This is a genomic window from Meishania litoralis (assembly GCF_042611095.1).
Taxonomy (GTDB): Bacteria; Bacteroidota; Bacteroidia; order Flavobacteriales; family Flavobacteriaceae; genus Meishania; species Meishania litoralis.
The window spans coordinates 461,372-519,042 of record NZ_JBHFPV010000001.1; the positions used below are offsets into that span (position 1 = coordinate 461,372).

General features: G+C 41.0%; 48 protein-coding genes (1 of these 48 cut by a window edge). 20 read left to right on the forward strand and 28 right to left on the reverse strand.

The genetic code is table 11. The features are described from left to right. Positions 1-213 precede the first annotated feature (213 nt). The 4 genes from ACEZ3G_RS02135 to rlmB all read left to right on the forward strand — a co-directional run bounded on the left by ACEZ3G_RS02135 (position 214) and on the right by rlmB (position 6,595). Positions 214-1,572 (forward strand): aryl-sulfate sulfotransferase, encoded by a 1,359-nt coding sequence (locus ACEZ3G_RS02135; protein WP_432423826.1) that lies wholly within the window; start codon positions 214-216, stop codon positions 1,570-1,572. Positions 1,573-1,610: 38 nt separating this feature from the next. After that, entirely contained in the window at positions 1,611-4,979 is a 3,369-nt protein-coding gene (locus ACEZ3G_RS02140) for a VCBS repeat-containing protein (RefSeq protein WP_432423827.1), read from the forward strand. 63 nt (positions 4,980-5,042) lie between these two features. Beyond that, on the forward strand, positions 5,043-5,783 hold the full coding sequence (locus ACEZ3G_RS02145; protein ID WP_432423828.1) for a hypothetical protein: 741 nt from the start codon (positions 5,043-5,045) through the stop codon (positions 5,781-5,783). A 68-nt stretch (positions 5,784-5,851) separates the two neighbouring features. Beyond that, positions 5,852-6,595, forward strand: coding sequence for a 23S rRNA (guanosine(2251)-2'-O)-methyltransferase RlmB (gene rlmB, locus ACEZ3G_RS02150; RefSeq protein ID WP_432423829.1), 744 nt, complete (start codon positions 5,852-5,854; stop codon positions 6,593-6,595). A gap of 57 nt (positions 6,596-6,652) precedes the next feature. Here rlmB and ACEZ3G_RS02155 read toward each other — a convergent pair whose 3' ends face one another. Further along, on the reverse strand, positions 6,653-7,387 hold the full coding sequence (locus tag ACEZ3G_RS02155) for a rhomboid family intramembrane serine protease (protein ID WP_432423830.1): 735 nt from the start codon (positions 7,385-7,387) through the stop codon (positions 6,653-6,655). A gap of 111 nt (positions 7,388-7,498) precedes the next feature. Between ACEZ3G_RS02155 and ACEZ3G_RS02160 the strand changes: the two genes are divergently transcribed. Beyond that, positions 7,499-8,776: a replication-associated recombination protein A gene (locus ACEZ3G_RS02160; RefSeq protein WP_432423831.1), complete on the forward strand. Its 1,278-nt coding sequence runs from the start codon at positions 7,499-7,501 to the stop codon at positions 8,774-8,776. A 111-nt stretch (positions 8,777-8,887) separates the two neighbouring features. On the opposite strand, the gene ACEZ3G_RS02165 is transcribed toward ACEZ3G_RS02160, so the two are convergent. From ACEZ3G_RS02165 to radC, 6 genes are all read right to left on the reverse strand, one after another. Further along, positions 8,888-9,790: a hypothetical protein gene (locus ACEZ3G_RS02165; protein WP_432423832.1), complete on the reverse strand. Its 903-nt coding sequence runs from the start codon at positions 9,788-9,790 to the stop codon at positions 8,888-8,890. A gap of 121 nt (positions 9,791-9,911) precedes the next feature. Next, entirely contained in the window at positions 9,912-11,345 is a 1,434-nt protein-coding gene (locus tag ACEZ3G_RS02170) for a DUF5723 family protein (RefSeq protein WP_432423833.1), read from the reverse strand. Next, on the reverse strand, positions 11,342-11,890 hold the full coding sequence (locus ACEZ3G_RS02175; RefSeq protein ID WP_432423834.1) for a hypothetical protein: 549 nt from the start codon (positions 11,888-11,890) through the stop codon (positions 11,342-11,344). The genes ACEZ3G_RS02170 and ACEZ3G_RS02175 overlap by 4 nt, the downstream gene beginning before the upstream one ends. A gap of 62 nt (positions 11,891-11,952) precedes the next feature. Then, positions 11,953-12,642 carry a YjjG family noncanonical pyrimidine nucleotidase gene (locus ACEZ3G_RS02180; RefSeq protein WP_432423835.1) on the reverse strand — a complete coding sequence of 230 codons (690 nt, stop codon included), beginning with the start codon at positions 12,640-12,642 and terminating at the stop codon, positions 11,953-11,955. Continuing rightward, positions 12,635-13,882 carry a polysaccharide deacetylase family protein gene (locus ACEZ3G_RS02185; protein ID WP_432423836.1) on the reverse strand — a complete coding sequence of 416 codons (1,248 nt, stop codon included), beginning with the start codon at positions 13,880-13,882 and terminating at the stop codon, positions 12,635-12,637. The genes ACEZ3G_RS02180 and ACEZ3G_RS02185 overlap by 8 nt, the downstream gene beginning before the upstream one ends. Positions 13,883-13,929: 47 nt before the next feature. Continuing rightward, entirely contained in the window at positions 13,930-14,628 is a 699-nt protein-coding gene (radC, locus tag ACEZ3G_RS02190; RefSeq protein ID WP_432423837.1) for a RadC family protein, read from the reverse strand. Positions 14,629-14,704: 76 nt separating this feature from the next. Between radC and ACEZ3G_RS02195 the strand changes: the two genes are divergently transcribed. Beyond that, positions 14,705-15,343, forward strand: coding sequence for an FMN-binding negative transcriptional regulator (locus ACEZ3G_RS02195; RefSeq protein ID WP_432423838.1), 639 nt, complete (start codon positions 14,705-14,707; stop codon positions 15,341-15,343). Here the strand turns inward: ACEZ3G_RS02195 and ACEZ3G_RS02200 are convergent. Together ACEZ3G_RS02200 and ACEZ3G_RS02205 are read right to left on the reverse strand one after the other, a co-directional pair. Beyond that, positions 15,325-15,525: a hypothetical protein gene (locus ACEZ3G_RS02200; protein WP_432423839.1), complete on the reverse strand. Its 201-nt coding sequence runs from the start codon at positions 15,523-15,525 to the stop codon at positions 15,325-15,327. The genes ACEZ3G_RS02195 and ACEZ3G_RS02200 overlap by 19 nt on opposite strands. An 85-nt stretch (positions 15,526-15,610) precedes the next feature. Further along, the gene (locus tag ACEZ3G_RS02205) at positions 15,611-16,969 is read right to left on the reverse strand and encodes a UDP-N-acetylmuramate--L-alanine ligase (RefSeq protein WP_432423840.1); all 1,359 of its coding nucleotides are present in this window, start codon (positions 16,967-16,969) and stop codon (positions 15,611-15,613) included. Between the two features lie 87 nt (positions 16,970-17,056). Between ACEZ3G_RS02205 and ACEZ3G_RS02210 the strand changes: the two genes are divergently transcribed. The 5 genes from ACEZ3G_RS02210 to ACEZ3G_RS02230 all read left to right on the forward strand — a co-directional run bounded on the left by ACEZ3G_RS02210 (position 17,057) and on the right by ACEZ3G_RS02230 (position 27,537). After that, entirely contained in the window at positions 17,057-17,842 is a 786-nt protein-coding gene (locus ACEZ3G_RS02210) for an SDR family oxidoreductase (RefSeq protein ID WP_432423841.1), read from the forward strand. Positions 17,843-17,849: 7 nt separating this feature from the next. After that, positions 17,850-19,142, forward strand: coding sequence for a DUF3644 domain-containing protein (locus tag ACEZ3G_RS02215; RefSeq protein ID WP_432423842.1), 1,293 nt, complete (start codon positions 17,850-17,852; stop codon positions 19,140-19,142). A gap of 181 nt (positions 19,143-19,323) precedes the next feature. Further along, positions 19,324-25,434, forward strand: coding sequence for an alpha-2-macroglobulin family protein (locus ACEZ3G_RS02220; protein WP_432423843.1), 6,111 nt, complete (start codon positions 19,324-19,326; stop codon positions 25,432-25,434). 147 nt (positions 25,435-25,581) lie between these two features. Further along, the gene (locus ACEZ3G_RS02225; RefSeq protein ID WP_432423844.1) at positions 25,582-26,298 is read left to right on the forward strand and encodes a carboxypeptidase-like regulatory domain-containing protein; all 717 of its coding nucleotides are present in this window, start codon (positions 25,582-25,584) and stop codon (positions 26,296-26,298) included. A gap of 225 nt (positions 26,299-26,523) precedes the next feature. Next, positions 26,524-27,537, forward strand: coding sequence for a transglutaminase domain-containing protein (locus ACEZ3G_RS02230; protein WP_432423845.1), 1,014 nt, complete (start codon positions 26,524-26,526; stop codon positions 27,535-27,537). A 15-nt stretch (positions 27,538-27,552) separates the two neighbouring features. Here the strand turns inward: ACEZ3G_RS02230 and ACEZ3G_RS02235 are convergent, their stop codons facing one another. From ACEZ3G_RS02235 to ACEZ3G_RS02255, 5 genes are all read right to left on the reverse strand, one after another. Beyond that, positions 27,553-28,080, reverse strand: a complete 528-nt coding sequence (locus ACEZ3G_RS02235) for a DUF4136 domain-containing protein (protein ID WP_432423846.1) — start codon at positions 28,078-28,080, stop codon at positions 27,553-27,555. Positions 28,081-28,146: 66 nt separating this feature from the next. After that, positions 28,147-29,148: a GTPase ObgE gene (obgE, locus tag ACEZ3G_RS02240; protein ID WP_432423847.1), complete on the reverse strand. Its 1,002-nt coding sequence runs from the start codon at positions 29,146-29,148 to the stop codon at positions 28,147-28,149. Between the two features lie 122 nt (positions 29,149-29,270). Then, positions 29,271-29,405 carry a hypothetical protein gene (locus ACEZ3G_RS02245; RefSeq protein WP_432423848.1) on the reverse strand — a complete coding sequence of 45 codons (135 nt, stop codon included), beginning with the start codon at positions 29,403-29,405 and terminating at the stop codon, positions 29,271-29,273. Positions 29,406-29,680: 275 nt separating this feature from the next. Then, positions 29,681-29,833, reverse strand: coding sequence for a hypothetical protein (locus ACEZ3G_RS02250; RefSeq protein ID WP_432423849.1), 153 nt, complete (start codon positions 29,831-29,833; stop codon positions 29,681-29,683). A 185-nt stretch (positions 29,834-30,018) separates the two neighbouring features. Beyond that, positions 30,019-31,125: an adenylate kinase gene (locus ACEZ3G_RS02255; RefSeq protein ID WP_432425135.1), complete on the reverse strand. Its 1,107-nt coding sequence runs from the start codon at positions 31,123-31,125 to the stop codon at positions 30,019-30,021. A 133-nt stretch (positions 31,126-31,258) separates the two neighbouring features. Between ACEZ3G_RS02255 and ACEZ3G_RS02260 the strand changes: the two genes are divergently transcribed. The 4 genes from ACEZ3G_RS02260 (at position 31,259) to ACEZ3G_RS02275 (ending at position 35,882) form a co-directional block, all read left to right on the forward strand. Continuing rightward, positions 31,259-32,413, forward strand: coding sequence for a 5-(carboxyamino)imidazole ribonucleotide synthase (locus tag ACEZ3G_RS02260; RefSeq protein WP_432423850.1), 1,155 nt, complete (start codon positions 31,259-31,261; stop codon positions 32,411-32,413). Between the two features lie 2 nt (positions 32,414-32,415). After that, the gene (gene purE / locus ACEZ3G_RS02265; RefSeq protein WP_432423851.1) at positions 32,416-32,907 is read left to right on the forward strand and encodes a 5-(carboxyamino)imidazole ribonucleotide mutase; all 492 of its coding nucleotides are present in this window, start codon (positions 32,416-32,418) and stop codon (positions 32,905-32,907) included. Between the two features lie 184 nt (positions 32,908-33,091). Continuing rightward, positions 33,092-35,107, forward strand: a complete 2,016-nt coding sequence (locus ACEZ3G_RS02270; protein ID WP_432423852.1) for a M3 family metallopeptidase — start codon at positions 33,092-33,094, stop codon at positions 35,105-35,107. 253 nt (positions 35,108-35,360) lie between these two features. Further along, on the forward strand, positions 35,361-35,882 hold the full coding sequence (locus ACEZ3G_RS02275) for a 5' nucleotidase, NT5C type (RefSeq protein ID WP_432423853.1): 522 nt from the start codon (positions 35,361-35,363) through the stop codon (positions 35,880-35,882). Between the two features lie 51 nt (positions 35,883-35,933). Here the strand turns inward: ACEZ3G_RS02275 and ACEZ3G_RS02280 are convergent, their stop codons facing one another. Together ACEZ3G_RS02280 and ACEZ3G_RS02285 are read right to left on the reverse strand one after the other, a co-directional pair. Continuing rightward, positions 35,934-36,344: a PH domain-containing protein gene (locus ACEZ3G_RS02280; RefSeq protein ID WP_432423854.1), complete on the reverse strand. Its 411-nt coding sequence runs from the start codon at positions 36,342-36,344 to the stop codon at positions 35,934-35,936. A 14-nt stretch (positions 36,345-36,358) separates the two neighbouring features. Continuing rightward, the gene (locus tag ACEZ3G_RS02285) at positions 36,359-36,718 is read right to left on the reverse strand and encodes a rhodanese-like domain-containing protein (RefSeq protein ID WP_432423855.1); all 360 of its coding nucleotides are present in this window, start codon (positions 36,716-36,718) and stop codon (positions 36,359-36,361) included. 118 nt (positions 36,719-36,836) lie between these two features. Between ACEZ3G_RS02285 and ACEZ3G_RS02290 the strand changes: the two genes are divergently transcribed. Then, the gene (locus ACEZ3G_RS02290) at positions 36,837-37,397 is read left to right on the forward strand and encodes a sigma-70 family RNA polymerase sigma factor (protein WP_432425136.1); all 561 of its coding nucleotides are present in this window, start codon (positions 36,837-36,839) and stop codon (positions 37,395-37,397) included. A gap of 220 nt (positions 37,398-37,617) precedes the next feature. Here ACEZ3G_RS02290 and ACEZ3G_RS02295 read toward each other — a convergent pair whose 3' ends face one another. After that, entirely contained in the window at positions 37,618-38,442 is an 825-nt protein-coding gene (locus ACEZ3G_RS02295) for a hypothetical protein (protein WP_432423856.1), read from the reverse strand. Positions 38,443-38,581: 139 nt separating this feature from the next. Here ACEZ3G_RS02295 and gcvP point away from each other — a divergent pair, with 139 nt between their 5' ends. The 3 genes from gcvP (at position 38,582) to ACEZ3G_RS02310 (ending at position 42,921) form a co-directional block, all read left to right on the forward strand. Continuing rightward, the gene (gene gcvP, locus ACEZ3G_RS02300) at positions 38,582-41,437 is read left to right on the forward strand and encodes an aminomethyl-transferring glycine dehydrogenase (RefSeq protein WP_432423857.1); all 2,856 of its coding nucleotides are present in this window, start codon (positions 38,582-38,584) and stop codon (positions 41,435-41,437) included. Positions 41,438-41,511: 74 nt separating this feature from the next. Continuing rightward, positions 41,512-42,039, forward strand: coding sequence for a methyltransferase (locus tag ACEZ3G_RS02305; protein ID WP_432423858.1), 528 nt, complete (start codon positions 41,512-41,514; stop codon positions 42,037-42,039). 30 nt (positions 42,040-42,069) lie between these two features. Further along, positions 42,070-42,921: a glycosyltransferase family 2 protein gene (locus ACEZ3G_RS02310; protein WP_432423859.1), complete on the forward strand. Its 852-nt coding sequence runs from the start codon at positions 42,070-42,072 to the stop codon at positions 42,919-42,921. Between the two features lie 105 nt (positions 42,922-43,026). Here ACEZ3G_RS02310 and ACEZ3G_RS02315 read toward each other — a convergent pair whose 3' ends face one another. The 6 genes from ACEZ3G_RS02315 to ACEZ3G_RS02340 form a co-directional block, all read right to left on the reverse strand. Next, the gene (locus tag ACEZ3G_RS02315; RefSeq protein WP_432423860.1) at positions 43,027-43,308 is read right to left on the reverse strand and encodes a hypothetical protein; all 282 of its coding nucleotides are present in this window, start codon (positions 43,306-43,308) and stop codon (positions 43,027-43,029) included. A gap of 263 nt (positions 43,309-43,571) precedes the next feature. Continuing rightward, complete coding sequence (locus ACEZ3G_RS02320; protein ID WP_432423861.1) at positions 43,572-44,621, reverse strand: BF3164 family lipoprotein; 1,050 nt, start codon at positions 44,619-44,621, stop codon at positions 43,572-43,574. A 286-nt stretch (positions 44,622-44,907) separates the two neighbouring features. Then, complete coding sequence (locus tag ACEZ3G_RS02325) at positions 44,908-45,138, reverse strand: hypothetical protein (RefSeq protein WP_432423862.1); 231 nt, start codon at positions 45,136-45,138, stop codon at positions 44,908-44,910. A gap of 394 nt (positions 45,139-45,532) precedes the next feature. After that, entirely contained in the window at positions 45,533-46,480 is a 948-nt protein-coding gene (locus tag ACEZ3G_RS02330; protein WP_432423863.1) for a hypothetical protein, read from the reverse strand. 179 nt (positions 46,481-46,659) lie between these two features. Then, the gene (locus tag ACEZ3G_RS02335) at positions 46,660-48,366 is read right to left on the reverse strand and encodes a S9 family peptidase (protein ID WP_432423864.1); all 1,707 of its coding nucleotides are present in this window, start codon (positions 48,364-48,366) and stop codon (positions 46,660-46,662) included. 212 nt (positions 48,367-48,578) lie between these two features. Then, positions 48,579-50,438 (reverse strand): O-antigen ligase family protein, encoded by a 1,860-nt coding sequence (locus tag ACEZ3G_RS02340; protein ID WP_432423865.1) that lies wholly within the window; start codon positions 50,436-50,438, stop codon positions 48,579-48,581. A gap of 515 nt (positions 50,439-50,953) precedes the next feature. Here ACEZ3G_RS02340 and ACEZ3G_RS02345 point away from each other — a divergent pair. Further along, entirely contained in the window at positions 50,954-52,150 is a 1,197-nt protein-coding gene (locus ACEZ3G_RS02345; protein ID WP_432423866.1) for an IS256 family transposase, read from the forward strand. Positions 52,151-52,447: 297 nt separating this feature from the next. On the opposite strand, the gene ACEZ3G_RS02350 is transcribed toward ACEZ3G_RS02345, so the two are convergent. The 5 genes from ACEZ3G_RS02350 to ACEZ3G_RS02370 form a co-directional block, all read right to left on the reverse strand. Then, positions 52,448-52,570 carry a hypothetical protein gene (locus ACEZ3G_RS02350; protein ID WP_432423867.1) on the reverse strand — a complete coding sequence of 41 codons (123 nt, stop codon included), beginning with the start codon at positions 52,568-52,570 and terminating at the stop codon, positions 52,448-52,450. 318 nt (positions 52,571-52,888) lie between these two features. Continuing rightward, the gene (locus ACEZ3G_RS02355; RefSeq protein WP_432423868.1) at positions 52,889-53,398 is read right to left on the reverse strand and encodes an OmpH family outer membrane protein; all 510 of its coding nucleotides are present in this window, start codon (positions 53,396-53,398) and stop codon (positions 52,889-52,891) included. Between the two features lie 86 nt (positions 53,399-53,484). Next, positions 53,485-54,321, reverse strand: coding sequence for an OmpH family outer membrane protein (locus ACEZ3G_RS02360; protein ID WP_432423869.1), 837 nt, complete (start codon positions 54,319-54,321; stop codon positions 53,485-53,487). 86 nt (positions 54,322-54,407) lie between these two features. Continuing rightward, a complete protein-coding gene (bamA, locus tag ACEZ3G_RS02365) occupies positions 54,408-57,020 on the reverse strand; it encodes an outer membrane protein assembly factor BamA (RefSeq protein ID WP_432423870.1) in 2,613 nt (870 codons plus the stop codon). Positions 57,021-57,024: 4 nt separating this feature from the next. After that, positions 57,025-57,671, reverse strand: partial view of an isoprenyl transferase gene (locus tag ACEZ3G_RS02370; protein WP_432423871.1) — the 3' portion only. The gene runs 94 nt beyond the window's last position; 647 of the gene's 741 nt are visible here — the last part of the coding sequence; its start codon lies beyond the right edge, outside the window — the gene reads right to left on this strand; its stop codon occupies positions 57,025-57,027.

Sequence of the window (57,671 nt, forward strand, 5' to 3'; positions counted from 1 at the left end):
TGACGAATGAAACCTTTCGATTGATACTGGTTTCAGTTCTAGAATAATTCAAAAAGCCGCCTTTCGAGGTGGCTTTTTTATAGTAAAATTTTTTAAATTTTGGTAACTTAGAGCCTGGTATCCGGTACACCCTATTGGCCTTTAATAAACACCTCAAAAATTAGTGTAAAGGTTTAACATTGGGTACGCCTGGTTGAATATTAAAAAATTGCTATGATAAGATTCAGTTATTTTCCCTCCGTTACTTGGCTTTTTATGGCCTTATTATTTGTTTTTGGGCTGCAATCGTGTTCAGATGATGAAGCTCCAGACATTATTCCTGAAACCATTGTTGAGAATGATTCCATTCCAGAAGACAAGGAAGAAGAACCTGACTTGAACCTAATGGGAAATGTTGAAGTATTGAATGCCGATAAAGTTGACGATAATTATATTCTTGTCAACGATGCAGCGTCAAATCGGGTATATCTTATGAACAAGGAAGCATTGCTTTTACATGAATGGAAACTTACGAACAATATCGGCAACGACGTATTTTTATTACCCAACGGAAAACTCTTGGCGTCGCTCGAAGCCGATGAACCCAAGATAATTTTAGGTGGCAAAGGCGGTAAGTTGCAATTCATCGCCAACGATGGAACTGTGGAATGGAATTATGTCCATTCTTCTTCAGAAGAAGAAACGCACCATGATGTAGAGTTGCTCCCGAACGGCAACGTTCTGGCTATGGTATGGAAAAGGCACTCAGCTGAAGCAGCGACCCAATCCGGATTTATGCTCGAAGCCGAAATTTTTGTCGAATCCATAATAGAAGTCAACCCCACAACTGATGAAATAGTTTGGGAATGGAATTCTTGGGACCATTTGATTCAAGAGCATGACGACACCAAGGATAATTATGGGCTGGTTTCAGAACATCCTGAACTAATAGATATTAACTATGTTCCAAATTCAGAGGGAACGGCCGAGGTTCAAGGCGATATAATGCACGCCAATGCCATTGCTTATGACGAAGTAAATGATGTAATCTTTCTGAGTGCCAATTTTTATTCAGAGGTCTGGGTAATCGACCACAGCACCACGACCGAGGAGGCCGCCCAGCACGGCGGTGGAAACTATGGTAAAGGTGGTGATTTGATATATCGTTTTGGCAATCCGGATGCCTATCAAAACCCCCAAGGCACCCGTTTGTTCTACAATAATCATTTTCCAAATTTACTGAAAGGCGAAAATCAAGGTAAAATGCTTATTTTCTCGAACGGAAAAGGTTTTGACCAATCTACCGTGTATGAAATGGAACTTCCGGCTGATTATAATCTAATTACGAACACTGATAACGAACTTAAAGTAACCTGGTCTTTTACGGATCCCGATCTATATTCGGCCAAGGTCTCGGGCGCCGTGCCGCTTCCCAACGGAAATATTCTGATTACCGAAGGTGATTTCGGCTTTTGGGAGGTCACACGGGATAAGGAGGTCGTCTGGAAATTCAATGCAGAAGGTTTCTTTTGGAGGGGTTATTCCTACTCAAGGAACGCTCCCGAAATAGAGCAATTAGGGCTGCCAGACTAGTAGGCCTTATATCTAGTTTAATTAAGATTTCACGATTCATGAAAAGGCTACCGTTATATTTGTTGATACCCCTCTTTGCACTAATCGCTTGTAAAGGTGATTCAAAGGAAAAAGAATCGTCGAAGGCACAAAAAGAAAGTGAAAAGTCAAGTCAACCCAAGGTTTTTGAGAAAATCGGAAGCGACCACAGCCAGATAAATTTTTCAAATTCAATACAGGAAAATCTAGAAACCCTTGAAAACCTATTTAGTTTTGATTACTTCTATAATGGTGCGGGCGTGGGGGTCGAAGACCTCAACAATGATGGTTTATTGGATATCTTTTTTTGTGGCAACCAGGTAGACAATAAACTTTATATCAATCAGGGAGACTTAGTTTTCGAAGATATTTCAGATGAGGCCGGAATCAATGTCGGAAAAAAATGGTCGAACGGGGTTACCTTCGTAGACATTAACGATGACGGGTTCAAAGACATCTATGTTTCACAAGGAGGGCCCAATCAACGCCTCAACAGAAAAAATCTCCTGTTCATAAACAATGGCCCCTCACCTGAATCAGGACAAATAAGCTTTACCGAAAGAGCATCGGAATACGGGCTTATGGATATGGGCATTACTACACAATCCGCTTTTTTTGATTATGACAATGATGGTGATTTGGATTGTATCGTAATGAATGAAAATGAAATTTATGGGGTCGATCCCATAAACTTTTACAATTTGGTGTCGAACAATGTCGAGGCACAACATTTCAACAGTTCGCGCCTCTACCGTAACGATAATGGGAAATTTGTAGACGCTACCAAACAAGCAGGTTTGCAGCGTCCTATTTTTGGACTGGGACTTTGTGTGAGCGATATAAATAAAGACGGGTTTCTCGATATTTATATTGCCAGCGATTATTACATACCTGACGTACTCTACGTCAACAACGGCAATGGAACTTTCACCGACCGCATTAAGGATTATACGCAACAGATTTCATATTACGGTATGGGAATCGATATAGCCGACATAAACAACGATTCCAGAGAAGATATATTTGTACTTGATATGTCTTCAAGTGATCATATTAGATCAAAAACCTTGATGGCGTCAATGAATACCGGTAGATTCAACTATTTGATAAACGAAGCTGGTTTCCACCATCAATACATGTACAATTCGCTGCAATTGAACATCGGCAACAACAAGTTCAACAATATATCACAACTTACGAATATGGCCAATACCGATTGGAGCTGGTCTGTACTGATGACGGATTATGATCACGATGAGGATGCCGATATCTTTATCACCAACGGTTACCGAAGATATGCCCTTGACAACGACCTTCAAAACAGGGTATTTGAAGCACAGAAAAAATTCGGCAAGAACGTGCCTATTGAAATCAAAAAGCAGCTATATGAGTCGATGCCCTCTGAAAAACTGGCCAATGTACTCTATCAAAATGATGGCGGATTGAGGTTTAATGCAAACGCCAAAGACTGGGGGTTGGAAGACTATTCCTTTAGCAATGGGGCGGCCCAAGGCGATTTGGACAATGACGGTGATTTAGACTTGGTCATCAATAATATGGACGAAAAAGCATTCCTCTACAAGAACTTGACTTCTGAAAGAAATGCAGGCAATTATCTCAAGGTAAAGACCGTTGGCAAAACTTCGGAACCTTTTGCTAAAATCAAGGTTTCATATGACGGCAAATCACAATTTATCGAACAGAAAAGGGTGCGTGGGTACATGTCGGCACAAGAGACCACCTCGCACTTTGGCTTGGGAAATACAACTAACATCGACACTGTCAGCGTTATGTGGTTAGACGGTAGCATAGAGACAAAAATCGATGTCAAGCCAAATACAACGGTTCTATTCGATATTGAAAACGCGAAGAACCCAATGCGCCCTCAAAAAATTGCCGAGCCGTTCTTTGTTCAGATGAAAACCGAGAATCTAGGGCTCGATTTTGTACATCGAGAGAATTTCTACGATGATTTTGAAACTGAAATTTTACTACCCTATAAACAATCTACTTTTGGCCCTTATATCTCAAAAGGAGATGTTGACGGCGATGGACTCGAGGATATTTTTGTCGGTGGTGCTTCAGGTCAGACCCCAAGCCTTTACCTGCAAAAAGCGAATGGTTTCAAGAAACAAAAAACAGATGTATTTGAAAAGGACAAAGGTTTCGAAGACATGGAATCGGTCTTCTTCGATTTGGATGGGGACAACGATCTAGATCTGTACGTGGTAAGCGGTGGCAGTGAGTTTGCAGAGAATTCTTCGTTTTATCAAGATCGTATTTATTTGAACGATGGTACAGGGGGCTTCACAAGGCATAATGAGCCGGTATTACAGTCTTTTCCGAAAAGTGGAAAGACAGTGGCCATAATTGATTTCGACAAAGATGGAGACAGCGATATATTGGTGGGCAATCGAACGATACCGAAAAGATATCCCCAATATAGTCCATCGGTACTTTATGAAAATGACAACGGCGTACTAAAGAATATTACGGCAGAAATTGCACCCGAATTGGAAAATTTCGGAGTTGTAAATAGTATTTTGACCACTGATTTTGATAATGATGGTTGGCAAGATTTCATTGCTGTAGGAGAATGGACTTCCATTGGGTTTTTCAAAAACCACAACGGCAAACTAAACTTGGTTTCGAATCCAGATTCCGATGTTCTAAAATCCAAGGGATGGTGGTTCTCAATCGACGAAACCGATATAAACAATGATGGCCTTAAAGATTATATTGTTGGAAACGTGGGCCTAAACCTTAAGTTCAAGGCCAGCAAGAAAAAGCCCTTCAAAATATATTCGAATGATTTCGACGGTAATGGCACAAACGATGTTGTACTGAGCAAGCAATACAAGGGAGAGTATGTGCCCGTACGCGGTAGGGAATGTTCTTCGCAGCAGATGCCTTTCATAAAGGAAAAATTCGGTACTTATTCCGAATTCGCCAACGCAACCCTCGTAGATATTTATGGAGAAGAATTATCTCAATCGTATGAGGAGGAAGTCACCGAGTTCCGATCATTGCTTTTGTTGAACAAGGGCGATGGCAATTTTGAAAGTAGCCCCTTGCCTATTCAAGCACAGCAATTTCCGATTATGGAAAGTGTCTTTGCCGATATCAACAATGATGGTTTTACAGACTGCATTGTTGCCGGTAACATTTACGAAACCGAGGTTGAAACCCCTAGACTAGATGCCGTGTCAGGAGAGGTATTGCTTTCAAACGGAAAAAACGGATTTACTTTGATGGATCGTATCACTTCAGGCCTCTATTTGCAGGGCAATACGAAGGACATCGTCTTGCTCGACCTCAAGGATGGACAACTGCTTTTACAATCGCGAAACAACGATCGCTTAAGTGCTTACAAATTCGGTCATAATTAACTAATAATTAAACCCTAACCATTTAAAAATCACTATTTTTGTTAAGAACATAAATTTATAATTATGAAGAAGATATTCAGTGCATTAATGATATTCGGTGCATGTAGTTTAGGTGTGGCGCAATACGCTGGTCAGGCATCTACGACAATGTCGGCTGGAGGCGGACAAGGGGCAACGGGCCAGATTTACGACCTTATGGGCCCAATTAGTGAGCGAAGTGCCAAAACGGCTGAAAGATATGTTGATTTTCAAGGTTCTCCTTACGTTTCGAATACCTTTTTGCCGACCACGATGTATTATGGCAATGAGAACGTTGGGAAAATTTTTTACCGACACAATGCCCTTAACGATGAAATTGAAATCAGACAGACAACTTCTGACGAAGAGCCATTAAAAAGTCTGTCAAGGGACAAAGAAGTCAGTATACTTGTAGACGGTAAAAGGTTGAGTTTTAGAACATTTGTCACCTCAAAAAAGAAGACTCTTAACGGTTACCTCTTGAATTTAATGGACGGGGAAACATACAAATTGTACAAAAGAACACATGTCAAGTTCACCGAGGGAAAACCTGCCCCCAATTCATTTGTAAAAGCCGTACCGAACAGGTTTAGCCAGTTTACCGAGTATTATTTGCAAAAAGAAGGTGTGAACCGAATCGATGAGATTTCGCAAAAGAACAGCAAATTGTTAAAACTTGTCGAAGGTCCAAAAAAAGAAGAACTTAAGAATTATTTAAAGGAAAATAAATTGAACATCAAGAACGAAGCAGATTTAGTCAAAGCTGTTCAGTTTTTGAATCAATAAGAGTTAAATACTTTTTTTGAATGAAACCATCCCTTAGTGCGGGATGGTTTTTATTTTATCTTTAACTTATGCAGAAGGTTACACAGATTTATGGAATTAGGGCCGTCATCGAGGCCATCAACAATGGAGAAACCATTGAAAAAGTCTTTGTTCAAAGAGGGCTCAAGGGCGATTTGGCCAAAGAACTTGAAAGTTCACTGAGAAAAAATGGCGTTAATACTTCATACGTACCATTCGAAAAATTGAACCGCCTGACAAACAACAATCATCAAGGTGTTGTGGCCAATATTTCCCCTATAGTTTTCCACACAATCGAAGAACTTGTCGAAGAGGTAATGGCGAATGATAAAAAACTGCCTTTATTCTTACTGTTGGACCAACTTTCGGATGTGCGTAATTTCGGAGCGATAATCCGCACGGCCGAGTGTAGTGGAGTCGATGGAATAATAATCCAAAAGAAAGGTTCGGCCCCGGTGACGTCGGACACGATAAAGACTTCGGCAGGGGCCGCATTCAAAGTGCCTATTGCCAAGGTGGACCATATCAAAGATGCGGTTTACTATCTTCAGGCATCTCAAATTCCGGTAGTCGCCGCTACCGAAAAAACGGATAGTACACTCTATGAAGTTGATTTTAAAGGCCCATGCGCCATTGTCATGGGGTCGGAGGACAGGGGAATATCACCATCGATTTTAAAGTCGGTCGACTATCTTGCTAAAATTCCGCTTTTTGGTACCATCGGATCACTCAATGTTTCCGTAGCCTGCGGTGTATTTCTATATGAAGTGGCACGGCAAAGATTAGGTTATTAGCATAATTACCGGTGGCAGTAACCTGAAATGCAATGTCGTAAATAAATACCATGGCCACTACTCGCCTTCTTCAGCTTCCCTTTTAATATGGTAGGTAATCTTAAGGGTATCCGAATCCTCTTTTTTAGGTTGACTTTCTATAAAGTTTCCATCTTCGTCGAACTGTTGTAAAAAGGCATCATTTTCTTCGTCAAAATCCTCACGCTCCCAATCGAATTTTTTACCAATCGGAATTTTGGCCTTCATGAAAAAGGCCAGTATGATTCCCGCTATAAAACCGCCCAAATGACCTTCCCACGAAATTTCATCCTTGACGGGAAAAATATACCAGAGTAAACTTCCATAGATAAACACCACCATCATCGACAAGGCGACCAACCGATAATACTTGGTAAAAATACCTTTAAAAAAAATGAAGCTGGCCAAAAGATAGATCACGCCACTGGCACCGATATGAAACGAAGGTCTTCCTATGGCCCAAGTGATAAGCCCTGAAATCAATATGCCCCAAACAAGAACCTTCAGGGCAATCTCACGATAGAAATAGAACAATGATGCCAACAAAATGGCCAAGGGAATGGTATTGTTATACAAATGTGCCAGTGAGCCATGTATAAAAGGACTCAGAACAACGCCTTTCAGGCCCGAAAATGTACGCGGTTCGATTCCCAAAGCATTGAAATTGACCCTAAAACGCAATTCGACCCAAAAAACGATCCATATCAGCAACACCGCTGCCAAGGGTGCGATTAAGACCGAGTTTGAAAACCTGAAATAATGTTTCTCCGACATCACCCAAAATTAGCAATAAGTCGGCCATAACCGCACAAGCGGTAAGATTGTCATGAAAAAAACAGAAGCATCATTTCGAACCGATTTGGTCTAATATTCTATTTTTGTGTTATGAACGAACCTCTTGCAGAACGTGTCAGGCCAAAAACACTGGCCGATTATATTAGCCAAAACCATTTGGTGGGCAAGCAAGGTTCACTGACGCATCAAATCAAAAAAGGAATTATTCCCTCATTGATATTTTGGGGGCCTCCCGGCACCGGAAAAACCACCCTGGCCCATATCATCTCAAATGAAAGCGAGCGCCCCTTTTACGCGTTGAGCGCTATAAACAGTGGTGTCAAAGATGTACGCGATGTTATTGAGAAAGCCAAGCAGAGTGGGGGTCTTTTTACATCTAAAAACCCCATTCTGTTTATCGACGAGATCCATCGTTTTAGTAAATCACAGCAAGACTCGCTCTTGGGAGCCGTTGAAAAAGGTTGGGTCACCCTAATTGGTGCTACGACTGAGAATCCGAGTTTCGAGGTAATTCCGGCCCTATTGTCCCGTTGTCAGGTTTATGTTTTGAATCCTTTTGGCAAAGAAGACCTTGAAGCCCTGCTCGATCGTGCGATGAAACAAGACACCTTGCTAAAGTCTAAAAAGATCAAACTCAAAGAGACCGAAGCTTTGCTCCGACTTTCTGGCGGGGATGGCAGAAAACTGCTCAACATTTTCGAGTTGATCATCAATGCCGAAGAAACCGATAATATAACGATAACCGATAAATCGGTTCTGGAAAAAATCCAAAAGAATACGGTACTCTATGATAAAACGGGAGAACAACACTATGATATCATTTCCGCCTTTATCAAGGCTATTCGGGGCAGCGACCCCAACGGGGCCGTGTATTGGCTCGCCAGAATGATCGAAGGTGGTGAAGATGTCAAGTTTATTGCCCGACGGATGCTTATTTCGGCCTCAGAAGATATCGGATTGGCAAACCCTACGGCATTGGTCATAGCCAATACTACATTTCAAGCGGTCAGTACCATCGGATACCCTGAAGCGAGGATCATACTAAGCCAATGTGCCATTTACCTTGCAACCTCGCCAAAAAGTAATGCCAGTTATATGGCCATCGGCAAAGCGCAACAAACGGTCAAACAGACCGGAGACCTATCGGTACCCTTGCACCTGCGCAACGCACCCTCGAAATTGATGAAGGATCTGGGCTATGGCAAGGACTACAAATATGCCCATGATTTCGACAACAACTTTGTTTTGGAAGAATTCCTTCCAGAGGAAATAACAGGTACCGTTTTTTACGAACCTGGAAATAATCAAAGGGAACAGGCCATTAAGGATTTTCTAAAAAATCGCTGGAAGGAAAAGTATGGGGGTTGATGGTTTGTGGCTATTGGAGTTTCGTTGATGGCCGGCCGAGATAGACCTTAACTTTGAGTTTGATTTTGATTTTGAGTTTGAGTTTGGATTTGAGTTTGAATTTGAATATTTCTAAAACTTGATATTCAATTCTTCAGAAACCAATTTTCCGTCGTTATCATAATGTTCGAAGTACCATTTTCCATCTTTGGAAAACACCATGCCCTGGCCCGCCGCGCCCTCGGCCAAGAAATAATTTGAATTGGATGTTTTCTTGAGCTTCAATAGAATTTTTGGGGTACTATCAACCAGTTGATATCCATTCGGAAGCTCTTGCGCATACAATACCCCGTCGATTTTTTCAGGCGTATTTTCATCGACCTGCTGGCTAGATTTCCTTACTTCGGAAGATATGGGCCCTTCTTCGGTATTGACCACCTCTTCGACTACCGCATCGACAGTATTGGCTTTTTCATATTCGGATTCAATTGGTGCTCCATCCTTAAAGCTTTGCCGCTCTACGGTAGACTCTTGCGATACTTCTTTTTTCGGATGATTTTTAGCCTCTTTCTTTTTCTTCTCCAACTTTTTCACATCGCCTTTGAAATTCAAGTTTACTTGATCCGAATCATCATTTTTGGGTATGTAGCTATAACTAAACGAATCAAATGACCTGAAAGCCTCTTTTATAGCTTCCCTATAGGCCTCCTTGAAATCCTTCTCCTTGCTTTTACCTTCGACCGTTGTCATTACGGTTGCCCCGTTACAGTCTTTCAAAAGCAGTGCTACCTTAGTACTGAACATGGAGGAGTTATCCTCCAAAGCCGTAAGGAGGCCCAAACAGCGATTACCGTTCAAATCATTTGGCAGTGCGTCATCGTAAACGACGTTATATCCTTTCTGGGCAAAATAATGCTTGACCATGGTACTGGTCTGGTACTGGTTTTCCTTCTTAAAGCCATCGAACCTTTTGGGTACTATGATATACTTATAATCGTTAAGTGAAGTTTGACCAAATGCCAAAAAACCTAGCATTAGAAATAATATCGTTATACAATTTTTCATTTTTATCCACATATTATGGTTGCACCATTTGGTATTGACCAAAAAGTATGCCCATTTTGATTTGGTATTGTGATAGCCCAAAAAATGGGGGTCAATTTTTACCTCCCCAAGATATGATATTTATTCCCAATTGAAAAGAAGCGTACCTGCTGGCAGCAAGGTTACGGTAAGCCAGCAAATTATCGGCCAGCACATAAAGGTTCACAGGGCCGGCCTGTAAATTTAAACCCAATCCGATATTGGTTTTGGAGAACTTATCTACGGTATAGGTCGTTTTTAAGGCCATAAAATTTCCAAATCTTCTTTGGTAAAAGGCTGATAGGGCCATTTGCGGGCCTCTTGGCCTATTGATCGCATAAAGCTGACCACCTATTCCATTGACGTATTTTGCGCGGTTTCTATTTCTGCTTGCCGGCGTAATACCGCAATCGCAATCCGCTTGTGATTGTATCGGCTCTCCAAAGTTATATCTAAGGGAAGCATATAATTTGGTCGGCCGGAAGGTCAAATAACTTCTTTCATCGATCTCAAAAGGAATCAATTCTTCCACCTCGTCAACGAGCTCTTGCCAGAAATCATTATTGGGATCCAATAGGTCTTGGGGAAGTATCTCAATGCCCTCGACCGCAGCCTCGCCTTTTAGGGCGTATGTTCTGATATCGTTCGCGTGATAAATGAAACCAAGATCAAGCAAGCTGGCCGTAAATACGGTCTGCTCGTTGAGGTCATAGGAAAAACCAAGGTCTAGACCCAAACCCAAATCACCCCCAAAAAAGCCTCTTTTTAAGAACGTTCCTACCAGATCACCTTCCTTTTCGGCATCCCAAACCGCATTCATGCCCGAAGTACGCATGCGCATATCGGCGACCAAAGTACTTGCCAATAAATTGTTCTGCCCCTCGGTCGTAACAAAATATCCTTTGTTTCGGGTCGAATGAAAGTTGACAATGCCAGAGTAAATTTTGGCCCTAATACCTCCGGTCATCTTGCCGTTAATTCGCCGATTTACGCCAAAATGAAAAACATTGACGATTTCACCACGGGTCTTTAGGTGCCCGAGGTCGTACTTTCTGTTCAACATGCCCGCATTTCCCTCAAAACCCAAAAAAGCATAGTCCTGAAACCAATACCCAATGGCATCGCCTTCGTTATAAATGCCGAAAGAGTAGAAATTATCAGGATTTTTACCGCGGAATCCTACATTCAACAATTCCAATTGATAGGTACCGCTCAGTTCATCGCGTGCATCCATACCATGAATGATACGATCACGGAATTTATCATTGATATCAAGTCCATCGTCGGCAAAAATATCATTGACCGATATGCCGCTGGACCCTGCTTGAAAAGAAACTCCAGATAATGCGGGAAAGCCCCCGTACCATTTAAAATCGGTCCGGGCACCGGGATTTACCATCAACGATTGCGGAATCTCGGTAAAATCATAGAGTACCTGCTTGTTCTGCGCATGTACAAAAAGCCCAGCCAACAAAAAGGCGCAATATATGAGTCTGGTGCTTTTCATTTTAACCTAAGCCTGAACTCAGCGGAAGATTTTAAGGTAATCTTGGCATCGGGTATTCCAGAAGTACTGGTATTATCTCCGTTATTCTGTGCGGTTACCCTAAAATTGGAGGTATTCGTTATGATATCAATGGGCCGTCCGCCATTTCCGTATTGAATCTCACGACGATCAATGGCCGTTGGTGCGGGTTGTATCGTAAAAACTTCGGTATCCAACACGTTGCCGGCGTCATCGGTGAACTCGACCGTAATTTCCAATTCTTTGCTCGTGGTATTTTCTATTTCATAGGTGATCGTTCCGTCAAGAACCCGGTCGGCAAAAATATCAGTGGCAAAAGCATCGAAATTAAAGTTCTGGGTAATAATGTTGACCCCGGTAATGGCATTAATATAAACTTCAGGGGCTTCGATGTACAAAATACTAGCTTCGTAAGAAGGGGTAATGCCCAGATCATCATATTGGTCAAAATCTTGTTTATCGACACAACTACAAAAAAATACGAGCAGTAAGCATGCAGTAGGCATATTTCTTAGAAGACTTCTCATAGCAAAACCTTTCCATGGTCACCTCTATCTTAATGACCTTAGTGTTTCTGCAATATATAACTCTACAAAAAGGTTTTTATTTCACTCAAATCGGTTATGATCTGGCAATATTCGTGATAGGGTTCGTTATGGGCGTTAAAATGCAAGGCGTGAAACCCGACCGCTTGGGCACCCATTATATCGGCCTCGAGACTATCGCCTATCATGAGTGATTTTTGAGGAGTTGCCCCTGCCCTTTCCAAAGCCAATTCAAAGATGATAGGATTCGGTTTTTTAACACCGGCCATTTCAGAATTCACAACTTGGTCGAAATACCCACGAATATTCGAATTTTCCAGTTTTTTTTCCTGTATTTCCTGAAATCCGTTAGTGATTATATGAAGCTTGTAGTTCGGACTCAAATATTCCAGAATTTCAGTGGTATTCGGAAAAACATGATCGAAAGTGCACAAATGTCTGATGTATTCGTTGGCCAATAAGTCTATCGTTTCATCGGCAATGAAATAATCTAGGCGGTCGAATACGGTTTTTAACCGTTGGTAGCGAAGTTCGGTCTTGCTGATCTTTTCTTCACGATACAGTTTCCAAAAAGAGAGGTTCAGAGGTACATATATCTCCAAAAAGGAGTTAAGGTCGACATCAATGCCGTTTTCGGCCAAAATCTTTTCAAAGGTCAGATATGAATTTTTCTCAAAATCCCAAAGGGTATGGTCCAAATCAAAAAAAACATCGGTTACGACTCCTTTAAACATTATATCGACGTATAACTCGTGAATAAACATCCTTCCAGGCAATCTTATGGTCGCCTCCCAATAATTCGTTGGAAAAAACGGTCAAAAAATTGCCATTTACTTCTTTAACCCGTTGATACAGCAAATCGATTTTTTCGAACAAAGTCTCTTGGTTCTTAAAATTGATCAACGCATAATCGTGAATGGCGAACGGGTGCACCCGAATCGGTTGCTGTGCTTCAAGATTGATATCATAAAAGTAGAACGGGCAACTTGTACCCGCCCTGAAACCCAATTCATGGGTGTAACCCATGGTATAGTCGTCTGAAAATTCGGCATCTACCAAATTACGATACGTTTCAGGGGCGTCGACCCGATTATACCGCATTCTACAACAGTTTATGGATCGATTGATTACGTTCGATAGCTCATTTTTTTCATTTTTCAATAGGGCAAGGTCAACGAACGAGCTGTACGATGCCGCCAACCCTACGACACCGTAATCCGCAATGTACTTGATAAGAAACCTGAACTTATTATGATTTGGCGAAACATTTTTGTCATAGGTAGAATATGTTGCAAATTGAAAAAAGAACAGGCTTTTGGTAGCGGTTTGTTTATGCTGATCGACCAACCACTCAAAATTGTCATAGGGATCCTTGCTTGAATTGAACCATACGGCTACCCGGCGTGCAACGCGTTTCAACTTGAAATTGCCAAGATCTAATAGAAACCCTCCCAAACTTCTTGTGAAACCTCGATACGCGTAACAGTGCGATGTAGTCACATCGATAATCGAAGTATAGGAATAGGCTCTCTTTTTATGTACTATTTCCGGAAATCGTAATTTAAGAGCTTCCAATAACTTTGCCGCCCAAATATCCACGACCGGTAATTGAAGAAAATCATTTTGATAGGCCAAACTGTCCTTTGGGGAAAATCGGCCATGAATGTCCTTGACATGGGGCAAATATTCTTCATACCGGCTCAAAAGATAAAAACTCGCGGAAAAAATATCAAAGGGAATATTACTTCGATCACCCGTTGCAAAGAAACAGGGCACCTCATCCCATTGGCCCATGGCAACTTGAAGATCATTGATTCCTTGTTCGAACAAAAGGTCGTTGCTGCGCACGAAGAACTCATTCTGAAGCGGTTGTTTCGTATAGGTTATTTTCGGACCCGAATGCTTGATAAAATCTTCCACTTTGGTCGAAAAAGTCAGTTCAATACCCAGCATACGCGAAAAAATGTGCTTCATGATATAGCTGAAGCGGGGCGTAATTTTATGGGTATAGACTAGTAACATCAGAGCATTGTATTATCGGCAAAACTAAAATAATCCTTTTGGGTAATGATCAGGTGGTCCAAAACTTTTATATCAAGTGCCGCAGCGGCCGACCTTAACTTTTCCGTTACTCGTTTATCCTCGATACTTGGCTTCAATGTGCCCGATGGGTGGTTATGTGCCAAAATCAATCCTACCGCACCCAATTCCAAGGCTTGTCGCATCACTATGCGAACATCGACCAAAGTACCTGTAAGGCCTCCTTTGCTCAATTGGTTTGTCTGCAATATTTTATTGGCATTGTTCAGATACACGATCCAAAACTCTTCATGGGGCAACTCGCCAATTATCGGTCTCAAAAGTTCAAATGCATCGCGACTGCCCGAAATTTTGGCAATCTTTGATTCGCCCTCACCTCTTCTGCGTCTGCCAATCTCCAGGGCCGCGGCAATCGTTACCGCTTTGGCCTCGCCTATTCCCTTGAACTGCATCAATTGCCTAATGGAAAGTTTGCCCAACTCGTTCAAATTATTATCGACAGAGGCAAGAATTCGTTTTGAAAGTTCAACCGCACTTTCGTTACGACTTCCCGAACCTATCAGTATGGCAATCAGTTCGGCATCGGACAGGACCGACTTTCCTTTCCTGACCAATTTTTCCCTCGGTTTGTCATCGTCCGACCAATGTTTGATAGAGAAAGAAGCCCTTTTTTCATGCATTCGCTAAAGATAGCAAAGAACTCTTTTATGAATCCGTTTTGTCGTAAATTTCGGAACCGAAATTAATTTCAGCACAATGAAATACCCACCGAACCATCACCAGGAGACAAGTTTTGAAAATGTACTTGAGGTGGTCAAAAACTATCCTTTTGCCACTTTGATCACGGTACAGGAAGATGCGCCTCATATTACCCATATTCCCATGGTTTATGAAACGGATGGCAGCAAATTCGGAAAACTGGTCGCCCATATCGACAAATTCAATCCTCAGGTCGCGACGTTGACCGATGGGGCACTTACAACTTCTATTTTTCAAGGCCCCGATTGTTATATTTCCCCGGCCACCTATAGTACCAAACAGTTGCCCACATGGAATTATATTTTTGCCCATTTAAAAGGAAAAGTAAGGTTGTTGAGCGATAAAGATGCCGTGAAACGAACGATGGTGCGAATGACCTCATTTTTGGAAGGAAGCAATCCGAGATTCGCGCTTTCGCTTGAAGACGCCAGAATGGACGCCCTTGTCGATTACATCATCGGATTTGAAATCGAGATTACCCAATGGGAAGGAAAATTCAAGTTCTCACAAGACAAACACCCTCGAGATCGGCAACTGGCAAAGGCCGAGCTCATCAAAAGCCAAAAAAAGGACGTTTCGGAATTCGTGGAGCGTATTTTTAAAAATCATAAAAATGCTCAAGACCCAGGTTCGTAATCCGCGGTATCATTCAAATCCTCGTCAGGAAGTACTTCAGGATGCTCGATATGCTCACGGGTATCATTGACCGATCTCGATTCTTCGAGAATCACATTCGACATGCCCAACATAAAGGCTATCAAAACAAGTGACACCCTCCGTTGCCACCAAAACCATATTTTCTTGAACAAAACGTTCATATGCGTGCCTGAATTTTATGAGTAGGCCACAATTTACGTACCCCACTTTGAACGTCTGACATATTTGCAGATATCCTCCTCTGAATCAATCCTCTACATTTCGCCTGAGTTCGGCAAGATCCAAACCACCATAATTGCCTGAACTCATCAAAAGCAATACAGAATCATCAAACCCCTGCCCGAAAACAAAATCCTTAAAAGTGGTCGCATCGGTAAAGATCTTGAGGTCGTTACGTTTGAAGGCCTCTGAAATCTGACCTGGACTGACCGGAGCCAAATTTTTAATGGCCACTGATTCTGGCAAGTAGAATACCGCGGCCATATCGGCGGCGTTCAATGTGCCTTTATAACCCTTCAAAAATTCAGGATTGAAACTACTGTAGGTATGCAGTTCAAGGCAGGCTATCAATTTTCTGTCAGGGTATTGCTCTTTTACCGCCTTGGTCGTCGCGGCTACTTTGCTCGGTGCATGGGCAAAATCCTTATAAACGATACACGAAGACGATTCCGCTATTTTTTCCAACCGTTTTGCCGCTCCCTTAAAGGAAGCGATCGCTTCATAGAAACCCTCTTCATCGACCCCCATGTTTTGACAGACCCACTTGGCCCCGGCCAGATTGTTCAGGTTATGCTCTCCGAAAACCGCAATCGGCATCGGGCCTTCAGGGGTATCTAAAAGTGTTTGTCCGTCCACGACCGAATATTCTGGGGTTCGGTAGGGCAATTTTCGAATGGAATTTTCAGAGGCCTCGACCACTTTTGTTACTTCAGGGTCTTCTTCATTGTAGGTGATGCTTCCGCCATTTACAATGCTATCCACAAAAATTCGAAACTGCGCCACGTAATTCTCGAATGTCGGAAAGACATTGATATGGTCCCAAGCGATACCGCTCAACAATGCGATATTGGGTCTGTATAAATGAAATTTTGGTCGCCTATCGATGGGCGAAGAGAGATATTCATCGCCTTCCAAAACGATAAAATCGTTCGTTTCGGTCAAATGGACCATGTTGTCGAACCCTTCCAACTGCGCCCCTACCATATAATCGACATCACGATCGTGGTAGTTCAAGACATGTAATATCATCGAGGTAATGGTGGTCTTGCCATGACTTCCGCCGATAACCACCCTTGTTTTGTTCTTCGATTGTTCGTACAAAAATTCGGGATACGAATAAATTTTCACGTCCAATTTCTGCGCTTTCAATAATTCGGCATTATCGGGTTTGGCATGCATTCCAAGAATTACGGCATCTAGATCAGCAGTAATCTTTTCAGGAAACCAGCCAAATTCGTCAGGTAATAATTCTTTAGCGGCCAAACGCGATTTCGAAGGTTCGAAGATGACATCATCACTACCAGTGACCGTATACCCCTTTTGTTCAAGTGCCAAGGCCAGATTGTGCATGGCGCTACCTCCAATGGCTATAAAATGGATTTTCATTTAGGTAAATTATGATTCAAAGATAGGGATTGAACGGGGTATCGAAAACCACCACTTTATGATTATCTTAGTTTGGAAAACCAGAATATGAACATATCACTAAAAAACAAAAAAGCCCTTATTGGCGGAAGCAGTGGTGGCATCGGAAAAGCGATTGCCCAGCAATTGGCCGAAAGCGGTGCAAGTGTGACCTTGATGGCGAGGAGCCAAGACAAATTGAAAAATATTATTGACAAACTGCCTACGGATCATGGTCAAAGCCATCATTATTTGGTCGTCGATTTTACCGATTTCAAGGCATATAAAAAAATAATAGCTCGGTATTTCGAAGAAAATTCAGTGGATATTCTTGTGAACAACACGCAAGGCCCTTCTGCCGGCAATGCCTTGGAAAAACAGACCGAAGACTACCAACAGGCTTTTGAACTACTTTTTAAAACGGTCGTCTTTACAACGGAACTGGCCTTGAAAAAAATGCAACAAAACCACTGGGGCCGCATCATCAACGTAGCTTCGGTATCGGTCAAGGAACCGCTTTCATATCTGGCACTTTCGAATACGATCAGGGCCGCCGTCGTTACCTGGGCAAAAAGTTTGGCCACCGATGTCGGTAAGGACCAGATTACGGTGAACAGCATCTTGACCGGTTATTTCGACACGGATCGCATTGCCCAACTCAATGCCAAAAAAGCAGAGCAACTGGGCATTCCGCAAAATGATGTCCGTGCTGAAATGGAGTCGAAAGTACCGTTACAACGCATCGGAGACCCCAAGGAATATGGATATTTAGTGGCGTTTTTGGCCTCCGACAAGGCCGCCTATATCACGGGCACCCAGATCCCGATTGATGGTGGACTTTTGAAATCATTGTAAAAGAATTATGAGGATAACAAAACAGCAGAAGAAGCTATTTTACTTTCTTAAGGAAAGGGAAAAGAAACAAAAGTCCTTCACATTAGAAGAGCTTTCAAAAGCCACAGGGTATCCACTGAAAGCATCTGTAAAAGCAAAAATGAGTAGAAATGAATGGAGCGAGTTTATTGCAAAAGACAATAATGATAGCTATTTTTCTGAAGGCGTCTTGCAAATTGAACTCAATGAGTTTTTAAGAAGAATCAGTACAAAGAATAGGTTATCCCCATATAATGGGAAACTTGAAAAATATGACCAGGATACAAGAACACTTATTCAAGTTTCAAAGAACGAGTTTATTTTGGCAATTGAACTTTTTAACAGACCATCAACTCCTAACAGACTTGATGCTTTTCTAGCTCATTTCATCAATGCTTTTGAAAAACTTTTAAAGGCAAAAACAATTCAAGAAAAAGGTAGGTCTGCAATTTGGAGAAATTCAAAAGCCGAAAAGAAAACAAAATCAATAAGGGAAATTTTGAAAGAAACATTTCCAGAGAATTCACCCTTAAGAATGAATTTAGAATATATTATTGACCTCAGAGATTTATCTACTCACTATATTTTACCAGAGTTAGCATCTATCGCAAGCAGATATTTTCAAAGTGGCGTATTTAACTATTCAAAGTTGTATCAAGATTTCACCGATGAAAAACCGATTGAGTTGGAAGGAATAGGGCTACTTTCTTTGGTAATTGAAGGAAAAAATTTATCAATTAATAGCCTCAACAAAAAATATGGTAATAAAAAAGCACACGAAATAAAATCGTTGATTGAAAAATTTCAAAAAAAAGCTAATGCAGTACGAAATCCATATTTTGCTATTCCGGTTAATCTAAGCATAGGCATTGTTGACAATTCAAAAAACCCCAATCAAACATTGGCGAATTTGACCAGTTCTAATGCCATTTTTGTTGAAAAGACCAAAGACCCTAAATTAAGCCATCCTTTTATGGTAAAGGAAGTCGTTAAAGAAGTAAACAATAGAATATTAAACCATTTTAGTAAAGATAAACTTCAGGAAATTCTTCCGACAAGGAAAAAGATTGAATTCAATACAGATGATTTTAATAGTATCTGCGAAAATGAAAAATGGAAGAGTCAAAGCAATATTTTTCATTTTGACCATGGGAATCAGGTTCAGCATACGTATAGTGAAAAATGTATAGATTTTATTGTAAAAAAGTTAAAAACCGATAAGGAATATCTCTCAAGGGTTAAGAAAAAAAGACAGTCTCGAATTAAGAAGTTAAAAGAGTAGGTTTAAACTTTTTGAAAATCAAAAATCTCTATTTTAATTTTTTCTTCTTTCCCTAACCCAAAACACCTTTTCCCTAATTTTCATGGTTTCCAAGGAGGGTTGGAACCATCTTTGGCCTTAATTTTGTAATGTATGCGATGACAGATCGCACTGACTTAAACGCATACTAAATATACTAAGGATGAAGTACATCTTTTTCATACTGACAATGGTCTTTTTTTCGCAAATGACAGACGCACAGCATAGTGATCCTTACAAAACACTTTGGAATCAAGTTGAAAAACTTGAAAGCGAAGCGTTGACAAAATCTGTCTTGAAAACGGTGGAATCTATTTCGGCAAAGGCGAAAAAAGAGCAAAATTCGGCCCAAATCGTCAAAGCACTTTTATATTCCTCGAAATATGTGATGATTCTAGAGGAAGATTCCCAACTACGTATCGTCAACGATTTCAAATCAGAAATAGAAAAGGCGGAATTTCCGACCAAAAGTGTTTTGGAAAGCTATTTGGCCAATCTTTACTGGCAATTCTTTCAGAACAACCGCTACAAATTTTATAACCGTACGAAGACCGATTCAAAGATTGACCCTGTCGATTTCAGAACCTGGGACTTAACAACACTTTTCCATGAAATCGGAACCCATTTTGAAAAATCATTGGAAAATGAAGAAGCGTTGAAAAAAATTCCCGTTTCCGAATTTGATGTGATACTGACCAAACAAAAAGGTTCGGAGACCTACCGACCTACCCTTTTCGACCTTCTGGCACATACGGCCTTGGAGTTCTACAAGACCGGCGAAAACAATATTACACGTCCGGCCGATAAATTCCAGATCGACGACCCCGAAATGCTCTGCGAAGCACGATCATTCTTACAATTAAAAATCGACACTACCGACGAAACATCGATGCAGGCCAAGGCTTTGCAGCTCTATCAAAAGTTGATCGATTTTCACTTGACCGACAAAGAACCGTATACCCTAGCGGAAGTCGATATCGAACGTCTTCTTTTTACCTATCAAAATGCCGTTTTCGAAAATAAGGACCAGCAGTATTCAGAAGTGCTCAGAAATATGGCCGAGGCCGGCAAGAACTCTCCGGCCGCATCACTTTATAATTATGAAATCGCCGCACTTTACCGACAATTGGGCCAAACATACAATCTAAAAGGCAACACGGAACACCGATGGAAATTAAGTGAGGCGTTGGAAATTTGTGAAAGTGTGATAAAAGAACGGAGCGATAGTCGGGGAGCTGAAAAGTGCAAGGCCCTAAAATCGCAAATCTTGGCACAAAGCCTACAAATGACCAATGAAGCACATATTCCTGTGAACCAGGTTTCCCGAATTTTGGTCAACTATAAGAATCACGATGAGCTACAGCTTTCAGCGCGAAAGATTTCACAAAATCAACTGAAACAACTTGACGGACTATACAAACATCCCGAAAAATTATCCTTTTTGAAAAAACTTGCCGTTGTCAAGGCGTGGGATGTCACCTTGAAAAATGAAAAGGACTATCAAAATCATGGCACCGAAATAATCTTGCCTTCCTTGCCTAATGACCAATACGTGATTCTGGCAGAACCAAAGGGAAACAAGAACGGAACTTTTGCTTTCAGCCCGATACAGGTTACCGATTTTGCTTTGGTCGAAACCCAAACTCTTACACATAATAATTTTCAGGTCATCGACCGCAACCATGGCACCCCGATCTCTGCGGCCAATGTTAAATTCGAATACCAAGTCGGCTATGACGGGGCACGAAAGAGCAGAACTTTGGTTACCGATAACATGGGTATGGTCACCATCTCCCTGACCAAAGAATATTGGAACAATGTGAACGTGCTTATCGAGCATGAAAACGAAACCGCCTATTTCAAAGACTATTATGCCAACGAAAGTTATGATCCCGATATGCCTTCGGCGGATTATACGGCTTTTCTGTTTACCGACAGAAGTATTTATCGCCCGGGGCAACCACTATATTTCAAGGGAATCGCCATTGTGCGCCGCGGGACAGCTTCGACGGTTCTTGAGAATCAGGAAGTCAATGTAGTACTTAGGGATGTCAATTATCAGGAAATCGCATCGCAAAAGTTCGTTACCAATGAATATGGATCCTTTTCGGGGGAATTTATTCTTCCCTCGGGCGGTTTGACCGGCAATTTTATTTTAGAGGCCAATTCGGATAAAATAGGACTGAGCGGAAGCACCGGTTTTTCGGTTGAGGAATACAAACGCCCAAAATTCGAGACCTCATTTGAACCGATTACCGAAACTTATAAGGTAAACGACAGTATCACGGTCAATGGAATTGCGACGGCCTATGCCGGTAGCAACATCACGAACGCCAAAGTCGTATATCGCGTAAAAAGAGTGGTCTATTTTCCGATATGGTACCATTGGCGCCGTCCGTACCATGAGAATAATCCCCAAGAAATCGCCCACGGCGAGACCAAAACGGATGCTTCCGGAAAATATGAGATCGATTTCAAGGCCATTCCCGACAATACGAACCAAAAAGACCTGCCAACGTTCAGCTATGAGATTACGGCAGACGTAACCGATATCAATGGCGAAACGCATACTGCAACGACCGTTGTTCGTGTGGGTTATCACGCACTTACGGCCAATATTCAAATCGAGGGCTTTCTGAACAAAGATGAAGACAATATCGACTTGTCGATTGCAACGGGCAATCTGAACGGCCAGTTCGTTCCCGCCAAGGGAAACATCAAAATGTACAAATTGGTTGCCCCAGAACATGTATTGCGCCCAAGACCTTGGGCCGCTCCCGACTGTTCAGGTTTTTCGAAGGAGGAGTTCAAAAAAATGTATCCGCATGATGCCCATGGCGATGAACACGATTTCCGCAATTGGAAAAAAGGAAAACTCGTTTGGCAATCGGATTTCGATACCGGAAAATCGACCACCTTGAAGTTGAACGACCTCAAGAAAGAACAATCCGGGAAATATATCATCGAACTTGAGACCAACGACAGATTCGGACAAGAAGTCAAGGCCATTGCCCATACAACCTTGTTCGGCCTAGATGATAAGAAACCGGCCGACAACCAGCTCTTTCAAATAAAGACCGATAAGAACGAATACGCCATCGGTAACAAAGCTAGAATTACCCTATCGAGCAACATACAAAATTTAGATGTTACAGTGCTCATTGAAAAGGAAAGGAAAATTATTGATACCAAAGTAATCCACCTGAACGGCGATTCAAAATCGTTCACGGTACCGGTTACCAAAGATGACCTGGGCGGGTTCGCGATCAACTATAGTTTTTCGGCCTTTAATTCGTACCTGTCAGGAAGCCAGGTCGTCGCCGTGCCCTACCCCCAAGAGGCCTTGGAAATCGAAACCTTGACTTTTCGCGACAAACTGAGACCGGGAACTGGCGAAACCTGGTCGTTCAAGATAAAAGGGCCGAAAGGGGAAAAAGTGGCCGCCGAACTGTTGGCCGGTATGTACGATGCCTCGTTAGACGCTTTCCGCAGCCATTATTGGGGGTTCAGTCCGCTCTATCGACCGATTTATTATTCATCGATCTATTCAAATGCGCGCCAAAGCTTTGGCAACCGCTCTTTTCGCGTCTATAATGATTCGAAAAACCATTACAGCTATGACCCCCAATATTTTGATACGTTCAATTGGTTCGGGTTTTATTTTGGTCATGGTAATGGCCGCGATGCGATGATGATGCGCAGCATGAAAAATAATGATGTAGCCCCTGCACCCGAAGTAATGATGATGGAAGATATGGAAATGGAAGAGTCCGTGGTCGGCAATGCATTGGAAGGAACAGTATCGGGCGTAAGCAAATCGGAACTATCCCCACAGGATAGTCTTCAACGACCAGATACTGAGCGTGATGAAGTACAAGGCGGGAATAAGAACTCCAATGAGGTGAAAATTCGTAAAAACCTTCAGGAAACCGCTTTTTTCTTCCCGCAATTACAGACCGATAGAGAAGGCAACGTCTCGTTCAGTTTTACCGTGCCCGAGGCCCTGACCCGATGGAACTTGCAACTCTTGGCCCATACAAAAGGTTTGCAGAGTGTCTATGCGACCAAACGAACCGTTACGCAAAAAGAATTGATGGTCATACCGAACGCACCTCGCTTTTTACGGGAAGGTGATGAAATCGTTATCAGCACCAAAGTTGCCAACCTTAGCGACAAAAACCTTTCGGGCACGGCCCGATTGGAACTGGTCGATGCGGTTACGGGCAAGGATATTTCGAAAGAATTGCTAATCGCCAGCCATTCTGGGGGAGATGCCGTAGGCAGAGGGGGGCAAGCCGAAGCTGGCAAAAGTTTTACTATGGACTCCCTCAATAACACCCAAGTCTCTTGGCGACTGAAAATCCCAGAAGGGATTCAGGCCGTGCAATACAAGGTCATCGCCAAGGCCGGTGACTTCAGCGATGGGGAACAGAACCTGCTTCCGGTGTTGACCAATCGTACTTTGGTCACTGAAAGCCTGCCGATGTGGGTACGAAGCGACCAGACGAAGACCTTTATTTTGGATAAATTGAAAAACGTTTCCTCCGAGAGCTTAAAGCACCACAAATTGACGTTGGAGATTACCTCGAATCCCGCTTGGTATGCCGTGCAGGCCCTCCCCTATTTGATGGAATATCCACACGATTGTAACGAGCAAATATTTTCAAGATATTATGCCAATACCTTGGCAGGCCATATCGCCAATTCGAATCCGCGCATTCAAGAAGTCTTCGATCAATGGCGAAATTCCGATGCGCTGCCGAGCGATCTCGAAAAGAACGAAGAACTGAAATCCCTATTGATCCAAGAAACACCTTGGCTTCGCGATGCCCAATCGGAAACCGAACAGAAAAAGCGTATCGGCCTTTTGTTCAATCTGAACAAGATGCGGCTTGAGGGGCAGAACGCCTTATCCAAATTAAAGAACAATCAAAAAACCACCGGAGCATGGGCCTGGTTCAATGGTGGACCTGACAACCGTTTTATCACACAACATATCATTACGGGACTGGGACATTTAAAGAAATTGGCGGTTACCTCGAATGGCGCCGAGATGCAATCCGTCATTAAAAAGGCCATTTCGTATTTAGATAATGAATTCGTCAATGAATACGAGCAAATGAAGCAATATGCCTCGAATATCGACGATGACCATTTGAGTCGAACACAGATCCATTACCTGTATATGCGCAGTTTTTTCAAAGATATTCCTTCGAGCAAAAAAGTCAAGGAAATCACGACCTACTATAAAGGTCAAGCCCAAAAATATTGGATGGACAAAGCGTTGTATTCCAAAGGAATGTTGGCCTTGGTTTTCCATAGAATGGACGATTCGAACACTTCGGGCAAAATATTAAGGTCTTTAAGGGAAAACAGTATAACCTCGGAAGAACTCGGCACGTACTGGAAAGCGAATACCGCCTCATGGCACTGGTACCAAGCGCCCATAGAAACCCAGGCGTTGATGATCGAGGCCTTTGGAGAAATTGAAAACGACACCAAAACCGTTGACAATCTTAAAATCTGGTTGCTGAAAAACAAACAGACCAATCAGTGGAAAACGACCAAGGCAACGACTGAAGCCATATACGCATTATTACTTCAAGACAGCGATTGGCTCTCAGTGACCGATGCGGTCGAGTTTCTTGTCGGGTGCAACAAAATCGAAACATCAAAATTGGAAAATACGAAGATCGAGGCCGGTACGGGATACTTCAAAACCTCATGGAACAGTGCCGAAATCACTCCTGAAATGGCGGAAATACAGCTTTCGAAGAAAGGTGAGGGCATTGCCTGGGGGGCTTTGTACTGGCAATACTTCGAGAATTTGGATAAAATTTCCTCCGCTGAAACGCCTTTGAAGTTGAAGAAAAAATTGTTCCTGAAAAAAAATACGGATACCGGTGAGGAAATTTCTGAAATCACGGACAAGACCGACCTGAAGGTGGGCGATTTGGTCCGTGTAAGGATTGAACTCCGTTCCGACCGCGAAATGGAATTCGTACACATGAAGGACATGCGGGCATCGGGCATGGAACCCATCAACGTATTCTCTCAATACAAATGGCAAGACGCACTCGGGTACTACGAAAGTACCAAAGACGCCAGCACGAATTTCTTTTTCGATTATCTGCCCAAAGGAGTATTCGTATTTGAATATGACCTACGTGTAAACAATGCCGGGGAGTTCAGCAATGGTATTACCACTATACAAAGTATGTATGCCCCCGAGTTCAGTAGTCATAGTGAGGGCGTTCGGGTAAACGTGAACTAGAAAATTAGTAAATTTAATACGCAGAAGAAATTATCAAGCTAAATGAAAACGGAACTTCGCGCATTCGAAAGAGGGGTTCACTCAATATCGATTTTTACAATGTGTTGAACAGCATAGTTTTGAGGTGTACCATTAAAACCAAAAATTATGAAAAATGCACTAAGGATTACCCAACCATGCTCCGAAAAATTTGAGAGCTTTGCCCCGACATCGAATGGAGGATTTTGCAGATTATGCGCAAAAGAAGTAATAGATTTCACGAACATGCCCGAACCCGAACTAATCGCCTTTTTTAATAATAGGACTACGGACACCTGTGGCCGATTCAAAAGCACGCAGTTAAAAACTTATAGAACATCAGCAATGAATAGAACAAATAAAGGCTTCTTCGCACGAAGTATGGCAATAATAGGGCTTTCTATACTGAGCCTTGGCAATTTGACCGCCCTGCACGCGCAAGATTACGCTAGCACTGAAACCGAAATACAGGTTTCGAAAAAATCACTTGATACCAACGGTATAAGTTTACAGGAATATACGGTAAAAGGTACCGTGCTTGATGAAATGAACGAACCACTTTCAGGGGTCAATGTGGTTTTGAAAGGAACTGCGGAAGGAGTCGTTACCGATCTTGACGGAAAGTTCGAATTTCCCAGAAATTTGGAGGTTGGCAACATTTTGGTCTTTAGCTTTCTAGGTTATGAAACCAAAGAGTACATCGTTCCTGAAAGCGATTCTCCCGTATTGGACATTACAATAACCTTTGATACCGTTGATGTGGAGCTTATGGGTGCCGTGGATACCGGCGGAGTCTACAAATCAAAGCGTAACATTTTCCAAAAATTCCTGGGATTGTTCAAATAGTAAGCCGTTCTGGGTTCAAAATCCATGGTTTTCTTAAATTTTTTATTGAACACTATGTCATTCCGACGGAGCCAAGCGACGAGGAATCCCATAGCTTTGAATCTGCAATGGGATTTCTACCTTTGCTGGAAATGACAAAACACTCTAAAAAGTTTATGAAAACTAAAGCAACCGCACTTAATCCTGATAGCTATCGGGAACAGGGCTTCAATCTTTAACTTGACTATGAAATCGATCTTTCCCCTTATTCTGCTCATTAGCGTTTTATGTCAAGGCCAACGTGGTGATTTTAGTAAAATTGATTTTGGAAAAGCCGATAGTATCGCACTTGCACACAAAGGGGAAGGCTTGAGAAACCTACCTATATTGATCCATAGATTAACGGCATCATTGGAAACCGACGTCGAGAAATTCAGGGCCATTTATACATGGGTAGCCACGAATATCGAAAATGATTATCATGCCTATCTCAGAACCATTAAAAAACGGAAAAAACATGCCGATGACCGTGCCGCTTTTCTAGAATGGAACGAAAGTTTCACGCCCAAAGTTTTCGAAAAATTGGTGGAACAAAGAAAAACGGCCTGTTCGGGATATGCTTTTCTCGTAAGGGAAATGGCCAAAATTGCAGGTCTTAATTGCAAGATTATAGATGGCTACGGGCGAACACCTACCTTGATTTTGGATGAGGAGAGTATTCCCAATCACGCATGGAACGCTATTGAACTGGATGGCAAGTGGTACTTGGTCGATGCAACATGGTCTGCTGGGCGTGTTATGTTCGATGAGGGCGAACCAAGGTTCGAGCATGATTATTTTGATGGTTATTTTTTGGCGGATCCAGCCTTGTTCATAAAAAATCATTATCCACTGGAAAATAAATGGACCTTATTGCCTAACCCTCCCACTTTCAATCAGTTTTTACAAGGCCCCATCGTGTACAAAGAAGCTTTTGCGTCGAACATCGTACCTGTTCAACCTGATGAAATGTTTTTGGAAACCACAAAAAGCAGGCCCATTGAATTTATTCTTGAGACCCCCAAGGACATTAATAATGAAAATATAATACTGACATTGAACAATGGTAATTCCGATAGAAGTGTTCACCCCGTAAGCACCTACGAAAAAAGGCAATTACGTTTAAAACATGTTTTTGATAAAACGGGGAAGTATGACGTTCACATTCAGTTGAACGATACCATAGTGGCCACATACGTTGTCAAAGTCAAGCGAAAATAACCCTGTTAACGATTGTTATTTCCTTTTTTTGGGCGGATATTTAGAAAGCACCTTGCCAACCATCTCTTGTAACTTTTGTTCACGGACCAGCGGAGGAAGATTTTCTTTTAACGCACTGGTACTAACGGCCTGCCAAAAGAGTTGGTCTTTTTTGGCATCGACAAAATCAAACACAATCTGGCGTTCAAGTTTGGAGGAACCCAATGGGATACCGACCGAAACACCACCACCTACATTACGGCCCGTGCCGCCGACCCCGACCCCAACGGAAGTATTTTTGGGCATTTGAAATGACCTGCCTTCAATATTGATTAAAAAATCAGGCTCTTCTGAAAAAACAAGACCCTTCGATTGCAAAGCAATATCCAATGCTTTGAAAAGCCTTTTCTCGTCCAACTCGCCAAGGCCCGTTTCGATTTCGGAATAATAGTTGTACGTGTTGTAGTTGGAAAACTCGGTTTCCTTATCATAGTCATAATTGACTTTTATGGCATTGCATGAAATGAACAAAACCAAAAAAATAACGCGAAGCAGATTTTGCATAATCACAGCTTTCCTCTAAAATAATCAAAAAAATAACCCAAATATCTGAAAACCAACCTTTTTCGATTAACTGTTCAGCATAATCCAAAGTCTATCCTTAAGTTCTTGAAGCCCGATTTGGGCTACCGATGAGATGAACATATAAGACACTCCTTTAAAATCTTTATCCAATTCGACCCGCATTTCATCCATCAGTTCTTGGTCGAGCATATCGCATTTCGAGATACAGATAAGACGTTCTTTGTCCAACAATTCAGGATTATACCTTCGCAGCTCATCCAACAAAATTTCGTATTCCTTACTGATATCCATACTATCGGCCGCAATCAAAAACAACAAGGTCGCATTGCGCTCGATATGGCGCAAAAAGTAATGCCCAAGGCCCTTTCCTTCGGCCGCACCTTCGATGATACCCGGAATATCGGCCATAACGAAACTCTGAAAATCGCGGTGCTGAACAATGCCCAAATTCGGCTTTAAGGTAGTAAATTCATAATCGGCTATCTTGGGTTTGGCCGAAGTCATGACCGAAAGCAAGGTCGATTTTCCGGCATTCGGAAATCCTACCAGCCCCACATCGGCCAAAACCTTCAGTTCGAGAATAACGTTCTTTTCTTGACCTGGCACACCGGGCTGCGCATATCTTGGGGTCTGATTGGTAGGTGTCTTAAAGTGCCAATTGCCACGCCCGCCCATACCGCCCTCGACGATGATCTTTTCTTCTTTGTCCTCGGTAATCTCAAAAATCACCTCATTGGTTTCAGCATCCTTGATTACGGTGCCAAGAGGCACATCGATATATATGTCGGCACCATCGGCTCCCGTACTTCGGTTCTTGCTACCATGTTCCGCATGCCCTGCCTTAAAATGCTTTTTGAACTTGAAGTTGACCAAAGTCCACAGATTCTTGTTTCCACGAAAAATAACATGACCGCCACGCCCGCCATCGCCGCCGTCAGGACCTCCCTTGGCAACATATTTTTCACGGTGCAAATGTGCCGAACCCTTGCCTCCGTTACCTGATTCGACATGTATTTTAACGTAATCTACAAAGTTGCCCTCGGTCATTAGAAAATATTATGGTTTGAAATTCATCCATTTATATCGCAAAAATAACGAATACGATACATGCGACTTATCGAAAACATGGAACTCTTTGAACACTAGCCACTATTCAGCGAGACCTTTTATTACAAAATGGGGTCAGAAGTGAAGACCCAAATAAAATATCCGATCGTAAACAAAACCAAGATTATGATGGCGGCACAACCCACAAAGAAGCAGCTTTTGAATACTTCCCTTGTACCTATGACCTCTTCTTTCATCTGTTTATTTTATCTTTTTCAAAGGTCAATGTAATTCGCCAATGACAACCCCGATGGGTGTCAAGATATACTATGGCTCATTTCGTTCAATCACATTATCAATGGCAAAGGTAACCCCCTTTTCTTTGGGCAGGCCCCATAAACTTTAAAAATTCTCAATTTTTACGCCCCTATTGTCCCATGGGCACGTTGCGAACGAAAGTTTTTCGGTTCTACATAAAAAACAGCCATGTCGAAATCAACCAAGGCGCAATTGACCATCGATTTTTTAGGCTTCAAGATTGTACAAGCCGCCCCGATAATAACGGTCCGGAAGAGCACCCAATTTCAACCACAACGTTTTCGGTATCGATAATCTTATAACGCGCACTGCCGATGACCGCACCGTTCTTCTTATCAAGAATGGGCAAAGCTACTTTTGACACCATCGACTCATCAAAAACTTGCTTAAAATTTTCAAGGATATGGCGGTCGTTATTTAGGTGCTGTGGCCAAATCAAGGGGTCAGAGGCAACTATAAAAAATACTAAAAGTCCTCCTACTCGAAATATCTGGTCAATATAAGTTCATTTTCAAGCGAAGGTTGGCGATCGAAGTTCATATAAAGACAGGATCATAACTCCTCGATGACTTTCCCCAGTCGCATAGTGATTTCATCAATGGCCCCTATGCCATTAACTCTATGAAATTTTCCTTGAGCCTCGTAGAAGTCTTTGAGGGGTGCTGTCTTTTGGTTGTATTCATCAAAACGGTTGCGGATCTTGTCTTCATCTTGATCATCGCTACGACCACTCACCTTTCCTCGTTCCAAAAGACGTTGTATCAATATCTCATCATCGGCCTCCAGGGCGATGGTGGCATCGATCTTCATGTTCTTGGTGGCCAAAAATTTATCCAAGGCCTCGGCCTGGGCCGTAGTTCGCGGAAAACCGTCAAAAATGAATCCGCTGGCATCGGGATTCTTGTCTACCGCATCTTCCAACATTTTAATCGTGACCTCATCGGGCACAAGATCACCGTTGTCGATATACGATTTGGCCAATTTGCCCAAATCGGTGTCGTTCTTCATATTGAACCTAAAAAGGTCACCGGTAGAGATATGTTCAAGGTTGTATTGGTCTTTTAGAAACTGTGCCTGAGTGCCCTTGCCGGCACCTGGCTTTCCGAATAGTACAAGATTGATCATATGCTTTTGGTTTAATTGGTATACTTCTTTTAAATTTCTGCCCAGCTCATTATAATCTAGGCCATATCCAACAATAAATTTATTTGGAATTTCAATACCTACATAATCAATGGTATATTCACCATTGTAGATTTCCGATTTGTAGAAAAGGCTGGCGATCTTGAACTCCTTTACATTGATGTTCGAAAACATATGTATCAGTTCTTGAAGCGTACGGCCGGTATCGATAATATCCTCTAAAACAATAACACTTCTATCTTCGATATCCTCAGATACATCCAACAAGGTTTCAACGATACCCGTAGAGGTCAGACCGCCATACGAACTCATTTTCACAAAGGACACCTCGCATGGATGCGGATAAGATTTTAAAAAATCGGATACGAACATAAAAGCACCGTTGAGTACCCCAACAAAAATTGGCACTTCATCCTTGTAATCGATCGCAATCTTATCGGCAAGATCTTTCACGGCCGACAAGATTTCCGTTTCGCTCAAATAGGGTTTGAAATATTTGTCGTGTAGCTTTATCAACACTCGGGATCGATTTTACAAGGATGGCAAATATACCAATTTGATTTCTCTTTTGGCCGTGTACGCAATGGGTTTTAAGAATTAGGCGTATTTTTGCCCTGCGACCCTTAAAAACAAGGGATAGTAAATTACAATGGAATACTTTTCTTCGGATTTTATATTGGGGATTTTAGGCGGCGGACAACTCGGCAAAATGCTGTTGTACGAGACCCGAAAATGGGATATAGGCACCAAGGTCATGGATGCTTCGGACGAGGCCCCCTGCAAGATCGCCTGTAACGAATTCGTAAAAGGAAGCCTTCTCGATTTCAAGGCCGTGTACGATTTCGGAAAGAATGTCGATGTGCTGACCATCGAGATCGAGAACGTGAACCTTGACGCGCTTGAAAAGTTGGAAGAAGAAGGAAAAAAAGTCTATCCGCCAACAAAAGCGTTGCGTATCATCCAGAACAAGGCCAAACAAAAGTTATTCTATGTGGACAATGGAATTCCGACGGCGGAGTTTCATCGTTTCGCCTACAAGAGTGAGATTGCCGATAGCATAAATAACGGCGGCTTGGAATTTCCTTTTATTTGGAAGGCCGCCCAATTCGGGTACGACGGACAAGGCGTAAAGGTAGTTCGCAAATTGGAGGATCTTGAAGGATTGCCTTCCGGAGAGTGCATTGCCGAAGAAATGGTAAATTTTAAGAACGAACTGGCCGTAATCGTGGCCCGAAACGTAAGTGGAGAGGTAAAGACCTATCCCGTGGTCGAAATGGAGTTCCACCCCGAAGCAAATCAGGTCGAGTACGTAATCTGTCCGGCAAGGATCGATGACAAAGTCGCCTTGAAGGCCCGGGAAATAGCATTGAAGGTATCCGAAAAAATACAACATGTCGGATTGTTGGCGGTCGAGATGTTCCAGACCCATGATGATAAAATATTGGTCAACGAAGTTGCACCTCGACCCCATAACAGCGGACATTATAGCATCGAAGCCAGTTATACCAACCAATTCGAACAACACCTTCGTGCCATATTGGACCTTCCTTTAGGAAATACTGACAACAAAGTTGCGGGAATCATGGTGAATTTGGTGGGGGCCGAAGGCCATACAGGGAAAGTGGTCTATGAAAACATTGGGGAGATTATGAGAATGGAGGGCGTGACGCCGCATATCTATGGAAAGAAACAGACCCGACCCTTTCGAAAAATGGGGCATGTGACCATCGTGAACAAAAATATTGCCGAAGCAAGAACCATTGCACAACAAGTAAAAGAAAAAATCAAGGTAATAAGTAATTAGTTATGAGCAAAGTAGCCGTAGTAATGGGAAGCATTAGCGACCTCCCCGTCATGCAAGACGCCGTCGATATTTTAAAAGGCTTCGATATCGAGGTCGAGGTAGATATCGTTTCGGCGCACCGCACGCCCGAAAAGCTTTTCGATTTTAGCAAAAACGCACACAAAAATGGCTATTCCGTAATCATTGCCGGTGCAGGGGGGGCGGCACACTTACCGGGAATGGTAGCCTCGATGTCTCCTTTACCGGTTATCGGCGTACCTGTAAAAAGTAGCAATTCTATCGATGGCTGGGATTCTGTGCTCTCCATATTGCAAATGCCGGGCGGGGTTCCTGTTGCAACGGTCGCGTTGAACGGAGCCAAAAATGCAGGCATTCTAGCTGCGCAGATTATCGGAAGTTCCGATAAATGCGTTTTGGACAAAATTGTACTTTATAAAGAAGGATTGAAACAGAAGGTGATAGATGGAGCAAAAAAAGTAAACACTAAGCAGTGAACGGTGAACAGTCTATAACGGGCCGTCAATGGTGAACGGACAGCTATCAACGCAATAATGAGCAGTGAGCTGCAAACCGTGTCAAGAAGCATTAAATAGTTTTGGATTTTCCCTTGTTCCGATTTTCAAGTTCGTCCCGCAAACCATTTTTTAACCTATAAACCAATAAACCCGTAAAATCTTTATGAATCCACTACTTGCCCCGTTCGACACCGCACCTTTTTCAAACATAAAAAATGAACATTTTAAACCCGCGTTTCTTCAGGCCATGGAAGATGCCCGCGCCGAAATCGATGCCATAACAGACAATCCCGAGGCTCCTACGTTCGAAAATACGGTAGAGGCCTTGGAGTTTTCAGGTCAACAATTGGATCGAATATCAAGTATATTCTTTAATCTGAATTCTGCCGAAACCAATGAAGAAATACAGAAAATTGCACAAGAGGTCTCGCCCCTGCTTTCAGAATTCAGTAACGATATAACCCTGAACGAAAAATTGTTCGGCAAGATAAAAACCGTTTATGGGCAAAAGAAGAATCTTCACCTGTCTACAGAACAACTTACACTTTTGGATAAAAAGTACAAAAGCTTTAGTCGCAACGGTGCGAACCTGTCGGAAGGGAAAAAGAAACGTCTGCGGCAGATCGACGCGGAGCTCTCAAAACTTAAACTGAAGTTCGGCGAGAACGTTCTCGCCGAGAACAACAAATATGAAATGCACCTGACGGAAGAAGTTGACTTGCACGGGCTGCCGGAAGGTGCAAAAGAAGCGGCCGCACAATTGGCCAAATCAAAAGGAAAAAAAGGTTGGCTGATCACATTGGATTACCCGAGTTACATACCCTTTATGAAATATGCCAAGAATCGACAACTTCGAAAAGAACTATCCTTGGCCTTCGGAAGCAAGGGCTTTCACGGAGATGATCTCGACAATCAAGAAAATGTTCTAAAAATTGTCAACCTGCGCCATGAGCGGGCCAATCTTTTAGGGTATAAGACCCATGCCCATTTTGTCTTGGAAGAACGCATGGCCGAAACGCCCGAAAAAGTATATTCGTTTTTGAACGACCTGCTAGAAAAGGCAAAACCTGCCGCCGAACGTGAGTTTGCACAACTATCGGCTTATGCCAAAAAACTTGATGGCCTTGAAAAACTTGAAAAATGGGACGGCAGCTATTATTCAGAAAAACTCAAGCAGCAATTGTTCAACCTTGACGACGAATTGTTAAAACCCTATTTCAAGCTGGAAAACGTAATCGATGGCGTTTTCAAAGTGGCCGAAAAATTGTTCGGGCTGCAATTCGAGGAAGTCCATGATGTTGAAAAATATCACGAAGAGGTCAAAACCTTCAGGGTCTATGATACAAATAAAAACTTCATTTCGCTGTTCTATGCCGATTTCCATCCCCGAAAAGGGAAAAGGGGCGGTGCCTGGATGACCTCCTTTAAACCACAGTACAAAAAAGATGGTGAAAATGTGCGCCCGCATATCTCGAACGTCTGCAATTTTACGCCATCTACCGAAACAAGACCCTCGCTTTTGACATTCAATGAAGTTACGACCTTGTTCCATGAGTTCGGGCACGGACTGCACGGTATGTTGGCCGATACCACCTACCCTAGCCTTTCGGGAACCTCGGTCTATTGGGACTTTGTGGAACTGCCAAGCCAAGTTATGGAAAACTGGTGCTACGAAAAAGAAGCCCTTGAGCTTTTCGCGAAGCATTATGAGACCGGGGAATCCATTCCAATGAAATTGGTACAAAAAATCAAGGAATCGGCCACCTTTCAAGAGGGTATGGCGACCCTTCGCCAACTGAGTTTCGGATTGCTCGACATGTCTTGGCACGCGGCCGATCCGTCGCAAATAAGGGATGTCAAAAGATATGAGACAAAAGCCTTTGAAGGCACCCAATTATATCCCGACACTCCTGAAACCTGTATGAGCACAGCTTTCGCGCATATATTTCAAGGTGGTTATTCCTCGGGCTATTATAGCTACAAATGGGCCGAGGTACTTGATGCCGATGCCTTCGCCTATTTTAAGGAAACGGGAATTTTCAACAAAGAAATTGCTTCCAAGTTCAAAGAACACGTGCTTTCAAAAGGGGGCACTGAAAAACCAATGGTACTTTATAAACGTTTTCGTGGCAAGGAACCTCAGGTCGAGGCCCTTTTAAAACGGGCAGGATTGATCTAGGAGTATTTTGTGATTTAAGTTTTGGATTGCGTCATTTTTTTTTGAATTAGGGCAACTTCAAACTGCCATCAGGCTGTATATTCGTATTACATAAGTAGGCAAGGAAATGACAACGTTTCCTTTGTATAAGATTAAGGGGGCGTGGGGACGCCCTCTTTATTTTTGTAATTGCAATGTAGAGTAATCGCTAAAAAAATCCCCGATCATTTCCCATTTACAAGCTTTATCCTTTTCTTCACAAAAATTTTATACCATGACCATATTCATCGATATGGATGAAGTAATCGCCGACACATACAATGCACATATAGAAATCTATAACCGTGAGTTCGGCGGCAACTTAACACCAGAGACCTGTTTGGGCTCAGAAGTATGGCAGAATGTAATCGAGAAGCACCAACAAAGTATTCGCGACCATGCTCGTACCCGTGGATTTTTTCGGGCCCTAAGACCAATTATGGATAGCCAAAAGATTCTGAAACAATTAGCGGGCAAGCATGAGGTATATATCGCTTCTGCCGCAACACAATTCCCGAATTCACTTGAAGAAAAATCCGAATGGCTTGACGAGCACTTTCCGTTTATTCCTTGGCAAAATCGGATTCTTTGCGGCGACAAGCATATTCTCAAAGGAGATGTACTGATCGATGATCGCGCCTATAATTTAGAAGGCTTTGACGGAAGATGCCTGCTTTTTACCTCTCCCCACAACATCCATACCAACGGTTTTGAACGTGTCAATAACTGGCAGGAAGTGGCGGATAAATTGCTTTAAAAAACTTGTCTTAAAAATAATATTGTGATGGTCGAGGTAAGAACTTTGGGCTTACGCGATACCTTTTAACGCTATTTTGGGGTTTATTCTTTTTAAGTGATCTATAAAAGCAATCTTGTCTTTTGGGGAAACCAAAACAATTTTGGATCGGTCATAAAAAATCTCAAGACGATCAAGCGATGCGGCCGGTGCGCTTATGGGGTTATTGGTTGCCGTTATACAGTTGATCGTTCTGATATCGATTCGTTTATGGAGAATAAAGCCGCTTTTTATTTCGAGCGTATTACCGTTTACGGTATAATAGGTATTTAAAAAAAGGTGGGCCGTAAAGGCAAGTACAACTAAATTTACGAATGCTCCTGACCAAACGCTTTGGTAAATCATGAAAAGCGTCATTCCACCAAGTATTCCAAAAACGAAAATGGCCAGCCCTATACCTATTTTCGACCTATATTTGGTCATAGAACCATTCACTGTTAATCGGGAGTGGCCTCCTTCCAAGCATCATAGCCGCCCTCTAAGTTGATTACTTTGGTATAGCCTAGGGTTTTGAGCTTTTCCTGGGCCTTGGCACTTCGCCCCCCCATCTTACAATACACATAAATGGTTTCATCCTTGGCAATTTTTTTGAACTGCTGGGCAAAGGTCTCATCAAACCAGTCGATGTTCATTGCATTTTCCAAATGACCTGCATTATACTCCTCAGGTGTGCGAACATCTACCAATATCCCATTTTCTATATCATTCTGTGAAAATTCCGTGATAGGTTTTGACGTACTTTGGGCACATCCCAAAGTCAAAATAAACAATATCAATACGCTAGTAATCGACTTCATAAGCAAAAGGTTTAATCAAAGATAGTAAATTATGACCGCGAGAAAACTCGAACAACGGAACGGAAACATGAAAGTAGTTAAATCAAATTCGCTTACTTTTGATGAGCATGATGAAAATATGACGGTTCACCAATTAAATCCGGATACTTGGGTAGATTCGTACGCCGACTACCTCTTCAACTACGCCATTGCACGAGTAAGCGATACCGAAATCGCCAAAGATTTGGTACAAGAGACTTTTTTCGCGGGACTGAAATCAGCCAAGAATTATAAGGGCGATGCCGCCGAACGCACCTGGTTAGTGGCCATTCTCAAGCGAAAGGTCATTGACCACTACCGCAAAATCAATTCTAAAAAGGGAAAGGCAGAGGTAAGGGTCAACTATAGTTCGAAAAGTGATGCTGACGGGGATTGGCTTGAGGAACAGATCGCCGATCCATTCAGTTCATTCGAAAATGACCGACTGGAAAATGAAGAACTGGGTGCCGCCATATATGAATGTATCGCCCAATTGCCGCAGAAACAGTCTTTGGTATTTACCATGAAAACAATACAGGGCATGAGCACTGAAGATATTTGTAATGAACTTGGCATCAATCCGTCTAATCTGTGGGTTATGATCCATCGTGCGAGAACCACATTGATGGGATGCCTTAATCAAAATTGGTTTAATCTATGATCTCTTGTGAAGAGGCAGCTACAATCTGCAACAAAACACAATACAAGGAGGCTTCTTTTTTAGAAAAAATCCAACTGAAATTACACTTGCTCTTTTGTAGTACCTGCGCCATGTACTCGAAAAAAAATGCCCAATTAACCAATCTATGCCAAAAGGCCAACCTTCAGAACCTGACCGAAAAAGAAAAATCGAAAATGAAACAGGAGATAAGAAATAAAGCCTAAAAATAATATTGTAGACTGAAAATCACCGCCCACCAAAATATAGGGATCGCTTCTACCCAAAATGAGGCAAAGTACTTAGATCGGTCTTTTTTTACATAGATAAGGGCAAGGCACAACATCACACCTAATATAGCTTTCCCCAATATTTCACTCCAAGCCAATTCGTCTTTCAAAAAAGTCATTATATAAAGAACCAAAGTGACTATATACCCTATTTTCTTCGTATTCATGATACCCACTCGTTGAGGCAATGTGTCCAAATCAAGCTTATCATATTTCAAATCTCTTATTTCAAAGGGAATCATTAAAACAAGTACAAGCAGAAAACGCTGTATCAGTTCAATTAAAACATCCCAGTTCATTATTTTATTGGCTTGGATAGCGGGAAGTGCAACCGTCGTCAATGACCACACCAGACCCACTAAAAAAATTTTTAGCAGTCCTCGACTGCGAAGATTTTTGCCATGGGGCATAATGGGCAGGGCGTAGAGCCCCGTAAATACTATAATGACAATTACGCCCAACCATGTTTCATAGGTAAAGAAACAGGCGTGATATAGGGCAGGTATCAGCGCGACAAAGCTCGCTATTTGAATATTCTTGTGGTATCGGTTGGAGACTAAAATATACTTTTTCGACCCGACACCATACTTTATGAAATTGTAACAGGCGATCGTACCGAAAAAAAGAAAATATGACAAGTGTGCGCTGGTTTCGAATTTTAAAACGCCACCGGTAATTTGAACCAATGCGAATACCGCCAATGCCACATGTATGCTGGCATCTAAGTAAAAATTAAAAATGCGTACGGGCCACTTCATAAACCAAAAGTAGCCAAACTGTTCATAACCCCATTTTTCGGTTAAAAACTTTAATTCCAAGGAAGACTAAAAGAGGGTGTTTTGCCGTAATAAATCGCTAATTTTGTCCACTTTATTTTAACAACTTAGCATTCATTTCATGACGACAGAAGTATTTGCCAAACGCCATATCGGAATTCAAGAAAATGATCTGGAGACAATGTTCGAGACCATCGGTGTCGCTACTTTAGATCAGCTCATTTCAGAAACCATTCCCGATGATATTCGTCTCAAAAATAGGCTTGACCTACCCAAGGCCATGAGCGAACATGAATTTCTGACGCATATTCAAGAATTGGCGGAAAAGAACAAAGTCTTTAAATCATATATTGGCCTTGGTTATCATGAAAGTATCACGCCATCGGTCATCAAGCGGAATATTCTTGAAAATCCGGGGTGGTATACGGCCTACACGCCTTATCAGGCCGAAATTGCCCAAGGTCGTTTAGAGGCACTATTGAATTTTCAGACCATGGTTTGCGACCTTACGGGAATGGAGCTGGCCAATGCCTCATTATTGGATGAAAGTACGGCTGCCGCCGAAGCCATGTCGATGTTATTCGATGTTCGAAGCCGTGATCAAAAAAAGAACAAGGTTTTAAAATTCTTTGTTTCCGAAGAAATACTTCCACAAACACTATCTCTTTTACAAACACGATCGACCCCTTTGGGAATCGAGTTGGTAGTCGGAAACCATGAAGAATTCGCATTTGGCACCGATTTCTTTGGCGCCATGTTGCAATACCCTGGAAAATACGGTCAAATTTATGATTATACCGAATTTGTCTCAAAGGCCAATGACAATGATATCAAAGTAGCCGTCGCTGCCGATATTTTGAGCTTGGTAATGTTAAAAGCCCCTGGGGAGTTCGGGGTCGATGTTGTTGTTGGCAGTACACAACGTTTCGGCATTCCGTTGGGCTACGGTGGGCCTCATGCCGCATTTTTTGCGACAAAGGAAACTTATAAAAGAAGTATTCCCGGTCGCATTATAGGCCTCACAAAAGATGTCGATGGAAAACCGGCCCTTCGCATGGCGCTCCAGACCCGTGAGCAACATATCAAACGTGACAAGGCAACTTCCAATATCTGCACCTCGCAAGTACTTTTGGCGGTAATGGCGGGCATGTATGCCGTTTATCATGGCCCGAAGGGACTAAGTTATATCGCCGAACAACTACACCATAAGACAAGAACACTAAGCCAATCGTTGGAAAGTATCGGGTTCAAACAATTGAACACTTCGTTTTTCGACACCCTAAAGTTCAGAGTTTCCGATTCCGACAAATTGAGATCGCTGGCCGAGGCCAAAGAAATCAACCTTAATTATGTTGACAGGCAAACCGTTACGCTGTCATTGAACGAAGCGGTTGACGAAAAAGACATAAAAGCCTTGATTGCCTGTTTTGCCGAATTGGATGGTAAGAATGAAGATGCCATGACTGTGCAATCCGGTAAAGATGTAATACCAGATTCGTTAAAAAGAGATACGCCCTTTTTGGAGAACGAAGTTTTCAATTCGTACCATTCGGAAACCGAACTGATGCGCTATATCAAAAAACTGGAGCGTAAAGATCTGTCTCTGAACCACTCCATGATTTCCTTGGGCAGCTGTACAATGAAATTGAACGCTGCCACCGAAATGCTGCCTTTGAGCATGGCACGATGGGCGAATATCCACCCTTTTGTTCCTTTAAATCAGGTAGAAGGATATCAAACCGTGCTAAAAGAACTTGCTAAAGATTTAAGTACGATTACCGGATTTGCAGCAACATCATTACAGCCCAATTCAGGGGCACAAGGCGAATATGCGGGGCTAATGGTCATTCGCGCCTATCACGAATCGCGAAACGAAGGGCATCGAAATATCTGTATCATACCTGCGTCGGCCCATGGCACCAACCCTGCATCTGCGGTCATGGCGGGAATGCAGGTAATCGTTACCAAGACCGATGAAAAAGGAAATATCGATGTTGCCGATCTCGAGGAAAAAGTCAAACATCATTCCGATAACCTGGCGGCATTGATGGTCACCTATCCATCGACCCATGGGGTTTTCGAATCCTCCATCAAACATATCACTAAATTGATCCACGATCACGGAGGGCAAGTCTATATGGATGGTGCCAATATGAACGCGCAGGTAGGTTTGACCAATCCCGCAACGATAGGAGCCGATGTATGCCACTTGAACCTACATAAAACGTTTGCCATTCCGCATGGGGGTGGCGGACCTGGAGTGGGACCGATCTGTGTAGCCGAGCAATTGGTTCCCTTTCTTCCTGGGAATCCGATTATCAAAACAGGTGGCGATAAGGCAATAACGGCAATTTCGGCCGCTCCATGGGGCAGTTCGTTGGTCTGTCTGATATCTTATGGATATATTAAAATGCTGGGCGAAGAAGGATTGACCCAGTCTACCAAGATCGCCATTTTGAACGCAAATTACCTTAAAGAACGGTTGAACGGCAAGTTCGACGTTCTCTATTCAGGAGAAAGAGGTAGGGCCGCGCACGAAATGATCGTTGACTGCAGACCATTCAAACAAAATGGTATAGAGGTTACCGATATTGCAAAACGGCTGATGGACTATGGTTTTCATGCACCTACAGTCTCATTTCCGGTAGCAGGCACCTTGATGATCGAACCGACCGAAAGTGAAAGTCTTAATGAGTTGGATAGGTTCTGTGATGCGATGCTGTCTATCAGGGAGGAGATTTATGCCACCTCGCCCGATGACCCTAACAATGTGTTGAAAAATGCACCGCATACTATGGGTATGGTCACCAACGATACTTGGAATTTTCCATATAGCAGACAACAAGCGGCATTTCCCCTATCTTATGTGTCCCAGAATAAATTCTGGCCTTCGGTCCGTAGGGTCGATGATGCATATGGCGACCGTAATTTGATCTGTAGCTGTGTTCCTATTGAAGCCTATGCCGAAGTAGAATAAAAACCAAAAGTGTCAGGTTACAAATCTCGGTTTGTTTAACTTCGAACAGGGAACCTCGAACAAAAACGAAATCGATGTACGAAAAGACCTATCCTAGCAGGCGCTTTCAACGAACGCTATCTTTTCTTAAGAAACATATAGCCACCGATGAACCTATTCTTGACCTTGGTGTCGAAAATCCATTTTCCAAGATCATGAAAGAAGAAGGTTTTTCGGTCGAAAATACGACCGGGGAAGATTTGGATATCGACTTTTCGGCAGTACAAAATGCCGATGTCGGGGTGGTGACGGCATTTGAGATCTTTGAGCATCTTTTGGCACCTTACAATATTTTGAAAGAGATAAAGGCGAACAAACTCGTGGCCAGTATTCCTTTACGTTTATGGTTCGCCACCGCATACAAAAACAAGACCGATCCATGGGACAGGCATTACCATGAATTTGAAGACTGGCAATTCGATTGGCTACTGGAAAAATCTGGATGGGAGATCAAAGATCGATTGAAGTTCACCAATCCGGTTAAAAAAATAGGTATTCGACCGTTGCTGCGAAGTTTTACGCCAAGATATTACATTGTTTATGCAACACGAAAAAATTCATGATACTGAATTCGAAATGCCGAGTTTGCCATTATGAAATATTATATTGTCATACCCGCGCATAACGAAGAAGCCTTTTTGGCCGATACATTGAACTCGGTCTTAAGGCAAACACTTCAACCCCAAAGAATGGTCGTCGTCAACGACAATTCGACCGATGGCACTGAAGGAATAATCGATGAATTCATGACCAGGAATCCGGTTATTTACAAGTTGAATACCACTTCCTCTACGGCCCATATGCCGGGCAGCAAAGTTATAAATGCCTTTAACAAAGGGTTCGAAGCACTTGATGACGACTTCAGCTTCATTGTCAAACTTGATGCCGATGTCATTCTACCCGATAAATATTTCGAGAAAATAGCCTATGTCTTCAAGGGAAACCCTAAAGTAGGCATAGCTGGTGGATTCATCTACGAAATGGATAAGCATGGAGGTTGGAGTTTAAACCACCCGATGGACAAGAACCATGTGCGTGGAGCTTTCAAGGCATACTCCAAAAACTGTTTCGAAGCAATCGGTGGTTTGAAGCCCGCAATGGGCTGGGACACCGTAGACGAACTTTTGGCCCAGTACCACGACTTCGAGATTTTTACGGACGATAGCTTAAAAGTAAAACACCTTCGCCCTACAGGTAACAATTATAACAAGAGGGCCAAATTACTTCAGGGCAAGGCCATGTATGGCATGCGCTACGGATTTCTGATTACGCTGATCGCATCTTTAAAGATGGCTTGGAAACAACAAAAACGCAAGGCTTTTATAGACAACATGTACGGTTACCTACGGGCAAAAAAAGACCAGGAACCTTTTTTGGTCTCTGAAAACGAAGGTAAGTTTATTCGCGACCTGCGTTGGAACAATATACGGAAGAGGCTCTTCTAATCTGAATCTTGCTCAACCTTGGAAGGTATATTTTTAATTAAGAGGATGAATAAACATAGTCGAATATTAAAAACTCCTAATTTTGTAGCCTTTTTAAAATGAAAATTAATTATTTCTAATCAATTGAAGAAATGCCATAGCATCATTCTTAGAATTTGTAGGGTTGCCAATTCTTAAGATTTGGTTTCCATTCAAAAGTAGAGCACAATTTTTGTAGTCTCTTCCCAAAAAAGTATACTTTTGTCGAAATTCATCTTGGGAATCAAAGTAAACATTCTGACCTGTAAATTTGATACTTTCTAATTGGTTTCTTAAATATGCATTATTTAACCCTGAAAGCATAAATTTAAATTTCACTTCAATACCTAGGTCTCTAATTTCTTTCATGTAAGGATTCCATTTTGATAATTCTACATAGCATGAACTACAATTACCATCGTAGTAGGCTAATATCGTAAATTTGGATTCCTTATTCAAGTCGATAGACATATCGCTTAATGGTTCTATTGATCTTGGAAAAGATATATTACTTCCAACGAACCTTTCACGAATCAATTTGTCTTCCGTACTAATTTTATCGACCCTTTTTTCTTTGCAAGAAAGAAAACATAATATAATGAAAACAAAAACTTGACATCTATTCATGTAAATCATAAGTTAAGAGCAAACTTAAGTATTTTTGGTTCTAAGTTTTCATTAAAAGAATATGCGTAAATAAATTTGCTATCGTAAATATCAAAAGATACAATATTTTTATCTAAAACAATTTTCTTGATAGGAACACCATCATGACTAAACATATAAATTGTGTTCCCTTGTTGTGAGTAAATTCCCTTCTTTTTTTTTCCATTATATAATGCATATATATAATCATCTGATATTTTAATGGATGGGTGATAGTATGTGCTTGATGTTTGATTTTTATAGCGAGGCACTGAATTTTCAGGGCCAACTATTGAAACCCAACGTGACTTGTCTAAATCAAAAATTTGTATCATCGGAATGTACCTGTAACTCACTACAAAAATATTTTCCCTATTAGTCAAATTAGCAGAACAAATTTCTCTATGCTTTTTATTCGACATAAAGAAATATGCCTTTTCTGGCAATTCTCCATAACCTTTTTCATAACCATCGCTCAATCCTTTTTCATACAAACGAAACTCAGAATCACTTCTATTTAAAAAGTACAATTTATTGTTATAGATTGAAGCCGAAGTAACCATCGCCATGGGGTCAAGGAAATATTCTTTATTAAATTGTCCTCTATACGCTAAAGAATCTGCATAGTATTCAACTAGTTTGTTTTGTTGTTTGTCTAAAATTCTAATTAAACCATCTTTTGACTTAGAAAATTCCCAAGGAATCAGTATTTCTCCCTGCCCTACTCCTTTGCGGCCAAATTTACCCAAATAAACATCATCAGGTATTCTCAAGATATGTACAAACTTATTAGTCTTGACTTCGCTAATAAACAAATATTCATTCACTATTGAAAGGGCCGGTCCAAAAATCAAGGAATCAGAAAAATAATCCAACTCTTCGGACTTCAAGTGTACAATTTTTGTAAAATCATCATCAATGAAAACTGTCGTAGCATTTTCCTGGAAGTAACTTGACTCGCTTTGACATGAAAATATTAATGCCGCTAAAATGCCAAATATTGCAATTTTCGGGGCAAAAGAAACCGAAAGGTTCAAGTAACTCATATTCAAAAAAAGAAATTAAAAATAGCATCTATAAAATCTTTAGTAAGGGATTGACCTAGAATCTAAACCCGTTATATAGAAAAGACCGTGTATCCATTATTATAGTAAACAGCAATCCTTTTCAAGGGATAAAGAAATCCTAACGACAAAAGCGAAATCCCTAAATCAATTATACAGATGCATACTTTGTAAGAAAATAGCCCTCATATACATTCCATTCAAAATCTCCGTTAATATGGAAATATCCCCAAAGAGATTTCAAATTTTAGAATAAAAATTATCTGGGTTTTGCAAAAGAACATACTGGCCCAGGGCCCAAAGGGACGCAATCGTAAAATAGATCCGGTTGGCAAATAACATAGCACCAAGGTTCATTATTAGCCTCAATAATGGTTTCAAGCTCAATAAGTGCAACTTCCGAAAATTCATCAACATTTATTACTCTTGTTGTAAAACTCATGGCTAAACCGGCAACAAAAAGTCCTAGAATAATTCGTATTTTTTTCATTTTATTTATATTTTAAGTTAAAGTTCCTTATAAACTTCTAATCAAAGTCCGAACGGAAATGTCACTTTGAAAACATTGCAAAAATCGACATTCAGAAGATTTTTACCACCCTATTGACAAGGATCTCACTGCATTATATCTATCTACTCATAAGTCTCATATTTAAATAATAATTAAACCTTTGCTTAAAAAAACTTATCGACAAACCATTAACCGCTAAGTCAAAAGTAATAAATAATACTTATTAAAATAATATTTTACTTACTTTTTTATTTTTTTATTCTAAAATATATGAAAGAATAATCTTATTTATATTTTTAATTTTATAATAGCCTTGAAATATCAACTAATAAATCCGAGAACATTGTTATCGTCTGATCAAAAGGCTCATATATCAATTATCCCCCACCCAATTATTTCGGAACTCTTCCCACTCTGAATTATCAGTTTCCCAATCGCAGAAGATAGCAATTCCATCTATAACTCTCATTGAAGTGTCAACACTAATGGAACTATTTTTAATAGTCGCAATAGTATTTGAAATACTCTCTATTTCCAAATTCCTATATTTATGTAATTCTGGTCTGTTAATAAAGGTACCTATGGCCATTAGAAATTGTGAATCCCCATTAAGTTTTTTCAAAATTTTAATATCACGTATTTGTTCAATACAGCTGAGTTCAAATTGCTGTTGCTTATTAATTTGCGTGTCATAGAATAGAAATGAAAGTTGATCAACATACCTCAATAAAACATTCAATTCCTCAATTGTCGTTTTCCTTTTCCACTGTTTAGTATTGGGAGATGTTGACACAACTACAGATGAAATAAAGGCATTAGGCAAAATTCTTCTTAATTTTTTGTGGAACAAGTTGACATTCTTACCATATGCTTTTCTATCTCCTTGTTTCTCTGCTTCAATTGTCAAATCCAAATATGGATCACCTTTGAGGATATATTCAAAATCAATGTGAATACCTGAAACACCCAAGGTTTCCACTAGCTTTTGTGTATCTTCCAGAGCATTTTCAACCCAAACAGAATCACCTAAATAAACCGTTTTATTTTGAACGCCTCCTATCCAAGGTAAAATCCTAATCTCTGGATAGTATTCCTTAATCTTACTAACACTTCTTTTTGCCTGCTCTGAAAAAGGGTATTGAGGTAAATGACCATCTTTTTTGAAAGGCCCGGCAAAAATGTAGGCATATTTAATATCGTTTTCTTTGAGAATATTGGCGTAGTCCCTCAAATCTTTTTCTACCAGTTTTCTTCCCGTACTAGGTCTATAACCTCTTAGGTATAAACTTTCAGTCCAAACTGCATTTTCTTGTCCAAACAAATGTCCATAGTTTTTTCCCCTCCTAGAATTGGTGCAACTAATTATCCAAAAACAAAATACTAATAGGTTCAGAGAAAAGTGAAAAACTCTTCGGGTGTTGGAAATTAAGCGAATTTTTTTATTGAAATACATTGAGCTATGAAGGCATTATGTGGTTTGTGTTATGTTTTTTCAAGATTTCACAATTCTATTATCTTGGTATATATATGGGTCCATGAAGTGGTCTTATGGAAAAAATGGCCTTCTCCTTTAAATATCTCAAGATTGTCGGAACCAAGATCAATCAAATTCTTTCTTTCTAAAAGTTCCTTCGTTATTAAGGCAAGGGGATCATATTCGCCATAAAATACCAGCATCCTCAACTTTCTTAACCTATCTGTATTTTTAATATTTTGATTTATCAACCCCGAAATAAGAACTACCCCGCCCAAACCTTCAAGATAATCAATAGCACCCATAACCAATTTGCCTCCATAGCTTGAGCCTATTAAAATGATATCTTTAGAATTTAAGCCGTATTTTTCTTTTAAATACAACACACTGTTAACAACATCTAAAATCTGTTTTGACTCATTATTTTTCATTGCAAATTGCTTTGAATAACCTGAAGATCCATGATAATTAATTGCAAGAAAATTAAAACCATATTTTGTAAATAATTTGGCGTGCATATTCCATAGGGGTCTAAATTGTAAATATGGTCCACCATGAACATATATTATTGTTTTTACCCCAGCTTTTTTCTGTGGTTTTGCTTTCCACAAATAGCCTGGAATTTCATCTTCATTCGTACTCCCACTAATTCGTACTAATTCTGGGTTTCCCAACTTTAAAAAAGAAATATTATCCTTCAGATATAGGGTCTTTTTCTTTCCATTACTTACATTAACCTTCAACAAAGATGGAGGTAGACCACTAGTAGATTGCTTTAAATAAAGATCAGAATTCAATTCCAGTTCGAGTTCAAAACTAGATAGCTTGTCTGTCTCATTTTGAATCAAACTATCGACTTTCCAATCAGAACTGTAAAGTCTACTCACACCATTCTCATTACGGTTGTAATAAAATGAAGAAGTATTTTTAGAATACTTACATTTCTCAATATTAAAATCTGAATCTGTCAATTTTTCAACTAATCTTTCGTCCATTTTCAGTTCAAAACACTGGAAATACTCTTCATTTTTCTCTCTCCCAACAAAAAGGAGCTTATTTTCTTTGACCGAAAAGTTTTTTACCTCGTCATAGTTATTAAGCGAATACTTGCTAATGTGATTGTTAGGCACATTAAATTTATAAAGGGTAGGATTCTTTGGATGACTTAGGAAAAAGATTGTTGTATTATCTAGCCATCTAAAATCCGAATATGAGTCTATATCTGCAAAAACCCTTACAACCTTTTTCTCCTCAAAATCAAATATATACAAACGGCTCAACTCATTAGTAGATACATAAGCCAGGTATTTCCCATTCACCGACCATCTTATAGGGGGAATTGCATTACTAGAAGATGGCAAGTTTATTTTTGATTTCTCTTTTGTTTCAATATTTAATATGCACAAATCATACTTTCTTGTTTTTGGGTTTAGCTCTTGAAATATAATTTCACCTCCACTCGGATGCCATGTAAGTGATAATTGCGTGAAATCCGAACTGTCAATTTTAATTGGACTAGAATTGTCCAAATTCGAAATAAATAAATCGAAAGTTTCGAAACTTCTTTCTTTCAATAAGATCGCATCACCTTTCGGAGATATTTTAACGTATATGGGATATTGTTTTAATAAAGTATCTAATACTTTTACCCCAGCCACACCATGATTACCGTTGTCACAAGCAAATAAAGCTGCAATCAATATTAATAGAATAAGTCTGATATAATAGCTCATCAATTATTCTTTAAATTAAATATAAGTAAATATATCGTAGATAGGTGCCTATTACTTTATTATATTGTAAGATTAATCGTAAAAATATATTCTTTTTATATGAGCATTGAACAAATCGCGTGGCTAAACGTGTGCTTTAGTTACTAAATAGTTTTGAATAGGTATTTTTTGCTTTCTATTTAACTTGTCTAATTTTAATAGTATTTACTTATCTATTTGTCAACAATTTTTTTCATTTCTTCTTTAATTTCTTTTATGGCCCTTGATGGTATTTTTACTCTTTTATCTAAAATAATCTTGGCCCTTTCAACAGCTTTTTTTTTCTGACCAGTTTCATCGTATAACTTAACTAACAAATAATCTGGATAAAATCGACTTGGCACCATATTCGCTGCTTTCTGATACGCTATCTCTGCTTGTTCGTAATTGCCCATGGTTTTGTTAACGTCTCCAATTGTAGTTTCCAAAATCGTATTATTTAAATAGATTTTTGCGTTTTCTAATATAGGTAGTGCTTTGTCATCCTGTCCGGCCATGACTAATGCTTTGCCATAATTCAGAAGTAATTCACCACAATTTTCAAGTCCTGGTATTGCCTTTTCGAACTCAGCAACACTCTTCTTATATAATCCATATTTATATAGGTCCTTTGCAATTTTCCAACTTCTATATTTTCCCTTCAAATCTCGAAATTTAGAGCTACCCTCCCATATAACGACGATACCCAAAAATACTAAGCTTAATTTAAGGGCCTTAGTTCCTTTTCCAAAAAAAGAACTCCTCCCAGTATGATAAGTCCGGCAATATTTTCTATTATCGATTGTGGCCAACAATGAAAACATAACCACTATTATTATTTTTATCGGCAGTATCTGAGACGGATAAGAAAATAGGCTGAAAATTACAATTGTGCCCAGAACAATAAGAATTAATACTTTGATAAAACCATTTTCTTCTTTAACCTTTAATTTTAAACCTAGAAAAACAACCACTATAAGATGAAAAAAACCAACTATCCCATTTTCAGATAGAAATTGAAGAATTTCATTAAAGGCATAGCTATTATTGTCTGCGACCATAAGTTCACCGGTTTTCCTGACCCGTTCAAAGTAATAAGCTTGCTCTTCCATGTAATGAGCCTTAAAAGAATCATAGCCAATCCCAAAGATTGGGTTTTTAACTATCATTTTACCGGTAACCTTCCATATCAAAATTCTTCCGTCTGCCGAGTTCTTTTTAAAATGATACATTTTGAAGATTCCGACAGCTAAAACTAAGAGAACTATAATACACATAAAGACTTTTTTATAAATCGACAAAGCCTTTATTTTGTTAAGTGCTCGATATCTATAAATTAAAACACTTGTGCAGCCAACCAAAGATGCCAACCATGCTGCCCTTGAACCTGTTCTGGGCAATATGAAAAAAATAACACCCATACAAATTAAAGGTATATATTGTCTGAGGGTATCGAAACATATCTTTTGCAGTCTTTGAGTCCAACTTGAATATGAAGTTTTCTTCGAGGTAATATTAAATCTGAAAACGTAGAATCCCAGTGAAATAACAATTAATGTTGCACAAAAACCTGCCAATGGCCCTGGGTTAAAAAAACCTCCGCCGAGGGTAATGCCAAAATACGTTGGACTAAAATTATCAAATACTTGAAGAAAAAATAACCCCTGTACAATTCCCGATAACATAATGGAAAGCAATACAATAGGATAGTCTTTTAATGAAAGTATTCTTAAGCCTAAATAAAGAAAAGAAAGGAGCAAAAGTTCTATAAATCGAATGGAAAACCCGTGGAAGGATTGTAAAATGTATCGGTTAATTATTATGTAAACAAGCAAGAAGAAAAGTGAAATATCAATTTTCGATATTTTAAATTTAACTTCCTCAGTTTTGGTTAAAAGAAGTGTTGACATAACACACCCAAGCAGAACTAGCAATCCGCCCGTCAAGAAAAAAGCCTTGGAGCTAATAGTAGAATCTACAACTTCTAAATTGTTTACCGATGGTATTATTATAAGAATCAGGACTAAAATCGTCTTGGGGAGAGAAAATGCCATTTTCGTAAAATTTGTACAGTTGATTTGCATTTAGTTTAGGTCAATCTTTTCTTAATATAAGAATAATCAGATAAATTAATAAGAATTATATACAAATAATATTACATAATCCTTTAATTAAATATAAGATTATATAATATGTTTTACATATTATATCCAAACCAAAATTTGATGGTATGCTAAATTTATGTTATGATTTTTAGAGCCATTCTCAATGTAGAGATGGTCTGGTGCCTAACCAGCGACATTGCCATACTTTATATGTTAACAACAAATTAAGTTCTCGATTCAAGAGTGACTGGGTCTAGCTAATATTTAATTAACCCGTGTTTCTTTAAAAAGGAAGAGCAAAATGAACCTGCAAGTTCAAAATATAAAAACATCTCAAAATGTTCAAGGGTAAAAGTTATACCAATATATTTTTTGATAGGACTATCTCATAAAGTGTGTAAATAGAAAATTAGCGGGGGCATGCCCCCGCTAATTTTTTGTCTAATTTTAAATATCCGCACATTATGAAGAAAGAAGAATTGTTCCACGACGATTTCCTGAAGCAGTTCAAATCGGGAGACGAGCTCAACGGTTTTCTGAAAGAACTCCAGAAACGGGGCATCGAGAAGATGCTCGAAGGGGAGCTTGACGGCCACCTGGACTATGAAGGGCACGGTCGCTCGCCCAACGACAACAGGCGCAACGGCCACACCAAGAAGAAGGTACGCACTTCCTTCGGGGAGTCGCAGATCAGCGTGCCAAGGGACCGGGACGCCAGTTTCAATCCCATGATCGTACCCAAAAGGGGCAACATGGCCGACGGTATCGAGAACATCATCGTATCGCTCTACGCCAAGGGCATGTCGGTAAGCGACATCGAGGAACAGATACGGGAGGCCTACGGCTTCGAGGTGTCCACCTCCACCATATCAAGGATCACCGAAAAGGTGGCCGACGACATCGCGGCATGGCAGAACCGCCCCTTGGAACCGGTCTACCTAATCGTATGGATGGACGGCATCGTATTCAAGGTGCGCGAGAGCTCCAAGGTCATCAACAAGACCGTCTACGTGGCCGTGGGCCTGCGAAGGGACGGCAAGAAGGAGGTATTGGGGCTCTGGCTCGGCAAGAACGAATCGGCCGCCTTCTGGATGTCGGTGCTCACCGATATGAGGGCACGCGGCACCGAGGACATCCTGATCACGGCCACCGACAACCTGAACGGCTTCACCGATACCATCAAGAGCGTGTTCCCCGAATCGAGGACCCAGATATGCGTGGTACACCAGATAAGAAACGCATGCCGTTACGTGGTATGGAAGGACAAAAAGGAGTTCACCGCGGACATGAAGGGCATCTATAACGCCCCCAACGAGAGGGCCGCCAAGGCCGCCCTGGAGGACTTTGCACAAAAATGGAAAGGCAAGTATTCCTATGCCATAAGGAGCTGGAGGGACAATTGGGACGAACTTACCGTGTTCTACGAGTTCCCCTTGGAAATAAGGAAGATAATATATACCACGAACCTTATCGAGAACCTGAACGGAAAGATCAGGAAGTACACCAAGAACAAGCTTTCGTTCCCCACCGACGATGCCGTGATGAAATCCGTATATTTGGCGGCAAGGGAGGCCACCAAGAAGTGGTCGATGCCCATCAGGAACTGGGACATCATCCTGAACCAGTTCCTTACGATCTATGAAAAAAGGGTCGGGCTCTAAAAAAGTCCAGCCCCTGTTAATTTGAGTTTACACACTTAGTGGGATAGTGTCTTTTTGATTAACGAACTACTTATAGAAATAAATCATGCCAAATATAACAATAGGTAATTCACCAGTGCCTGTCAGTCCCGTAATACAGGATTGAACTAACTTGAAGGTAATTGATGATTCTAGAACTTTACAGTACGTCCTTAAGCACGCGAATATCCCGGCGTACGTCTACTTAAGTTTATGGTTCTCCTATCCAAAGTTTAAGTTTTCGAAGTTCGCAAATGCCAAACCCACCATATTTCTTCTTTAAGTTGTGGAGTGTAGCCCCAGATAGACCTTATCCTTTGGTACACCTCCGAGCTGCGCATTCTCGTGTGCCCATTCGATGGTGAAGACAATCTGTAATTCACCGAATTTTGAACGTTTCATAGGAAAATAATAGTTTAAAGCTACACATTCGTTTTACCGAAAAACTCTAGTTTTAAACAACCCTATTTATCGGAAAGAGACAATACAAACAAAATCTGAGTCTTGATGCCTAGACACACAAATGTCTTATAGTTATAAGATTATCATAGAGCCGACTCTACTAATGAAAACATTTTACAATTCTATAACAGGAAACTTGAGTTAATTAAAAAAATGTCTATGAAACTATGTCTTTTAAGAATTCAAAACAGTCCTAGGGAATAAAAAAGCATTGACTCTCACTGAATAAAGCTTTTTTATTCCCTAGGACCGAAGTGCTTACAATCCCAATTCTTTTTTAACATCGGCCAACAGGTCCTTGCCCTTGGCGACGATCAGACCAGTGCCCGGTTGTGCATCGATAACATAGTCAAAACCTTGTGCCGCAGCCACTTTTTCAATAGCGGCCTTTGCTTTTTCAGATATAGGTGCAAACAACTCTTGTTGTTTTTTCTGCATTTCTTGTTGGGCATTCTGTTGAAACTCATTTATACTTTTTTGGTACCCTTGTAGCTCATCAGCCCTCTTTTTATTTTCTTCTTCCGTTTTCGAGGGAGCCTCGTTCTCATAAAGCGTATATTTATTTTTAAGCTCGGTCATCGAACTTTCTATATCGGCACTATAAGTCTCTTGTAATTTCTTTAATTCTGCCTCGGCCGCTTTCATTTCAGGCATTGCGGCCAACAACTGGGTCACATCGATATGGGCGACCTTGCTCTGAGCCTGGACAAAACCGGTAGCGGCTACAAATAGAACTAGGGCTACGGTTATTTTCTTTACTTGTTTCATGAGTGTTTAATTAATATTTGAGTTTTATTTTATATTTAATGAATGCTGGTCAATGTAAAAAATCGTATTCGCGAATCTTTTCTTTTTTAGTTGATACTATCTTTTGGCACTTCTTCCAATTCTTGTTTTCTTGCATTTTTCTTGGCCTCTCGCTCTTCCAAGAGTTTTTTCCTTCTGGCCTCGTAGGCTTTCTTACGTTCTTCTCTTGCCTTTAATTGTTCCGCCCTTTTCTCTTCCGCGGTTTTTTCCCTGGCTTCTTGCGCCTGCTTTGCCTTCTCTTGTCTTTCCAATAACGCGTCGGATGGAGTATCGTCTACCTCTTCGCCTTCAAAGTCCTCCAGACTGTTTCTTGTATCCGCTTTTTTTCTAGGCGCACTTACTTTTCTTGTCCGCGCTATTCCCCTTAGAATGATATCGCTTATATCATGTCTTTTTTCGGAGTACAACATTACGACATCCGCCGATTTATCAAAAATAAAATCATACTTTTTATTGGCCCCTATTTTCTGTACTTCGTTGAATACCTGATCTTGGATCGGTTGGATCAACCTGCGCTTTTGTAGCACCAGATCACCCTGAGGTCCGAATCGATCTTGTTGATACCCGATCATTTCTTTTTCAAGGATCTGTATTTCCTCTTCCCGCTCACTGATCAATTCGTCGGTCAGCAACACTTTTTCGGCCATAAGATCTTTCTTCATCTGGTCTATGACACTCTGCTGCTGTTCGATCTCCACTTTCCATTTTTGCACCTTATCGGCCAATTGCTCGTTGGCCTCGCGATATTCTTCGACATTCTCCAATATATATTCCATATCGACATAGGCTATTCGAACGCCTCTCGCCTGTGCAAGGGCATACGATGAAAAAAGCACTATCCCTAAAAATAAAAGAACGTTTGATTTTGTCTTTACAAGTTTCATCACTAAATCGTTTTATCCAATAGAAAATATCGTGCCAAAAATGCTAAAACCTTTATAATGAAGTAATTAGCCTGACACAATTTTTTTTAAAACTGCTGGCCGATTATGAAGTGTGTTTCCCATCCGTGTGCCCCTGTCTCTTGGCCCGTGTTATCGGAATCGAAGCCGTAGCCAAAATCGATGCCCAATAAACCAAATGCCGGCATAAAAATACGTAGCCCCACACCAGCCGATCGTTTAACTTCAAACGGATTAAACTGCTGAAAATTGTTGAAAGCATTACCAGCTTCTAGAAAAGTGAGCATATAAATCGATGCCGAAGGCTTTAATGTCAGCGGATATCTCAATTCTAAGGAGAATTTATTATACACCAATCCACCTTCTTGTCTCCCTGTCAATGGATCTATAGGCGTCAACGATTGATTTTCATAACCTCGTAATTGAATAACGTCACGACCGTCCAAGGTGAAATTGCCAAGGCCATCACCCCCAACAAAGAAACGCTCAAAAGGCACATCGCCGACATCATGGTTATAGGCCCCTAAAAACCCGAATTCGGCATTGGTTCGAAGCACCAATGATTTGTCATCGCGACCGGCCAAAGTGGTGTACCAATCTCCTTTAAAATTAATCTTATAGTACTCCAACCACTTGAACCGCTCCTCCTCAAGTTTTTCACGTTGACTATTCAAAATAGGTACTCTAGGATCGTTTTGTTCCAAATCACGAATCTCTTCCAATAGAGAACTGCTTTCATCTCTTATCGCCCTGAAATCTTTGTTGCTGAACAGCGAATACGGAGGGGTCAATTTAGCTGTTACCGAGAAATTCGAGCCTGATCTTGGATATATGCGACCTCCTCCGGTGGCATTTCTTGAAATTCCAAAAGTATAGGTAAAAGAGTTTGATTTTCCGTTACCAAAACTAAAGAGGCCTATGTTGTAGTTCTTAAAATCATACAATTGATAGCCCAATGAGTGCGATACGGTAAAAAAGTCGTCGGGCCATTGTACCCTTTTGGCAAGCCCTGCGCTTACCCCTGTTATCGCAAATTGTCGTGATTTATCAATATTACGCGTTCTGAAATCATACGAGAATTGCTGGGTTCGCGAAATCGAAAGATTGAAACGCACCGGTTTCACCCCACCCAACCATGGTTCTGAAAAATTAAGGCTATACACCCTAAAAGTACGGCTCGCCTGCAAACGCAACGCAAATGTCTGCCCGTCACCCATCGGCACCGGTTTGTAGGCCTCGCCCTTGAATAGGTTCTGAATCGAAAAATTGCTGAAGGAAAGGCCAAGTGTACCGATAAAACCACCGCCGCCATAGCCACCCTGCAATTCTATTTGGCTCGAACCGGCCTCGACCAAACTATAATTGATATCAACGGTTCCTTCATTCGGGTTGGCATTGCCGACCTCGGGTTTGATGTTTTCAGCATCAAAAAAGCCAAGCTGACCTAGTTCACGGATACTTCTAATTATATCGGACTTGTTATACTTTTGGCCCGGTCTTGTACGCAGTTCCCTAAAAATAACATGGTCATTGGTCTTGTCGTTACCGCTAACCGTAATATGGTTCAAGAAGGTCTCTTTACCCTCGATAATACGAATCTCGAAATTGATCGTATCGTTCTCGGCAGAAACTTCTACAGGATTGATATTTGAGAACAGATATCCGTTATTTTGATAGGCATTGGTCAAATCGAATGCATCTGGATCCGAATCATCGGCAACGCGTTCGCGCAATAACACACCATTATAGGTATCACCTTTCTTGATACCCAATATAGCGGCCAATTCACGATCGGTATAGACCGTATTGCCCACAAAATCGATATCGCCAAAATAGTATTTGTTACCCTCTTCTACCTTGATCTTGATATCTATATTGTTATCATCTACCTTGATGATCGAATCTGAAAGCACCCTGGCATCACGATAACCGTTTTCAGCATATTTGTCGACCAAAAGATTAAGGTCGTTCTCATAATCATCGCGAATGAACTTCGATTTTTTCCAAAATCTTCCAAATCTTTTTTCTTTGGTCTTTTTCATGGCCTTACGCAGCTTCTTGGCCTTTATCTTTTCGTTGCCTTCAAATACGATATCGCGGATCTTGACCTTATCGCCTTTCTTGATATTGATTACCATATTTTGGGTGTTGTCGCCCACGGTATCCTTTGCGGTAACTATATTGACCTGGGCATTTAAATACCCTTGTTTCTTATATTTGTTTTGAAGGTAGTTTTTAGAGTTGGCAATAAGGCTCTGCGTAATCTTCTTTCCTTTTTTTAAATCGGTATCTTTTAAAAGCTCATCTACTTTTCGTTCCTTAACCCCATATATTGTTACATTCGACAATGTAGGGCGTTCAAGAATATTCAGCTCAAGGAAAATGTTTTCCCCTTGAATGTCGGTAATGAAAAATTTAATATCGGAGAAGAGCTCAAGGCCCCAGAGCTTGTTTATGACCTCACTTATCTGATCACCTGGCACGGTAATGGGCTGGCCGACCCTAAGACCCGTGTACGTTTTGACGGTCTGCTCGTTGTAACTTTGGAGCCCGGTGACTTCCAGACCACCCAAAATATACTTTTTGCCATCTTCATAAGAGAAGTCTTGAGCTAAAGTAAAGGTGGTGGTCAAAAATAGTAGTAGAATAAATAAAGGCCCAAGCGGAATGAACCTTTTCATAACGCTAGTTGAGTTGTTCGCTAGTTTTTCCAAATCGTCGTTCTCTGTTCTGGTAATTTCTTATGGCCCCCACTAAATGATGCTCTGTAAAATCGGGCCAAAAAACCTCAATAAAATATAATTCGGCATACGCTATCTGCCAAAGCAAAAAATTGCTGATCCTATGCTCCCCACTGGTACGGATCAACAAATCTACATCTGGCAAATTGCGCGTGTAAAGATGGTCATTAATAATGGTTTCATCAATACTTTCGGGCGAAATTATATTATTTTTAACTTTGCTGGAAATCAACCGAATGGCGGTCTTCAATTCTTCCCTAGCACCATAATTAAGGGCAAGTGTCAATGTCAATCCTGTATTGCTTTTGGTTTTTTCCTTCACCTCTTCAAGTTCACGAAAGGCTTTTTTGGGCAGCAAGGTAATATCTCCTATTGTATTTAAGCGAACATTGTTTTCAACGAGGGTGTTTAGTTCTTTACGCAGCGAGGACACCAATATCTTCATCAGTGTGTCCACTTCCAATTTGGGGCGTTTCCAGTTTTCGGTTGAAAAGGTATACAGGGTAAGGTATTCAATATTGAGTTTTACACAACTTTCAACCGTTCTTCTTACCGTCGCGACTCCATTTTCATGCCCGAAAACACGAAGCT

Excerpts from the sequence above, each read along its gene's own strand:
- ACEZ3G_RS02230 (WP_432423845.1), top strand. The coding sequence starts at position 26,524 with ATGAAATCGATCTTTCCCCTTATTCTGCTCATTAGCGTTTTATGTCAA.
- ACEZ3G_RS02355 (WP_432423868.1), bottom strand. The coding sequence starts at position 53,398 with ATGAAACAAGTAAAGAAAATAACCGTAGCCCTAGTTCTATTTGTAGCC.
- ACEZ3G_RS02170 (WP_432423833.1), bottom strand. The coding sequence starts at position 11,345 with ATGAAAAGCACCAGACTCATATATTGCGCCTTTTTGTTGGCTGGGCTT.
- ACEZ3G_RS02155 (WP_432423830.1), bottom strand. The coding sequence starts at position 7,387 with ATGTCGGAGAAACATTATTTCAGGTTTTCAAACTCGGTCTTAATCGCA.
- ACEZ3G_RS02275 (WP_432423853.1), top strand. The coding sequence starts at position 35,361 with ATGACCATATTCATCGATATGGATGAAGTAATCGCCGACACATACAAT.
- obgE (WP_432423847.1), bottom strand. The coding sequence starts at position 29,148 with ATGACCGAGGGCAACTTTGTAGATTACGTTAAAATACATGTCGAATCA.
- ACEZ3G_RS02280 (WP_432423854.1), bottom strand. The coding sequence starts at position 36,344 with ATGACCAAATATAGGTCGAAAATAGGTATAGGGCTGGCCATTTTCGTT.
- ACEZ3G_RS02185 (WP_432423836.1), bottom strand. The coding sequence starts at position 13,882 with ATGAAGCACATTTTTTCGCGTATGCTGGGTATTGAACTGACTTTTTCG.
- ACEZ3G_RS02145 (WP_432423828.1), top strand. The coding sequence starts at position 5,043 with ATGAAGAAGATATTCAGTGCATTAATGATATTCGGTGCATGTAGTTTA.
- ACEZ3G_RS02305 (WP_432423858.1), top strand. The coding sequence starts at position 41,512 with ATGTACGAAAAGACCTATCCTAGCAGGCGCTTTCAACGAACGCTATCT.
- bamA (WP_432423870.1), bottom strand. The coding sequence starts at position 57,020 with ATGAAAAGGTTCATTCCGCTTGGGCCTTTATTTATTCTACTACTATTT.
- ACEZ3G_RS02285 (WP_432423855.1), bottom strand. The coding sequence starts at position 36,718 with ATGAAGTCGATTACTAGCGTATTGATATTGTTTATTTTGACTTTGGGA.
- ACEZ3G_RS02350 (WP_432423867.1), bottom strand. The coding sequence starts at position 52,570 with ATGAAACGTTCAAAATTCGGTGAATTACAGATTGTCTTCACCATCGAA.
- ACEZ3G_RS02315 (WP_432423860.1), bottom strand. The coding sequence starts at position 43,308 with ATGAAAGAAATTAGAGACCTAGGTATTGAAGTGAAATTTAAATTTATG.
- ACEZ3G_RS02310 (WP_432423859.1), top strand. The coding sequence starts at position 42,070 with ATGAAATATTATATTGTCATACCCGCGCATAACGAAGAAGCCTTTTTG.
- ACEZ3G_RS02225 (WP_432423844.1), top strand. The coding sequence starts at position 25,582 with ATGAAAAATGCACTAAGGATTACCCAACCATGCTCCGAAAAATTTGAG.
- ACEZ3G_RS02220 (WP_432423843.1), top strand. The coding sequence starts at position 19,324 with ATGAAGTACATCTTTTTCATACTGACAATGGTCTTTTTTTCGCAAATG.
- ACEZ3G_RS02325 (WP_432423862.1), bottom strand. The coding sequence starts at position 45,138 with ATGAAAAAAATACGAATTATTCTAGGACTTTTTGTTGCCGGTTTAGCC.
- ACEZ3G_RS02200 (WP_432423839.1), bottom strand. The coding sequence starts at position 15,525 with ATGAACGTTTTGTTCAAGAAAATATGGTTTTGGTGGCAACGGAGGGTG.
- ACEZ3G_RS02290 (WP_432425136.1), top strand. The coding sequence starts at position 36,837 with ATGACGGTTCACCAATTAAATCCGGATACTTGGGTAGATTCGTACGCC.
- ACEZ3G_RS02250 (WP_432423849.1), bottom strand. The coding sequence starts at position 29,833 with ATGGTGTCAAAAGTAGCTTTGCCCATTCTTGATAAGAAGAACGGTGCG.
- ACEZ3G_RS02195 (WP_432423838.1), top strand. The coding sequence starts at position 14,705 with ATGAAATACCCACCGAACCATCACCAGGAGACAAGTTTTGAAAATGTA.
- ACEZ3G_RS02245 (WP_432423848.1), bottom strand. The coding sequence starts at position 29,405 with ATGAAAGAAGAGGTCATAGGTACAAGGGAAGTATTCAAAAGCTGCTTC.
- purE (WP_432423851.1), top strand. The coding sequence starts at position 32,416 with ATGAGCAAAGTAGCCGTAGTAATGGGAAGCATTAGCGACCTCCCCGTC.
- gcvP (WP_432423857.1), top strand. The coding sequence starts at position 38,582 with ATGACGACAGAAGTATTTGCCAAACGCCATATCGGAATTCAAGAAAAT.
- ACEZ3G_RS02210 (WP_432423841.1), top strand. The coding sequence starts at position 17,057 with ATGAACATATCACTAAAAAACAAAAAAGCCCTTATTGGCGGAAGCAGT.
- ACEZ3G_RS02335 (WP_432423864.1), bottom strand. The coding sequence starts at position 48,366 with ATGAGCTATTATATCAGACTTATTCTATTAATATTGATTGCAGCTTTA.
- ACEZ3G_RS02160 (WP_432423831.1), top strand. The coding sequence starts at position 7,499 with ATGAACGAACCTCTTGCAGAACGTGTCAGGCCAAAAACACTGGCCGAT.
- ACEZ3G_RS02140 (WP_432423827.1), top strand. The coding sequence starts at position 1,611 with ATGAAAAGGCTACCGTTATATTTGTTGATACCCCTCTTTGCACTAATC.
- ACEZ3G_RS02165 (WP_432423832.1), bottom strand. The coding sequence starts at position 9,790 with ATGCTAGGTTTTTTGGCATTTGGTCAAACTTCACTTAACGATTATAAG.
- ACEZ3G_RS02175 (WP_432423834.1), bottom strand. The coding sequence starts at position 11,890 with ATGAGAAGTCTTCTAAGAAATATGCCTACTGCATGCTTACTGCTCGTA.
- rlmB (WP_432423829.1), top strand. The coding sequence starts at position 5,852 with ATGCAGAAGGTTACACAGATTTATGGAATTAGGGCCGTCATCGAGGCC.
- ACEZ3G_RS02270 (WP_432423852.1), top strand. The coding sequence starts at position 33,092 with ATGAATCCACTACTTGCCCCGTTCGACACCGCACCTTTTTCAAACATA.
- ACEZ3G_RS02345 (WP_432423866.1), top strand. The coding sequence starts at position 50,954 with ATGAAGAAAGAAGAATTGTTCCACGACGATTTCCTGAAGCAGTTCAAA.
- ACEZ3G_RS02340 (WP_432423865.1), bottom strand. The coding sequence starts at position 50,438 with ATGGCATTTTCTCTCCCCAAGACGATTTTAGTCCTGATTCTTATAATA.
- ACEZ3G_RS02260 (WP_432423850.1), top strand. The coding sequence starts at position 31,259 with ATGGAATACTTTTCTTCGGATTTTATATTGGGGATTTTAGGCGGCGGA.
- radC (WP_432423837.1), bottom strand. The coding sequence starts at position 14,628 with ATGCATGAAAAAAGGGCTTCTTTCTCTATCAAACATTGGTCGGACGAT.
- ACEZ3G_RS02180 (WP_432423835.1), bottom strand. The coding sequence starts at position 12,642 with ATGTTTAAAGGAGTCGTAACCGATGTTTTTTTTGATTTGGACCATACC.
- ACEZ3G_RS02205 (WP_432423840.1), bottom strand. The coding sequence starts at position 16,969 with ATGAAAATCCATTTTATAGCCATTGGAGGTAGCGCCATGCACAATCTG.
- ACEZ3G_RS02360 (WP_432423869.1), bottom strand. The coding sequence starts at position 54,321 with ATGAAACTTGTAAAGACAAAATCAAACGTTCTTTTATTTTTAGGGATA.
- ACEZ3G_RS02215 (WP_432423842.1), top strand. The coding sequence starts at position 17,850 with ATGAGGATAACAAAACAGCAGAAGAAGCTATTTTACTTTCTTAAGGAA.
- ACEZ3G_RS02135 (WP_432423826.1), top strand. The coding sequence starts at position 214 with ATGATAAGATTCAGTTATTTTCCCTCCGTTACTTGGCTTTTTATGGCC.
- ACEZ3G_RS02235 (WP_432423846.1), bottom strand. The coding sequence starts at position 28,080 with ATGCAAAATCTGCTTCGCGTTATTTTTTTGGTTTTGTTCATTTCATGC.
- ACEZ3G_RS02295 (WP_432423856.1), bottom strand. The coding sequence starts at position 38,442 with ATGAAGTGGCCCGTACGCATTTTTAATTTTTACTTAGATGCCAGCATA.